Consider the following 48,802-nt stretch of genomic DNA (forward strand, 5'->3'; position numbering starts at 1 on the left):
ATCCAGCGACGGGCGGTTGGTCAGAACCGCCCGTTCGCACATTCTGGCAGGTTTCGAACACACAAGAGCACGTATAAGCCGTCCAACCGTTGCGCAGGGAAGGCCGGAGTCGTCCGGCTGAGCCTGTGGTTCCTGCCCCGTGCACTTCTTCACGCACGGGGGCCGCGGGTATCAGCGGATACCCGGTCTTCCCTGCGCCCTCTCCTCTCGAGAGGGACATCGTCCTGATATCACCCGGGCGCGCAACGCGCCGCGGGATCGCGACCGCATATCCGGCTGTTTGACATTCACATCAGAACAATCCGTTCAGCGAGATGGGCGCGAGCTCTCACTTGCCATCGTCGAGATGGACCAGCACCGCCGCATTGGCGATGATGATGGCGTCGCTGCCGGCCTCGGCCGGAATCTCCAGCCCGCCCTTCACGGCGGTGACGGTGACCGTGCCATAGGGCAGCTCCTTGGCGACGGCCGCGGTGTCCACCGCCTCGGGGTTCGGCACGCCGATGGTGACGTCGACGAACATGTCCTGCGGCGTCTTGCCGACCATGCGGAAGAAGCCCAGGCTGGAATGACGGATCGCATCGGACACCGCCCGCCTGGCCGCCTTGGTGGCGTCGCGGCCGTGGACGTCGACGCCCATTCCCATCTCGGTGATACAGCGGATGCGCGCCATGACGTGTTCCCTCGTCTCGCTTTGCCGGCCTGGCACGACCATAGCCAACGACGCAGCCGGCGCAAGCCGGTGCAGATCGACGACGATCTCCGCATCAAAACGGTCATCCATTGCGGGCGTATATCGTACATGATGACGCTCAGAACTGACGCTGAGAAAGCCCGTGAGATGGTCTCGGGCCGCGGGCATCGGGCTTGCGCGCCTGCCGCAACTGCCGCCGCCGAGATGACCCGTCATGATGCCGGCGAACCGCGCAACGTCACACCGCGCAGTAGCGATCCTGGATGTCCTTGTCGGCCAGCAGCGCCGCGGCGCTGCTCTCATGCACGACCTCGCCCTGGTCAATGATGACGGCGCGATCGGCGAGCCGCAGCGCCCATTCGACATTCTGCTCCACCAGCAGCAAGGTCTTGCCCTGGTCGCGCAGCCGGCGAAACAGCACGCCCATCTCCTCGACGAGCACCGGCATGATGCCTTCGGAGGGCTCGTCGAGCAGCACCATGCGCGGCCGCGCGATCAAGGCGCGCGCGATCGCCAGCATCTGCTGCTCGCCGCCCGACAGCGTGACGCCCTCCTGGTCCAGCCGCTCGTTCAATCGCGGAAAGGTCTCGGCGATCTCGGCGAATGCCACGCGCTCGTCGATGTCGGCCTTGGCGGCGACCAGCCCAAGCCGCAGATTCTCGCGCACGGACAGGCCCGGCACGATGCGACGCTCCTCCGGCACATAGGCAAGGCCGAGATGGAAGCGCTTGTGCGCGGCCAGCGGCAGCAGGTCCTGGCCGGCGAAGCGCACGCTGCCCGAGGCCTTCGGCATCAGCCCCATGACGGTACGCAAGGTCGTGGTCTTGCCGGCGCCGTTGCGGCCGACCAGCGCCACCACCTCACCCTCGTTCACGCGCAGCGAGATGCCGTGCAGCACGTGGCTGGCGCCGTACCAGGCCTGGACATTGTCGAGCTCGAGCAACGCGGTCTCAGCCATAGCCCTCACTCTGTCCCAGATAGACCCGGCGCACGTCCGGATTGGATCGGATGTCCTCAGGACGACCATCGGCGAGCAGCCGGCCGTGATGCAGCACCAGCACCCGCTGGCTCAAGCCGAGCACCATCTTCATCTTGTGCTCGACCAGCAGCACCGTGCGCTTCTCCGCGAGCCGCTCCAGCAGCGCCACCATCTCCTTGGTCTCTTCCGGCCCCATGCCCGCGGTCGGCTCGTCGAGCAGCAGAAGCTCCGGCTCGGAGACCAGCGCAATCGCGATCTCCAGCGCGCGCTGCTGGCCATGGGCGAGATACTTGGCGAGCTCGCAGCGCCGGCCGATCAGGCCGACCGCCATCAAGGCTGCATCGGCGCGTTCGCCGAGTTCGGCAAGATCGGCGCGCTTGCGCCAGATGTCGTAGCTCACGCGCATGGCCTGCGCGGCGACCCGGACATTCTCGTGGACCGACAAATCGGGAAAGATGTTGGTGATCTGGTACGAGCGCGAGATGCCCTGATGCACGAAGCGATGCTGCGGCAGGCCGTTCAGCTCGCGGCCCTTGAACCGCAACGTGCCGCTGCTCGGCGACAGCGTGCCGGAGAGAATGTTGAAGAAGGTGCTCTTGCCGGCCCCGTTCGGGCCGATGATCGAGGTCAGCTCGCCGGCCGCGAACGCGACCGAGATGCCTTCCAGCGCGACGAAGGCGCCGAAACGACGGCCGATCCCGTCGGCGCGCAGCAGCTCGGTGCTCATCGGCGTTGCCTCGCGATCGGCAGCACATCGAGGAACGTGCCCCAGATGCCCTTGGGCAGGAACAGCACGAACACGACGAAGATGGCGCCGACGACGATCTGCCAATGCGGCGTCCACAGCGAGACGACGTCCTCCAGGATCAGGAAGGTGGCGGCGCCGACGAACGGCCCGAAGAAGCTGCGTGCGCCACCGAGCAGCACCATCATCACGATCATGCCGGAGGTCTGGTAGTGCAGGATGTCGAGCGGAACGATGGACAGATGCAGCGCCGACATGCAGCCGCCGACGGCGGAGATCGCGCCCGACAGCATGAACACGATCAGCTTGCAGCGCTCGACGTCGTAGCCGCAGGCCCGCGCGCGCTGCTCGTTCTCCCTGATCGCCTCGATCACGGCGCCGAACGGCGAGTTGAGAATGCGCGACTGCACCCAGATCGCGATCGCCGCGAGCACCATCAGCACGTAATATTTGTTCACGGGATCGAGGAAGTTGATCTGCGCGCCGAACAGGCCGATGTGCTCGACCGTGAAGCCGCGCAGCCCGTTCTCGCCGCCGGTGAAGGAGGAGGCCTGCAGCGCGACGTAGTAGACGAGTTGCGCCAGCGCGAGCGTGACCATGGAGAAATAGATGCCGCGGGTGCGCGTCGAGATCGTGCCGATCAACGCGGCGAGCAAGGTGCTCGCGCCGACCGCCAGCGGCACCGCGACGAACCATGGCAGGCCCCAGCGGCCGATGGCGATGCCGGTCAGATACGCGCCGGTGCCGAAGAAGGCGGCGTGGCCGAACGACAGCAGCCCGGTGTAGCCGAACAGCAGATTGTAGCCCATCACCACGACGCCGTAGATCAGGACGTTCACGGCGAGCGCCTTCGACGGCAGCAGCCAGGGCAGCAGCGCCAGCGCAATGAGCGAAACCAGCACGCGGTGATCCGCGAGAACCGCGACGAGACGCTGCGCCTGAGGAAGCGGCGGTGCTTCGCCGGTCGACTGCACCGTCATCACGCTCTCCCCTTGAGGCCGAACAGACCCTGCGGCCGCACCAGCAGCACGGCCGCCATCAGCGCGAACATCACGATCGTCGCCATCTCGGGCGCGAACAGCGCGACCATGCTGATGCAGATCCCCACCATCAGCCCGGCGACGACAGCACCGACGATCGAGCCAAGGCCGCCGATCACGGTGACGACGAAGGCTTCCGCCAGCACCAGCGTTCCCATCTCCGGATTGACGCTGCGCATGGGTCCCGCCAGCACGCCGCCGAGCGCGGCGAGACCGACGCCAAGGCCGAAGATCGCGAGCCACACCTTGCCGATGTCGACCCCGAGCACCCGCATGATCAGCGGATCACGCGCGCCGGCCCGGACGATCAGACCGACCCGGGTCTTCTCCAGCATCAGCCAGAGCACCAGCAGCACGACGGCCACCAGCGCGATCACGAACAGACGATATTTGGGAAAGAAGCCGACACCGAGATCGACGACGCCGACCAACTGCGACGGGGTCGGGAACGGAATGCCATCGCTGCCGAATACGATGCGCACGCCCTCGACCAGGATGTAGCTGAGACCGAAAGTGAGCAGCAGGGGATCATCGATCGAGCGGCCATACAGGCGACGGACCAGGACGTATTCGATCAGCATGCCGAATGCGCCGACCAGAATTGGCGCGAGCAGCAAGCCCCACCAGAAGCTGCCGGTCAGCGACGCCACATACAGGCCGGCATAGGCCCCGATCATGAACAACGCGCCGTGGGCGAAATTGACGACACCCAGCATGCCGAACACGATGGTGAGACCGAGCGCAGTGATGACCAGCACCGCCCCAAGGGCGATGCCGGAAAACAGCTGCATGATGATCAGCGAGAGGTCCATGCGATCGGGATCAGGTGGGATGACCCAGTTCGCTGCAGCTTCGCAGCATCTCGTCCGCCCCGGGATCGCTGGCTACGATCGCGAACAGGTCGTTCTCGTTGGCCATCGCCGACTTCTTCTTGGACTCCAGCACCAGCACCGACTGCACCGACTGGTGGTCGCATTTGCGGTAGTGCTGCGGGCCCTTGGTCAGGTCGTATTGCAGTCCTTCCAGTGCCGCGACGACCTTGTCGGTGTCGGTGCCGCCGGCGGCCTGCATCGCCTGCAGCAGCGAGCCGACGCCCGAGTAGCCATAGGCGCCGTAATCGGTCGGGATCGCGCCGCCATTGGCGGCCCGGAACGCCTTGTTGAACTCGGCCGCGGTCTTGTTCTGGGTCTCGAGACCCCAATAATAGTTGGCTCCGCCGACCACGCCCTCGAACACGTCAGGCCCGACGGCGAGACGCTGGTTGTGCAGGATCACCGGCACCACGATCTTCATCTGCTGCTTGATGCCGAAGTCGACCGCCTGCTTGATCGCGTTGGCCTGGTCGCGGCCGAAATTGCTGATGCACAGCACGTCCGGGCGCAGCGACATCAGCCGCGGCATGAAGGTCGAATAGTCGGCCGCACCGAACGGATGCAGGATCTCGCCGACGCTCTCGGCGCCAACAGCGGCCTGCGCCCGCTTGAAGCCGCGCAGCATCTCATGGCCGTAGGCATAGTCGGCCACGAGATGCGCGACCTTCATGCCCTTCTTGATGGTCTGGCGGGCCACGGCCGCCGTGGTCATGTGCGGGTTCAGCGCCTCGTGGAAGGTGTATTTGCTGAAATCCTTGGCCTCGTTGATGGTGTCGGACTGGCTGATCGACACGTAGATCACGCCGCGGGCGCGCGTCACCTCGTTGACGGCGAGCTGGACGGCGCTGGAGAGCGCGCCGACGACGGCGTGCACCTTGTCCTTCTCGATCAGCTCCAGCGTCCGCGTCGCGGCCTCGCCGGCGTTGAGCTTGTCATCGCGCACCAGGAGCTCGACCTTGCGGCCGGCGATGCCCCCCTTGTCGTTGACCAGCTTCACGGCGAGCTCGGCGCACTTGACCTGGTCACGGGCCTCGGCGGCGAACGGGCCGGTCAGCGGCGTCGGAAAGCCGATGCGGATGGTGTCATCGGCGGCGCGTCCCAGGCGCGGCATCGCGAGCGTGGCGACGCCGGCCGACATCCCCATCAGCGCCGTGCGGCGGGATATTCCTGTGCGTCGCAGCCTCGTCTCGTAGCTTGGCATGATCTCCTCCCTCATTCGTTTTTCTTAGAACCGGTTGAGCGCCTTGAGCACGCGCGCGGGCGTGATCGGGATGGTGTTGATGGTCGCGCCGAAGGGCATCAGCGCATCATTGACCGCATTCAGCACGCAGGCCGAGGCAGCGGCGGTGCCGGCCTCGCCGCAGCCCTTTGCGCCGAGAATGGTGTCCGCCGTCGGCGTCTCGACGTGATCGATGGTGATGTCCGGCATCTCCATCGCCATCGGCACCAGATAGTCGGCCAGCGATCCGTTGAGCAATTGGCCGGTCTCACCGTAACGGCATTCCTCGAACAGCGCCGCGCCCAGACCCTGAACGACACCGCCGCGCAACTGCTCGTCGACCAGCATCGGATTGACGATGCGGCCGCAGTCCTCGACGACATAGTGCTTCAGCAGCCTGATGAAGCCGGTCTCGACATCGACTTCGAGATAGCAGCCTTGAATGCCGTTGGTGAAGGCGAAGGGGTAGCCCTGCGGCGCGAAATGATGGCTGACCGTCAGTTGCGCCTGGGTGCCCGGCGGCAAGGTGTCGGAGCGGAAATAGGCGATGCGCGCGATCTCGGCGACCGGCAGACGCGGCTGCCCCGTCGCGGCACTGACGATCTGGCCATCGACGACGTCGAGCGCGGCGGGCTGCTCCTGCAGCACCAGCGCGGCAATCTCCAGAATGTTTGCCTTGAGCTTCCGCGCGGCCTGCAGTGCCGTCTCGCCACCGATGCCCGCGCCGCGGCAGGCCCAGGTCGCACCACCATGCGGCGTGACCTCGGTATCGCCGGTGATGATCTTGACGTGCTCCTGGGCGAGGCCGAGCTGCTCGGCGACGATCTGGCTGATGATCGCCTCGGTGCCCTGCCCCTGCTCCGTCACGGAGATCGCGCAGCGCACCTCGCCCGACGGCGTCAGGCTGACGGTCGCGCCATCCTGCGACGAGATGCGCGCGCCGCCGACGCCGTAGAAGGCCGGACTGGGGTTCGTAATCTCGACGAAGGTCGCGATGCCGATGCCGCGATGGATACCGCGCCGGCGCAGCTCGGCCTGCTCGGCCCGTAGCGCGTCGTAGTCCATGATCTCGCGCAGCCGCCGCAGGCAGACTTCGTGCGACAGCGCCTCGAACTTGTAGCCGGTCGGCGAAGCCGTCGGATAGGCATTGTCGGCAATCACGTTCCTGGCGCGCATCGCGAATGGATCGAGCCCGACGCGGGCAGCGGCGAGATCCACCATGCGCTCGGTGACCGCGCAGGCGATGGGATGTCCGACCGCGCGATACTGGCTGGTCTGCACCTTGTTCTGGAATACGACCTCGAGCGCGGCGCGATAGGACTTGAAGTCATAGGGCGCACCGATCAGGCGGATGACCTGGTTGCCTTCGACGACGCTGGTGCGCGGATAGGTCGAGAACGCGCCGATCGCCGTGGCATCGTGGACATCCATGGCGAGGATCTTGCCGTCGGTACCAACGGCCATGCGCGCGTGGACATGGTGATCGCGGGCATGAATATCCGAGACGAAGGACTCGATGCGATCGGCGACGTATTTGACCGGGCGCCCGAGCAGGATCGACAATCCGACGACCGCCATGTCCTCGTGATAGACATGCAGCTTCATGCCGAACGAGCCGCCGATATCCGGCGCGATCACGCGCACGCTGGCTTCCGGGATGCCGTAATGGCGGGAGTACAGATCCTGGAACTGATAAGGCGTCTGCGTCGCATGGTGCACCGTCAGCGCACCGCCCTCGGGATCATAGTCCGCGACGATGGCGCGCGGCTCGAGCGTCACCGGCGTATGACGGCCGAAGCTGAATTCCTGCTCGATCACGTGCGCGGCTGCCGCGAAGGCCTCGTCGACGCCGCCGCTGTCGAGCTGCGTGCGGAAGCAGACGTTGGACGCGGAAGCCGGATTGACCCGCGGTGTCCCCGGCTGGCGCGCGGCGTCGAGATCGACCACCGCCGGCAGCTCCTCGTAACCGACCGAGATCAGCTCCAGCGCATCCTCCGCGATCGCCCTGCTCTCGGCAACCACGGCAATCACGGCCTGGCCGGCCCAGACGACGCGATCGAGTGGCAACGGCAGCTGCGGCTCGGACGTCATGCCCTTGAAATGATCGAGTGTTCCGGTCCATGGCGTACAGATCTTCGCCAGATCAGCGCCGGTCGCGACCAGATGAACGCCCGCAAACGCCCGCGCCGCATCGACGTCGATGCCGGTGATGCGCGCATGAGCATACGGGCTGCGCAGGAAGGCGGCGTACAGCATGCGCGGCAGGCGAATGTCGGTCACGTAGCGCCCGCGTCCGGCGAGCAGCCGCTTCGCATTCGGACGCGGGACGGAGCGGCCGATATAGGAATTTGGACGGTCGAGCGAGGTCAGCGGCACGGTCATGACGACGAGCCCTCCGCGCCCTGCGATGGCGTTGCCGCCCGTTCCGCGGCGACCGCGGCAATGGCGTCAACGATCGCTTCGTATCCGGTGCAGCGGCAGAAATTGCCCGAGAGCGCGTCGCGGATGCTCTCGCGACTCGGCCGTGCCGAATGGGTCAACAGCTCATGAGCGGTGATCAGCATGCCCGGCGTGCAGAACCCGCATTGCAGCGCATTGCGCCGATGAAACTCGGCTTGCAGGTCGGCGATCACGCCGCTCTCCGAGAGCCCCTCGATGGTCTCGATGCGCGCACCATCGGCCTGCACGGCAAACATCAGGCAACCATGCACGGCAGCGCCGTCGAGCTGAACCAGACAGGCGCCGCAGGCGCCCATCTCGCAACCGGCATGCGTGCCGGTCAATTCGAGCTGCTGGCGAAGACAATCCACCAGCGTGTCGCGGGGCGCGACGTCACACGCGACCTTGCGGCCGTTGACGATGAGGCGAATACGGACCTGCTCCTCGGTCTCGACGTCGACCGGCGCGCTCATGCGGCTTCTCCGATCCGTCCCAGCAGCCGGCCGAGCAGAACGCGCGCCAGATGCAGGCGCATCGCCGCCGGAACGTCGTCGCTGTCAGCAGGCGCGAGATCCTCGTCGAGCGCGGCCTGCGCGGCCGCAATCCGTGTAGCATCGATCCGGCTGCCGGTGAGGGCTGCCTCCGCATGTCTCGCACGGGTCGGGACATTGCCGACCGAGAAGAACGCGATGCGGAGGCGCTCGATCAGATCGCCCCGGCAGGTCGCGAGCAGACCGCAACCGACCAGTGCATAGTCGCCGCGCCGGCGGGCCAGCTCATCGAACGCGATGCGCTGACCGGCTTTGAAGAGAGGAACATGAACCGCAACGAGGAGCTCGCCGGGCGCGATCGCAGTCTCAAAAAGGTCGGTGAAGAAGTCGTCGGCCTTGACGCGGCGCAGGCCGGACGCGCCGGCAATCTCGATCTCGGCGTCGAGCGCCAGCACCATCGCCGGAAATTCGGAGGCCGGGTCGGCCAGCGCGACGCTGCCGCCAAAGGTCCCGCGATTGCGGATGGCAGGATGCGCGACGAACGGCGCCGTGGCACGCAACAGCGGGGCAAACTCGGCAATCAAGGGATCGGTCAGCATCTCGCAGTGCCGGGTCAAGGCGCCGATCCGCAACCATTCGCCGTCCCGCGTGATGCCGCGCAGCTCTGCAATGTGGTTGATATCGATCAGAGTTCGCGGGGCCTGGAGACGCAACGCCAGCGCCGGAACCAGGCTCTGGCCACCGGCAATGAATCGCGCATCGTCGCCGGCGCTCGCATGAGCTTCGAGCGCCTCGCCGATCGTGTGTGCACGAAAATAGCTGAAAGCCCTCGCTTTCATCCGTTTCCTCGCCGCCAGGGCTCGCCAGCCCGAAATTCCAGATTTGTAACCATCTGGTCTCAAAAGAATTGCACGCGGCGGCAGTGCGGTCAACCAGAAACGAACGATTGGTCACAAATCTGCTTTCGGGTATCAGACAGGCTTGTCGCCACAATCGATTGAGACCATGGCCAGGACTCCGAAGACAGCGAGCGTTGAGACGAAGGGCCGCATTGGTGGACGCCCGCGCAAAACCGACGGCCGCCCACAGGCGAGGCGCCGCAACATGCGCGCTGCCGACCGCGAGCGCCTGATCGTGGATGAAGCGATCCGCTTTTTCGCCGAGCGCGGCTTCGAAGGCCAGACGCGGGAGCTCGCCAAGCGCATGGGCATCGCGCATTCGGTGATCTACCGGCACTTCCCCAGCAAGGAAGCCCTCATCGAACGCGTCTATCAGGAGGTCTATCTGAGCCGCTGGTCGCAGGACTGGGGCCCGCTGATCCGCGATCGCAGCCATCCGCTCAAGGCGCGACTGACCGGCTTCTATCTCGACTACGTGGCGCGCGTGTTCGAATACAACTGGGTGCGGATCTTCGTGTTCTCCGGCATGAAGTCGTTCGGCATCACCGGCCGCTATCTCGACCTCGTCCGGCGCGAGATCATCGAGCCTGCCGCGATCGAGCTGCGGCATGAACTGCACCTCCCGGACACCGCGACCCGCCCCCTCGGCAGCCGCGAGGCGGAGATGTTCTGGGGACTGCACGGACGCATCTTCTATCTCGCGATCCGAAAGTTCATCTACGAAACACCCGTTCCATCCGATCTCGAGCAGACCGTCCGTGATGCGATCGACCTCTTCATGGACGGCGCCAGACTGGCACTCCCGCGACTGCTGCACGACGATCAGGCCGGACCATTACGATGATCCGGCCCGTCGTCGACGACCGTCACGCCGTCCGGCCGCGCCCGCCCTTGATCTTCGCGGCGACGAGATACGATAGCGGCATGGCGACGACGAATCCGACCAGCGCCGCCAACGGCAGGTCTTTCATCGGACTCGCGACCAGCCCCTGCACCGTCAACAATGCCGTCACCGCACTGCCTGCCAGCACCGTGCCCAGCATGACCCAGATGAGAATTGCGACCTTGAACATCTGTCCTTCTCCGCCAGTAGGAAAGCTTTCGATCCCTTGACGCGAGAATGCTCTGCCTGCGGCCTCCAGGCGGCATTGATTTGGAACAACCGGACTCAGCAATCGAGGGAGGAGCGACCGCTCCTCCCTCGATCAGTCCCGATGAGCCGACGGACTGTCGGCGATGCCTCGCGGTCGGCGATCGAACGACACTGCTCTATCGTGTCGCTGGAACGAAGTGATCGCGTTTGCTGACCGACGTCCCGGTCGCCGGATCCGTGATCTTGATCTCGATGTCCACCGGCGCGGAGGGAAGGTCGGCCCCCTTGGCCTCGATCGACATGCGGATCTCGCGAGTCTGATCCTGGCCCACATCGATCACCATGCGACCGTCCTGCTCGCGCGTCTCGCCGGCCACCGTCACCTTGGCGTTCGGAAGCCCCACGACGTCCAGCACGAAGTCGCGCGGCCCGCGCTTGTTGAGCAGGCGGACCGTGTAGTCGTTACGGACGCCGCCATCCGACAACTGCACGAACAGCGGGTTACGTTCATGCAGCACGTTGATGCCCATCGTGCCGCGCGTCGCCAGCGAGTACAGCATGATCCCGCCGACGATCGCGATGAAGCTCGCATAGATGATCGTGCGCGGCCGGATGATCCGGTAGATCTCGGGCTTGCCTTCCTTGCGGCGCTGGACGTTGATGTCGGTGTCGTAGCCGATCAGGCCGGTCGGACGGCCGATCTGGGTCATCACGCTGTCGCAGGCATCGATGCACAGGCTGCACTGGATGCAGCCGAGCTGGATGCCGTGGCGGATGTCGACGCCGGTCGGGCAGACGTTGACGCATTGGTGGCAGTCGATGCAGTCCCCGGCGGGTGCGCCCTGCAGCCGTGCGGCTTCCGCCTTCTTGACCGACATGCGCGGTTCGCCGCGGTCGCCCTTGTAGGTGACGTTGAGCGCCCATTCGTCGGTCAGCGCCGCCTGGATGCGCGGCCACGGGCACATATAGATGCAGACCTGCTCGCGGGCATGACCGGCGAACACGTAGGTCGTCGCCGTCAGGATGCCGATCCAGAGATAGGCGGTGAACGGCGCCTGGAAGGTAGCAAGGTCCTTCACCAGGGTCGGCGCATCATCGAAATACAGCACCCAGGCGCCGCCGGTCCACCAGCCGATCATGATCCAGAGGAAGTGCTTGAGCGCGGCCTGGCGGATATGGGTGAGGGTCCAGCCGCGCTTGTCGCTGAGCATGCGCTCGCGGCGGTCGCCCTCGGCCCAGCGCTCGACGGCGTAGAACAGGTCGGTCCACACCGTCTGCGGACAGAGGTAGCCGCACCACAGCCGGCCGGCGACCGCGTTCATCAGGAACAGGGCGACCGCCGCAATGATGAGCAGGCCGGTGAAGTAGTAGACCTCCTGCGGCCACAGCTCGATGAAGAAGAAGTAGAACCGGCGGTGCGGGAAATCAACCAGCACCGCCTGGTTCGGCATGCCGGGCCCGCGATCCCAGCGGACGAAGGGCAGCAGGTAGTAAATGCCGAGCGTGATGCACAGGATCGTCCACTTGATGCGCCGGAAGCGGCCGTGCACGGCCGCCGGATAGACCTTGTCGCGCGCCTTGTAGAGCGGCCCGACGATATAGGTGTCGTCCGAGTCAGCCATGATATCCCCGCTCCATCTTGCCGTCCTTCCGACCGATTCAGGAGAACGCGTTGCCGCTCTTGAGCCCCAGCTTCTTGAAGACGATCGCTGCCGGGCAGAAGCCCGTGAACGAGGCCTGGATCATGTTCACGCCAGCAAAGGCTGCCAGCAAGAACCAGTAGGGACTGACGTACCAACCCAGCGCCAGACTGAGCAGGACGACGATCCCTGCGAAGGTGAGAACCGCTTTGTCAACGTTCATGACATATTCCTTCATAGTTGCATTTGAGCGTAATCAAGTGACCGTCCGGCGGTACGGCTAGTGCCGCAGGCCGGACAGTGCCCAGGCGACGATTCGTTGCGAGTCCATCGCACCCGAGATCCGCGCCAGCTCCCGCCCCTGCTGCAACAGCAGCATGGTCGGAATTCCGGAGATGCCGAACCGTGCCGACACCTCCGGCGCCTCGTCCGAGTTCAGCTTCAAGAGTTGCACACGCGGCTCCAGCTCCTGGGCCGCACGCGCGAACATCGGCGCCATCGCACGGCATGGACCGCACCACGGCGCCCAGACGTCGACGAGCAGCGGCAAGCTGCTATGCGCGACATGGCGTTCGAACGCGGCCTGGTCGACCTCGATCGGATGGCCGCTGAACAGCGGCGTATGGCACTTGCCGCATTTCCCCTGCGTCGGCGCCCGGTCCGCGGGCAGACGGTTGATCTGCCCGCAATGGCCGCACACGATCTGCAAACCGTTGCTCATGTCCCGGTCCTGACTTCCTTGATCTTGGCGATGTTGAGCCGGTCGAGCAGGAACTTCTCGTAGAACGGCTCGGGCGTCCCGCGCCTCATCTTGCGCAGGAAGTACTTCTCGAAGGCGACCTTGGCGTAATGCACCCACTCTCCCTTCGACGACCAGTTGACGTTGCGCGGCGGGATCTGCGGCTGGGCCAGAAAGGCGACGCCGGAATCACCGAAATCGGCAAGACAGATCGCGTTCCAGGTCGGTTCGGCTTTTGGCTCCTGGCCGCGCAGCAGCGCCCCGATGTTCAAGGCCGTCGCCGTCACCATCGATTCGATCATGAAGCCGGTCTTGGGCACGCCGACCGGCACCGGCGTCGGCCCGATCGGCGGGATCGCAACGCAGACGCCGATGGCAAACACGTTGGGGAAGGTCGGATTACGCTGATGCTTGTCGACGACGACGAAGCCGCGGGGATTGGTGAGCTTGTCGATGCCGCGGACGGCTCCCACGCCGCGAAAGGCGGGCAGCATCATCGAATAGGCAAACGGCAGCTCGTGCGTCTTGCGGACGGTGCCGTCGTCGGCGACCTCCTCCACGAACATGCGGCCATCCTCGACCTTGGTGACGCGCGCGCTGGTAATCCACTTGATGTGCTTTTCGCGCATCTCGCTTTCCAGCAGGCCCTTGGTGTCGCCGACGCCGTCGAGGCCGAGATGGCCGATATAGGGCTCGGAGGTCACGAAGGTCATCGGCACCTGGTCGCGCATCTTGCGCCGGCGCAGCTCGGTTTCCAGGATGAAGAGGAATTCGTAAGCGGGGCCGAAGCAGGAGGCGCCCTGTACCGCACCGACGATCACTGGCCCGGGTTTCTCGGCGAGCCTGTCAAAGGCCGCCTTGGCATGAGCGGCGTGGTCGACGTGGCACACGGATTGTGTATGCCCATCGGGTCCAAGCCCCGGGATTTCGTCGAAGGCGAGTTCGGGACCGGTGGCGACGACGAGATAATCGTATGCCACCATGCCGCCATCCGTCAGCTCGACCTGGTTCTCGGCCGGATGCACGCGCTTGGCGCCCTGCGTCAGCAGCCGGATGCCCTTGCGCTGCATGACGTCAACCAGATCGATCTCGATCTCGTCGCGCTTGCGCCAGCCCACGGCCACCCATGGGTTGGATGGCACGAAATGATAGGAGGACCCCTGCGAGACAACGGTCACGCGATCCTCCCTCCTCAGTTGCGGCAACATTTCATAAGCCATCAGCGAGCCGCTCAGCCCCGCCCCGATCACCACGATTTCCGCCATTGGGATCCTCCATCCGCACTTGATTCATTCTTGCTTCATGTCACCGCGGCGCCGCCGCCGGCCTTGACTATATATTCGAATATCTGTATATACGCAACTATGAAAATTGATGCTGACATCATGGAAGCGGCGGCGGACCAGGCCAGCGACCTCCTGAAGGCGCTGTCGAACCGCCATCGCCTCCTGATCATCTGCCAGCTGGTCGACGACGAGCGGTCGGTTGGAGAACTGGCCGAGTTTCTCGGCCTGCGCGATTCGACCGTGTCGCAGCACCTGGCGCTCCTGCGTAAGGACGGCCTGGTCACCGCCAGGCGCGAGGGGCAGACGATCTACTATTCGATCACAAGCGATCCGGCCCGCGAGGTCCTCAAGACGCTCTATCAGGTGTACTGCGGGCCGAGACCGCGACCGAGACTATGAGGATGCCGGACCGGCATCTTGACCAATATCAAACGGGAACCCCCATCCAGGTGAGATGTCTGCAGCCGACCGCGGACGGCTCGCCCAATCTCACAAATCGAATCAAACCAGACAGGAATAGGCGGATGCGCAGATTATCGGTCCTGAGCTTGGTCGCCGCGATGGCGTGGCAGGCAGCGCCGGCCCTTGCGGAGACGCTGACGGTGGCGCCGCGGCAGGTCGCCGACGAGAAGGCGGTGTTCGCGACGGTGGAGAGCATCAGCGTGGTCCCTGCCCGCGGCCGCATCGGCGGCACCATCGTGCAGCTTTCGGTGCGCGAAGGCGACCCGGTCAAGCGCGGCCAGCCCATCGCCTTGATCGGCGACGACAAACTGGCCCTGCAGATCAAATCGCTCGACGCCCAGATCGAAGCGCTGCAGGCCCAGGCCAATCAGGCGCAGATCGACTTCACCCGCACCGAGGGGCTCGTCGAGCGCGGCACCCTGCCCCGGGTCAAGCTCGACGAGACGCGCACCGCGCTGAACGTCGCCGAGAATTCGCTGCGGGCCAAGACCGCCGAGCGCGCGGTGGTCAACCAGCAGATGAGCGAAGGCCAGGTGCTGGCGCCCGATGACGGCCGCGTTTTGAAGAAGCTGGTTGCAGTCGGATCGGTGGTGCTGCCCGGCGATCCAGTGGTCACGGTGGCGCAGCAGAACTTCAAGCTGCGACTGCGCGTGCCCGAGCGCCACGCTCTCTTTCTCAAGGCCGGCGACAAGGTCCGGGTCGACGGCGCCGAGTTCGGCGACAGCTCCGACAAATGGGGCGTGATCGACCTCGTCTATCCGCAGATCGAGGAAGGCCGGGTCGTGGCGGACGCGATCGTCTCGGGTCTCGGCCAGTATTTCGTCGGCGACCGGCTGCGGGTCTGGATCTCCGGCGGCCAGCGCGACGCCTTCGTGATTCCGTCCCGCTACGTTACGACCCGGTTCGGCATCGACTATGTCCAGTTACAGCAAGGGACGCAGAAGGTGAGCGTTCCGGTGCAGCGCGGACGCGCTCTGCCGAGCGCCGATCTCCCCGATGGACTTGAAATCCTGTCCGGCCTGCGCGCCGGCGACCAGTTGGTGCAGCCGTGAAACTCGGACTCTCAGGCAAGCTTACCCAGGCGACCATCGCCTCGCCGCTGACGCCGCTGTTTCTGCTCGCGGCGCTCGTGGTCGGCCTCATCGCCGTCGTCGTGATTCCGCGCGAGGAAGAGCCGCAGATCAGCGTGCCGATGGTCGACATCCGTGTCAACGCCGACGGCCTGCGTGCGCCCGATGGCGTCGAGCTCGTGACCAAGCCGCTGGAGACCATCGTCAAGGCGATCGATGGCGTCGAACACGTCTACAGCCAGACCGAGGACGACCGTGTCATGGTCACCGCGCGGTTCCTGGTGGGGACCAAGTTCGAGGACGCGATCCTGCGCGTCCACGAGAAGCTGCGCGCCAACCTCGACCGCATCCCCGTCGGCATTCCCGAGCCGCTGATCGTCGGCCGCGGCATCAACGACGTCGCCGTCACAGTGCTGACGCTGTCGCCGAAGCCGGAGGCCGCCGGGCGCTGGTCCGACAAGGACCTCTACGAGCTCGCCGACAAGCTGCGGGCGGAGCTGACCAAGGTCGACAATATCGGCCTGACCTATATCTCCGGCGGCGGCGCCCAGCAGATCCGGGTCGAGCCCGATCCGGAAAAGCTGTCGCTGTTCGGCGTGACCCTGCAGCAGCTCGTCGCCAAGGTGAAGGACGCGAACCGCTCGTTCCTGGCCGGAGACGTTCGCGACGGCGGCATCGTGCGCAATGTCGCCGCGGGCCAGACGCTCACGGGCATCCCGGATATCGGCCTGCTCCTGATCTCGACGCGCGATGGTCGTCCCGTCTATGTGCGCGACGTCGCCACCGTGGTCATCGGCCCCAATCTCGCCGAGCACCGCGTCTGGGACGACGCCCGCAACGACAAGGGCGACTGGCACCGGGTGCCGGCGGTAAGTCTTGCGCTCGCCAAGCGCGCCGGCGCCAATGCCGTGGTGGTGTCGCACGACATCGCGCAGCGCCTCGAAGGGCTGAAGGCCAGTCTCATTCCGAGCGACGTCGCCGTCACGGTGACGCGCGACTACGGCGAGACCGCCAATGAGAAGGCCAACGAGCTGCTGTTCCATCTTGGCCTCGCCACGATCTCGATCGTCGTGCTGATTGCGGTCGCCATCGGCTGGCGCGAGGCCCTCGTCACTTTCGTGGTGATTCCGACCACGATCCTGCTGACGATGTTCGCCGCCAATCTGATGGGCTACACGATCAACCGGGTCAGCCTGTTTGCGCTGATCTTCTCGATCGGCATCCTGGTCGACGACGCCATCGTCGTGGTCGAGAACATCGCGCGCCATTGGGGCATGCATGACGGCCGGCCGCGCCTGCAGGCCACCATCGAGGCCGTCGCCGAAGTCGGCAATCCGACCGTTGTCGCGACCCTGACCGTGGTCGCCGCCCTGCTGCCGATGCTGTTCGTGTCGGGACTGATGGGTCCCTACATGGCGCCGATCCCGGCCAACGCCTCGGCGGCGATGCTGTTCTCGTTCTTCGTCGCCATGGTGGTGGCGCCGTGGCTGATGCTGCGGCTGGCGCCGAGGTCGACCAGCGCCTCTGCGGACTCTCATGACGCGCATGGCGAAGGCCGTCTCGGACGCATCTATCGCAGCGTCGCGCGCCCGATCGTCGCCAGCAAGCGCTCCGCCTGGATCTTCCTGCTCGGCGTCGGCATCGCCACCCTGCTGTCGATGACCCTGTTCGCGACCAAGTCCGTCACCGTCAAGCTGCTGCCGTTCGACAACAAGTCGGAGATCGCGGTGATGGTCGACCTGCCCGAAGGCGCGAGCCTGGAGGATACCGAGCGCACGCTGTTCGCGGCCGCCGACATCGCGCATGGGCTGCCGGAGATCACGACCGTGCAGAGCTATGCCGGCACGGCAGCGCCGTTCAACTTCAACGGTCTCGTGAGGCACTACTATCTGCGGGAGCGGCCCGAACTCGGCGAGCTACAGGTCAATCTCGCCGCGCGCGGCGACCGCAAGCGCGCGAGCCACGACATCGCGCTCGAGTTGCGGCAGCGGCTGAAGAGCATCCCTGTGCCTGCCGGCACCAGCATCAAGGTGGTCGAAGTGCCGCCCGGGCCGCCGGTGCTCGCGACCCTGCTCGCCGAGATCTACGGTCCGGACGCGGCGACCCGGCGCGCCGTCACCACCGAACTCAAGAAGGTCTTCGCCGACGTTCCCTTCATCGTCGATATCGACGATTCCATCGGCCAGCGCCGGCCGCGGCTGCGGCTGTCGATCGACCAGGACAGTCTCGAGTTCTTCGGTGTCGAGCAGCGAGACGTCTACGACACGATCCAGACGCTGTTCGGCGGCGTCTCGGTCGGCTACTCGCATCGCGGCGAAGACCGCAATCCGATCGAGATCGCCGTGCGTCTGCCGAAGCACGACAAGAGCTGGAGTCAGGCCCTGGCATCGACGCCGGTGCCCGCCAACACGTTGCCCGGCAGCAAGACTGTCGTCGAACTCGGCCAGGTGGTGAAGGCCACCATGGAAGAGGGGTCGCCGATGATCTTCCGCCGCGACGGCCGCTTTGCCGACATGGTGATGGCAGAACTCGCCGGCCGGTTCGAGGCGCCGCTCTACGGAATGCTCGCGGTCGCCGACCGGATCGACGCCCATGACTGGGGCAAGCTGCCGAAGCCGGTGATCGGCTTCCACGGCCAGCCGGCGGACGAGTCCCGTCCGACGCTGCTGTGGGATGGCGAATGGGAGATCACCTACGTGACCTTCCGCGACATGGGCGCCGCATTCGGCGCGGCCATCCTCGGCATCTACGTTCTGGTCGTGGCGCAGTTCAAGAGCTTCCGGCTCCCGCTGGTGATCCTGACGCCGATCCCGCTGACACTGATCGGCATCCTGCTCGGCCACTGGTTGCTGGGCGCGCCGTTCACCGCGACGTCGATGATCGGCTTCATTGCGCTGGCCGGCATCATCGTCCGCAACTCGATCCTGCTGGTCGACTTCATCCGCCACAGCGGCGGCGAGGGCAAGACCCTGCGCGACGTCGTGTTGGAGGCCGGCGCCGTGCGCTTCAAGCCGATCCTGCTGACGGCGCTGGCGGCGATGATCGGTGCTGCGACGATCCTGCTCGATCCGATCTTCCAGGGTCTGGCGATCTCGCTGCTGTTCGGTCTGGCCTCCTCCACCCTGCTCACCGTGCTCGTGATCCCCGCGATCTACATCGCGCTGCGCGAGCCCGGCAAACCCACCACGAAGATGTCGTAGGAGCTATCATGACCAAACTGTACAGCGAGATCTGCAAGGACATCTCGGGTAACCTGAAGACGCTGCGCAAGGACATTCCGGACGTGATGCAGGGCTTCTCTGCATTGGCGAGGGCCGCCGCCGCTGATGGCGCGCTCGACAAGAAGACCAAAGAGCTGATCGCGCTGGCGATCGGGGTCGCCGTCCGGTGCGACGGCTGCATCGGCTTCCACGCGGAGGCGCTCGTCCGTCTCGGTGCAAGCCGGCAGGAGGTCGAGGAGACGCTCGGCATGGCGATCTACATGGGCGGCGGACCGTCGTTGATGTATGCCGCCGATGCGATTGCGGCGTTCGAGCAATTCCAGCAACAGGCAGCCGCCGCCTGAGCGCAGGTTCAGTCGCAGATATCGAGAATGGCCAGCATGTAGATGCGGATCATGTCGAGATAGTCGGGAATGTCGACGCGCTCGTCCGGCATCGTGTTGTAGCGGCCGCCCGGCCCGCAGACGATGCCCTCCATGCCGCCATACGTATAGAGATGGCCGGCATCGGTGCCGTAGAAGCAGCTCGGCGCCACCGGGCCGGTCGGCTGGGAGGCGCCACGCACGACGCGATAGGCATTGTTGACGGCACGGACGATCGGGCTGTCCGGCGCGACCTCGAACGGCGGCATGGTCGGCACGCCGGCGCGGTCCTCCGACATCAGATGGGCCTTCAGGCCGGGAAAACGCCCCTCCAGCGCATCGAGCTCGCGCCGCATGTCCGCGAGCGCGCCCTGCTCGGTCTGCCCTGGAGCGTAACGGCCGGAGCCCTTGATGCGGACGAAATCCGCGACCTGCGGCGTGCGCCATTCGTGCAACTCACGACCGAGCGCGCCGTGCACGACGCCGACATGGACGCGGTTGATGGCCTCATGTGCCGGCGAACGCGCGCCGGAGAACCGCATCGCGTTGAGACGCGGAATGAGATCGCAGGCGGCGGTGATCGCGTCCACCGCCTCCTCGCGCTTCGACAGATGCCGCGTGTTGCCGACGAGCTCGATGATGAACATGAAGGCCGCGGCATGCATCGTCATCGCCTTGAGGTCGGTCGGCTCCGAATTGATGAAATAGTCGGCGCGCAGCCCCTGCTCTAGCAGCGAATAGGTGCCGACTCCACCCTGCAGCTCGCCGACCACATAGGTCAGGATGACATCGCCCCGCAGCTTCACGCCGGCCTCGATCAGCGTCTTGACCGCGCAGAAATAGGCGGCGTCGCCGGCCTTCATATTTGACACGCCGATGCCGTAGATGAAGTCGTCGTCAACCTTCCCCGCCCAGGGATCGACGGTCCAGCCCTCGGTCACCGGATTTGTATCGACATGGCCGTTGAAGAGCAGGCTCTTGCCGCCGCCGGTGCCGTGCCAGCGGCCGACCGCGTTGACCCGGCCCTCGGCCCCGAACGGAGCGAGGGCGGCATCCAGGCCGATCGCGCTCATCTGTTCGGCCATGAAGGCCGCGAGCTGCTTCTCGCCCTCGGTCTTCGAATAGCTCTTGTGCTGTACCATGCGCGACAGCAGCGCGAGCGAGGCGGGAATATCGATGCGGGCGAGCAGGTCGTTGCGGTCCATCGGGTCAATCCTTGCGGTCAGCCAACCGGCGCTGGCGAGGCCGCCATCAGCTCGCGGGTGTAAGGGTGAACGTCTTCGGCGCCGAAAGCATCAACGGCGCGGCTGTCGACGAGCTGGCCATGACGCATCACGACGATGCGGTGCGCGATCCGCCGGATCAGATTGAGGTCGTGGGTAATGAACAGATAGGCCGCGCCGGTCTCGGCGCGCAACGCCAGCAGCAGCTCGATGATCCGGGCCTGGACGGAGACGTCGAGCGGCGCCGTGATCTCGTCGCAGATCACGAGCCGCGGCCGTGCCGCAAACGCGCGCGCGATCGCGACGCGCTGCTTCTCGCCACCGGAGAGCTGGTGCGGCCAGCGCATCGCATAGGAGGCCGGCAGTCGCACCTGCTCCAGGAGCCGCGGCACGGCGGCGACGTCGCCGCCATAGAGTTTCAGGGGACGCGACAGGATCTCACCGATCCGATGGCGCGGATTGAGCGAGGAATCCGGGTGCTGGAACACGATCTGAACATCGCGACGATAGGCCCGGTTCATGTCGCCAGCCCCGCGCAGCGTCCGGCCGTCGAAGCTGATCGTGCCGTCGAAGCGGGCGAGCCCGGTGAGGGCGCGAGCGACTGACGACTTTCCCGAACCGGATTCACCGACGAGGCCGACGATTTCGCCGGCGCGGACGTGGACGTCGACGGCCTTGGTCGCCGGCGGCGGCGCCGCACGGAACAGCCCGCCTCGGCCGTAGTGAACCTCAATGCCGCGTGCGTCGAGCACCAGGGCCGCGCCCGGCTGATCGTTCACGAGCCGCCGTTCCGGACGCGGCACCGCGGCGATGAGCGCCTTGGTGTAGTCGTGCCGCGGCGTGCGGAAGATATCGGACGCGGGCGCCTGCTCGACGATGCGGCCGTGTTGGATGACTGCGACGCGATCGGCGACGCGGGTCATCATCGCGAGATCGTGCGAGATGTAGAGCGCAGCGACACCGGTCTCCGCCCGCAACCGCGCAAACAGCTCGATGATGCGGGCGCCGGTGATGACGTCGAGCGCCGTCGTGGGCTCATCGAACAGGATGACATCGGGCCGGCAGCCGAAGGCCGTCGCGATGATCACACGCTGCTTCTCTCCGCCCGAGATCTCGTGCGGATAGCGCCGCAGCACCGCCGCGGGATTGCGGAGCTCGACATGGCCGAGCAGATCGATCGCGAGATCCCTGGCGGCCCGCGCATTCAAATCGCGATGACGCATCAGCGCCTCGGAGATCTGACGGCCGATGGTCAAGGTCGGATTGAGCGCTGTCGACGGGTCTTGGAACACCATGCCGATGCGGCGGCCACGGACCGCGGTCAGTCGCTTCGGGCTGAGGGACCGCAGGTCGAGGTCGCCCAGACGCAGCGAACCCGAGACTTCCAGGGCATTGGCCGGCAGATGCCGCATCAACGCCCAGGCCAGCGAGCTCTTGCCGGAGCCGGATTCGCCGACGAGGCCGAGCACCTCGCCGGGCGCGATCTCGAGTGACACGTCGCGCAGCACCTCGACGGCGCCCGCCGAGGTGACATAGTCCAGCCCGTAGTCGGTGATGGCGAGCGCCGGCCTCATCGATCGTCCCGCGGATTCAGCGCGTCGCGCAGGGCATCGCCGACGAGATTGAAGGCGATCGCCGACAGCGCGATCGCGGCCGAGGGCGCGATCAGGAGCCATGGCGCCCGGTGCATGTATTGGCGCGCATCGGCGACCATGAGCCCCCATTCCGAGGCCGGCGGCTGCGCACCCAGGCCAAGGAAGCTGAGCGTCGCGAACAGCATCACCGCGAATGACACGCGGATGGTGGCCTCGATGATGATCGGGCCCATCACGTTCGGAAGCATCTCGCGGAAGATGATCTGCGAGGCCGCCTCGCCGCGCGCGATGGCAGCCTTGACGTAGTCCTGATTGCGTACCGCAAGCGCCACGGAGCGCGTGACCCGCGCCATGCCCGGCGCAAACGCAAAGGCAATCGCGATCACCGCGTTGATAGCCCCATTGCCCAGCGTGCTGACCAGCAGCAGCGCCATCAGAAGACCCGGAATGGCCATCACCGCATCGTTGGTGCGCATGATGAATTCGTCGGCCTTGCCGCCGAGATAGGCCGATGCGACGCCGATCACGGCGCCCATCGCGCTGCCGGCGAGCGTCGCCGCCAGCGCCATCGGAACGGTGGCGCGCGCTCCGGACAACAGGCGGCTCAGCACGTCGCGGCCGAACTGGTCGGCCCCCAGCCAGTTCTGCCATCCGGGGGCGCGGAAGCGGCCGAGAAAATCCATCTTCTCCGCCCCATAGGGCGCGAGCCACGGGCCGAGGATGCAGACGATCGCGAGCGCAACGAGCAGCGTCACGCTGATCGCGCCCTGCGGCTTGCGGATCATGCGGCCGAGCAGCTCAATCATAGCTGATCCGCCTGTCGAGCAGCGCGTAGACGACGTCCGCCAGCGTGTTGGTGATGGCATAGGTGACCGCCATGATCATCGCGCCGGCCTGGATCGACGGCAGATCGCGGGTGGTGATGGCGATCATCAATGCGCGGCCGATGCCGGGAATGGCGAAGATCTCCTCGATGACGATGATGCCGCCTAGGAGATAGCCGACGTCGAGCGCGACGATGGTGATGACCGGCAGCAGCGCGTTGCGCATCACGTGCCGCACCAGCACCGTCCGCTCGGGCAGGCCTTTCAGCCGCGCCGCGCGGACGTAGTCGGACTGCAGCACGTCCAGCGTCTCCGACCGCATCATGCGCATCACATGCGCGACGAGAATGACCGACACCGTCAGGACCGGAAGGATCAGGTGGCGGAGCGCCAGCCCGGTATCCTCCAGCGGCGACACGTAGCCGGTCGCCGGCAGCCATGGCAGGATGTCGGTCAGCAGCAGCGCGAGCACGGTTGCGGTGACGAACTCCGGCAGGGAGACCCCGAGATAGGCGACCACGCTGGCGGCCGTATCCGCCGGCCGCCCCCTGCGGAGCGCCGCGAAGATTCCGAGCGGGACCGCGATCAGAAGGGTGACGACGAGTGCGACGGCTGCCAGCAGCAGCGAGCGCGACAGCGCCGTCAGCATCTCCGGCGCGACCGGCAGGCCGGTGCGCATGGAGACGCCGAAATTGCCGATGGCCGCGTGCGCGACCCAATGCGCGAATTGCAGCCAGACCGGGTCGTCGAGCCCGAGCCGGCCGCGAACGGCGGCCAGCGCCTCCGGCGAGGCGTTCTCGCCAAGCAGCGTCTGCGCGGCATCAGCCGGCAGCGCCTGCGTGATGGCGAACACCAGCACGCTGACGATGACGACCGTGTAGGCCATCAGGAGCAGCCGCCGCAGCAGCCAGGCGAATGACACCGCTCGGATCCCGCCTCAGCTGCGCTTGGGCGCGCCTGCGCCGAGCGAGACGAGATCGAGCCGGAACACCGACCCGCGCGGATGCAGCTGGTATCCTTCCACATAGGCGCGCTGCGCCGCCAGGATGTCGAAGAAGACCGGAATCACCGACGGCACCTCCTCGCTCATCATCGTCTGGGCCCGCGCATAGAGCGCGGCGCGATTGGCATCGTCGGTCTCGCTGCGCGCCGCGTTGACGATCTCGTCGAAGCGCGCATTGTTCCAGCGCGTCTCATTCCAGGCCGCATCCGAAGTGTAGAGCAGCTTGAAGATCGCGTCGGCGGTCGACTGCATGTTGTAGAAGCCGACGTAGAAATTGCCCTTCTTCCAGACCTGGTCGAGATAAGTTGCGTGCGGCATCGTCTGAACGTTGATACGGAAGCCCGCGGGCGCCGCCATCTCACGGATCGCAACACCGAGCTGCGTGCGCGTGTCCGGCTTGTCGGACGCCACCATCGTCAGGTCGATCCCGGAGGGATAGCCGGCATCGGCGAGCAGTTGCTTGGCCTTGGCGATATCGGGCTTCTTCAGTTTGCTGTCCTGATAGAAGCGGTAGGCGGGGCTCAGCGGCGTATCGTTGCCGGGCGTGCCATAGCCGCCGGCCACGAAGCCGGCCATGGCCTCGCGATCGATAGTCAGCGCCAGCGCCTGGCGCACGCGAACGTCGTTGAAGGGCTTCTGGTCGCAGCCCATGTTGACGTTCAGAAACTGCCCCGAGGGAATCCGCACCGCCTTGACACCACTGGCCTTGCCGAGCCGGTCATATTCGCCGGGCGTGGTCGACAACATGAGATCGATGTCGCCCGAAATCAGAGCCGACGCCTCAGCCGTACGGTCGGGATAGACGAGGATCTCGACGCGATCGAGTAAAGGTCGCGCGGGATCGTAATAGGCCGGGTTGCGCTCGACGACGATCTTGCGGTCCGGCTCGTAGGACACGAGCTTGAACGGCCCCGACCCATTCGGCTTGGTGGCAAGGCTGGCAAGATCAGCGGCAACGACCTTCGCAGGCACGATGCGCGCATTGTTGTAGGCGAGCGCGACCGGAAAATCGGCGAAGGCAACCGACAACGTGAACCGAACGGTCGACGGATCGACGGCGACGACGTCCTTGATCGGGCCGACATTGGTGCGCGCCGGTGACGCGGTCTTCGGATCGAGGATTGCCTTGAAGGTCGAAACGACATCCTCCGCCGTCAGCGGCGAGCCGTCGTGGAAGCTGAGATTGGGCCGCAGCTTGAACGTCCACTCGGTGAGCCCCGCGCCGGCCTGCCAGGACAAGGCGAGGTCCGGCTCGACCGACATGTCCGGCTTCAACCGGGTCAGGTTGGAATAGAGCAGCTCGGTGATGAGGTATTCCGGATTGACACGCGCGAGCAGCGGATGAATGACCGCCGCGCCCTGATCGACCGAGATCCGCAACACGCCGCCGCGCTTCGGCGCCTCGGCGGAGAGAGAGACTTGCGGCAGAGCACCAAGCACGAGCGCGGAGCCGGCAAGAAAATGGCGACGGGTCACGGACGGCATCAGGCGAAGTCCTTTTCAGGCGTGATGGCTTCGGGAGAGAGCTCGGGACGGAACTCGGCTGCAAGATAGGCGAGCACCGACTTTGCCAATGCGACGATGTCGGCGAGCGTCGTGGATTCGCCCGGCGCATGAATGCGGCTATCGGGCTTTCCCAGGCCCGTGAGCAGCACCTCCTGCACGCCCGTGGCCTGCTGCACCCAGCCGAAATCGGAGCAACCGGACGCCCCCCAGCGCGCGAAGTCTTCCGCCGCGTAGCCGAAGCCGGCCGACAGCGCCTGCTGCCAGCGCGGCCAATGCGGCCCGCCGGGATCGGATGTCGGCATCAGATGGCCGGTGAGGATGATCTCGACGTCGAGGACATCGGCGGCCCGCCGGATCGCCGCCTCGATCTCGCGGCGTGCGGTGGCGAAGTCCTCCTCGGGCGCATAGCGGCGGCATACGAGAATCTCGACCAGCGAAGGGATCTGTCCGCCGCACTGGCCACCATGAATGGCTGAGATGTCCAGGCTCCCCGCGAGAGGTCCGGCTGCCTGCGGCGGTGGCGGCAATGCCGACGTCCGCTGCGCGATGACCGGTTTGAGGGCCGCGAGCGCATTGAGGATCGGCAGCGCCGCCTCGATCGCGTTGGCGCCGGCGCGGCGCTGCTCGCCGGCATGCGCCGGCTTGCCGTGAACCCGCACCGTGAGCGTGAACAGGCCGAAGCAGCCGGCCCAGATCCGCGGCACGGCGCTGCCGTTGAAGTTGAGGATGTGACCTTCGAGACGGCCCTGCTCGGCAAGGTAACGCACGCCGGGATAAAGCCCTGCCTCCTCGTCGGTGCACAGCAACAACATCGGATCATAGGCCAGCGGCAGTCCGGTCTGCTGCGCGCCGCGGAGCGCGAGCAGCGCCGCCGCGATCGATCCCTTCATGTCGGCTGCGCCGAGTCCGATCAGACGATCACCGTCACGGCCCAGTTGCAGCGGATCGGTGGCCCAGCCTGGCGCAGGCGGCACCGTATCGACGTGGAAATAGAGCCCGAGCACCGGTTTGCCGGAGCGACGCCGTGCGACCAGATTGGTGCGCGATCCATGCGCCGCCGGTGCGCGCCACAGCTCCTCCGGAACGATCACGCGCTCGCAATCCAGCGCCAGCGGCGAAGCAAGCTGTTCCATCACGTCGGCAAAGGCATCGTAGCCGGCCCCCGGCGGAAAGCTGGTGTCGACCGCCACCATCTTCCGCAGGTCCTCGACCGCCGTCTCGGCCATGGCGTCGATCGCGGCAAAAGCGCCGGCCAGACTGCGCGCGCCCCGGTCCGCTGGAATGCCCTCAGAAATCATTTGCGGTCTGCTCAATCCTATATTCTATATAGAAATAGAATTCACGACGCGGCATTTGTCAATTCCATGAAAAAGGCAGCTGTGGCCAGCAAAGCGGCAGACGGGGTCGGCGCGGGTCCGGGCGCCCTTCCGGTGCCGCTCTACGAGCATGTCAAGCGCCAGATCGCCGAGGCGATCCTGATCGGCGACATGCCGCCCGGCACGGTGCTGCCCGGCGAGGTCGCGCTCGCCAATCAATATGGCGTCGCCGTCGGCACCATCCGCCGCGCGCTGGCCGATCTCACCGCGGGCGGCATGCTGATGCGCCGGCGCAAGACCGGCACGGTGGTGACGGGCCGCGCGTCGCAGCATGGGCTCAGTTTCTTCTTCCAGTACTTCCGCCTGCTCGGCGCGGACGGCAGCCTGCTGCACTCGGAGGCCGAGGTGCTGTCGGTGACGACACGCGCCGCCGAACGGGACGATGCGGCGCTGTTCGCGGTGGCCGATGGCGAGCCGCTGCTGCATCTTCATCGCATCCGCCGCGTCGCCGGCGCGCCGGTGCTGCATTCGCGGATCTCGATGGTCGGGAGCCGCGTGCCGGGATTTGCGCGCGAGCCGAAGAAGGTCCCTGCCCTGATCTACCGCCATCTGCTCGAGGCCTATGGCATCCGGATCGCCGCGGTGCGCGAGAAGGTGACAGCCGAGGTCGCCACCAAGGAGGACCGCAAGCTGCTCGGCCTGCCCTCTCCGAGCGCCGTGCTCGTGATCGACGAGGAAGCCTACGACCAGACCGGCGCGCTGGCGATCCTCAGCCAGCACCGCGCCACGACGGCGCAGCACTACTACTCGAACGAGATCCGCTGAGCACGCATCGCGTCAGCAGCCCCAGCGCAGCGCCGCGGTGTGCACCGGCGCGTCCCACAGCGCCAGCGACGCATCATCGAGCGCGGTCACGGTGAGCGAGCAGCCGGCCATGTCGAGCGACGTGACGTAGGAACCGACCAGCCCGCGCGCGATGGCGAGCCCGCGCCCTTCCAGGATGCGCCGCGCCGCATGGGCCATCACGTACAACTCCATCGCCGGCGTGGCCCCGAAGCCGTTGACCAGCAGCAGGCACGGCGTTCCCGGCTTCGCTGCGAGATCGGTTAGGATCGCGCCCATCATCTCCTCGGCGATGGCGTCCGCGGAGGCCAGCTTGACCCGGCGGCGGCCGGGCTCGCCATGGATGCCGACGCCCATCTCCATCTCGTCCTCGCCGAGCGTGAAGGTCGGCCTGCCGGCGGCCGGCACCGTGCAGGACGTCAGCGCCACGCCCATCGATCGGGTGCGCCTGTTGACGTCGTCACCGAGCGCCTTCAGCGCGTCGAGATGGCGGCCCTGCTCGGCCGCGGCGCCGAGCATCTTCTCCACGACCAGCGTACCGGCAACGCCGCGGCGGCCGGTCGAATAGGTCGAGGTCTCGACCGCGACGTCGTCGTCGGTGATCACGGTCGCGACCTTGCCCTCCATCATCTCCGCGGCCATCGCGAAATTCATCACGTCGCCTTCGTAGTTCTTGACGATGAACAGCGCGCCCGCGCCGGTGTCCACGGCCTGCGCGGCCGCGAGCATCTGGTCCGGTGTCGGCGAGGTGAAGACCTGGCCTGGACAGGCGGCATCGAGCATGCCCGGCCCGACGAAGCCGGCATGCAGCGGCTCGTGGCCGGAGCCGCCGCCGGAGATCAATGCAACCTTGCCCGGCTTGAGGCTCTTGCGGCGTACGAACTTGTTTTCCTCACCAAGCGTGACGATGTCGCCATGCACCGCGGCAAATCCCTGCAGGCTCTCGGTCAGCACGTCGTCGACGGCGTTGATCAGCTTCTTCATGGCTTCCCTCCCGGCTCGGATTCGTCCTGGTTTTCGTTGGCTGAGATCAGCGCGGTGATGCCGCGCGCGACGCCGGTGATGATGCGGTCGGCATGGGCGTTGAGCGCGGGGTCGCCAAAGTCCGGCAGCTCGACCACCAGACGCCGCATCGGCCGCTGCGCCTCGGCCTCGTCCAGCCGGCCCGGATGCGCGGCGCGGTAGGCGGTCAGAAACGCCTGCTGCTCATGCGGCGAGAAGTGACAGATGTGGAAGATGGTCTCGAGATGCTGCAGCGGGATCGGCGTCGCATAGGCCGGATTGACGATCTGCGAGATGAAGCTGCGGTTCTTGCCGATTGCCTCCGCCAGCCGCTGCCGCGTGCCGGAGGGACGGCTGTCGATGACCGCGCGCAGGATCGCCTTGTACTCGGCAAGCGGGCTTGCGGCCCCCGATGCATCCTGGTCACTCATGCGCCCTCTTCCGCCACCTTGGCGAGGTCAAGCTCGCGGATCGCCGCCTTCACCAGCGGCAGCAGGCCCGGCGCGACCGACAGCGCGCGCACGCCGACCCCAAGCAGCGCCGAAATCGCTCTGACATCACCGGCGGCGTCGCCGCAGATCGAGACGTCCACGCCCCGCGCCCGACCGGCGCGCACCACATGGGCAATCATCGCCAGCACCCCCGGATGCAGGACGTCGGCATAGTCGGCGACCTCGGCGCCGTCGCGCGAGGCAGCGGTCGCGTATTGCGTCAGGTCGTTGGTGCCGATCGAGAAGAAGTCCGCAACGAAGTCATGCGCTGCCAGCGCAGCGGCCGGCACCTCGACCATCATTCCGAAGGCCGGCGCGGCGAACGCGACGTTGGCGCCGGCCAATTCGGCGAGCACGGCGCGGAGATGGTCACGGGCCACGTCCAGTTCCGCTGCATTGGTCACCATCGGCAACATCACCTTGAGCGGTCCGAGCGCAGCGGCGCGGGCCAGCGCGCGCAATTGGACGCGGAAGATCTCGGGATGACGCAAGGACAGGCGGAGGCCACGCAGGCCAAGAAACGGGTTGCTCTCGCCATCGATTGTGTAGCCCGGAATCGGCTTGTCGCCGCCGGCGTCGAGCGTGCGGATCGTAACCGGCCGGCCTTCGGCCCAGCGCACGAGCTCGGCATAGGCGTGATACTGCGCCTCTTCGTCGTGAAGCAGATTGCCGGTGAGAAACTCGGTGCGTGCCAGACCGACGCCGTCGCAGGCTGCGGCCGGAAGCAGCGTCATGTCTGCAGGGCCGGAGATGTTGAGGAGCACCGAGACGACGGTGCCGTCGCGCGTCAGCGCCGGTTCGTGCTGCCGCGCCCTTGCCTCCGCCCTGCGGCGCGAGACCGTCTCGTCCTCCGCCCGCGCGGCGGCGACAATGTGCGCGCTGGGATCGACGATGACGACACCGCGACCGCCATCGACCAGCAGATCCCCTGCCAGCGTCTCCCAATCGCGGCCGAGCCCGACCACCATCGGCACGCCGCGGCCGCGCGCCAGCATCGCGACGTGACTGGTCGGGCTGCCCTCGCCGAGCGCGATGCCGCCGCCGCTGGTCCAATCGATGGCGAGGAACGTCGATGGCGCCAGATCATGCGCGACGACGATCGCCCCTTTCGGTACTTCGCCGTTCTGCGGCAGGCCAAGCAAGTGCCGCAGCACGCGGTCCCGGATGTCGCCGAGGTCGCCGGCGCGAGCACGAAAATACTCGTCGTCAGCGGACTCGTAGCCCGCGATCTCCTCCGCCATCGCCGCGCGCCAGGCCTCATCCGCAGCGACACCGCCCTCGATCTGAACGTAAGCCGCCTCCGTCAGCGCATCGTCTTCGAGCAGCGCGAGCTGAAAGCCGATTAGCTCGGCCGCGTCTCCCTCGAGCCTGCCGATCAGCTCGGCCACGGCCTCGCGTGCATGCGCGACCGCTGTGGCGAGCGCTGCATGCTCCTCGGCGATCGCCCCTTTCCTCCGGCTTGCACCCTCCAGCGCACGCAGGATCGCGGCCGGCCCAATGGCCAACCCGTCCGATGCCCCACGCCCGAAAACGCGCCGCTCCATCATCACTCCTCGTCGAACTTGCGGTCGACCAGATCAACGAGCGCCGCGATGGCCGCCTCGGCATCGGTTCCGTTGGCGCGAAGGAACAGCGTCTCACCCTTGGCCGCCTTGACGCGCATGATCTTCACCGGGCTCTTGGCATCGGTCCAGGGCCCGTCGGCGGCGATCGCGACCTCGATGCTCGACGCAAAGCGCTTCGCGAGCTGGGTCAGTTTGACCGAGGGCCGCGCATGCAGCCCGACCTCGTTGGTCAGCAGCGCATGCGCCTTCGCTTCCTGCATGCCGATCTCTCCACCGTCAGCCATCGTCGTTCCTGCTCATCCGCCCATCAGCTCTTCGGCGGTCGCGCGCACCGCATCGAGCGGCGAGCCGCCGGAGGCCTCCGTCGCCGCCATCACGGCGCCTTCGACCAGCGGCGCATTGCAGATCACGATGCGCTCGCGCCGCTCCTCCGGCATCATCTCCACCGCCATCTCGCTGTTGGTCTCGGCGCCGCCAAGATCGACCAGGATCGCAACGCCCGACTCCGACCACGCCCTGTCGATCGCGCCCATGATGGCGCCGACATCGGTGCCGAGCCCGCCATCGGCATTGCCGCCGACCGCTGCGAGCGGCACGCTGTCGCCGACCATCTGCCGGACCATGTCGGCCGCGCCCTCCGCCACCTTGGCGGAATGCGACACGATGACGATGCCGACATTCTTCTGCTCATTCATGCTCGGGCCTCATTGAAGACGCTGCAGATCGCCTGCACCAGCAGGCTGGACGAGCGCGCGCCGGGATCCATGTGCCCGATCGAACGCTCGCCGAGAAACGAGGCGCGGCCGCGGATCGCCAGCATCGGCACCGTCGCATCGGCAGCTTCAGCGGCGATCGCGGGCAGCCGGGAACCGAGATCGTCGCCACCGGCCGCAAAAGCCGCCTGCACGGGGATCAAGACGTCGAGCATGGTCTTCTGACCTGCTTCCGACTTGCCCCGTGCCTTGACGTCCGCGATGGCGCGACCGAGCGCCGCCGCCGCGTCGGCGGCAGAGGGCTCTGATGGCAGCGCCTTGCCAAGTCCCATCGCCAGCGTGCCGTAGAGCGGACCGGACGCGCCGCCGACCTTCATCACCAGCGCCATGCCGACCGCCTTCAGGGCCTCCGGAAGGGGCTTGGCGGAAATGTTGTCCGCATCGGCGAGCACGGCCTCGAAGCCACGCTTCATATTGAGGCCGTGATCGCCGTCGCCGATCGCCGAATCCAGCGCGGTCAGCTCCTCGGCATGGGCGATCATGGCATCCGCCATCGCCACGATCAGCTTACGCTTGAACGCCTGGTCCATTGTCTATCTCACCCGCTGGCCCGCCCGGTCGAACAGCAGCGGCCGGGTGAACTCGATAGCGACGGAGTCGCCGACTTTCAATTCCGTATCGGGCTCCACCAGGCTGACGATGGTCTGGTCCTGCAGCGTGATATGCAGATGATTCTGATCGCCGAGATGCTCGATCCATTTCACCCGCGCGTCTGCACGGGTCTCGGCGCGCCGGACCGTCATGTGCTCGGTGCGCGCGCCGATCGTCGCGACGTCGCCCGGCATTGCGAGATCCGGGAACAGCCGACGCGGCAGAAGATTGATGCCGGGGCTGCCGAGCCGGGTCGCCACATAGGTATTGTCCGGATCCTCATAGACCTCCCGCGGGCTGCCGACCTGCACCAGACGGCCCTGGTCGATCACGCCGATGCGGTTGGCGAGCGTCATCGCCTCGATCTGGTCGTGGGTGACGTAGAGCATGGTGGCGCCGAGATCCTGCTGGATGCGCTTGAGCTCGATACGCAGCTCCGAACGCAGCTTGGCGTCGAGCGAGGACAGCGGCTCGTCGAGCAATGCAATCGCAGGCCGGCGCACCAGGGCACGGCCGATCGCCACGCGCTGCATCTGGCCGCCCGAGAGCTGAGTGGCGCGATTGCCGAGCTTGTCCTCGATCCGCAGCATCCCCGCGACGTCACGGACGATGCGCTTGATCTCGGCCTCCGCAATCTTGCGCACCGGCGAGCGCAGTGGAAAAGCCAGATTGTCGTACACCGACAGATGCGGATAGAGCGAATATTGCTGGAACACGAAGGTGACGTCGCGCGCGGCCGGCGTCGCCTTGGTCTGGTCGACGCCACCGATGGTGATGCTGCCGCGATCCGGCTGCTCGAGGCCCGCTACCAGGCGCAGCGTCGTGGTCTTGCCGGCACCGGTCGGCCCGAGCAGCACCACGAGCTCGCCATCACGGATGGTCAGCGACAAATCCCGCACCGCCGGCTTTGGGCCGAACGACTTGCTGACGACGTTGAGCCGCGTCTCAGCCATGATGTCGTCCTCCTCTCACCGGCTGTTCATACAGCGCCGTGCGGACCGCACGGCCCGTGGCGGCGTCGAACAGCGACAGCCGGTCGGCGCGGAAGCTGAGCCCGACCGGCTCCGCACGCGCCACGCGGAGCGCCGCGGGCGCGCGTGCCTTGACGGTGCCGTGCGCCGTCGTGACGGTGATGATCTGGGTGGTGCCGAGATATTCGGTGCCAAACACCTCGCCGCGCAGCCCGCCTTCGGCGCTGAGCGTCACCTGCTCCGGCCGCACGCCGAGAACCAGCTCGTCGCTCCCGGCATCCTCGCGCAGCTCGGGCACGCCGATCTCGGCACCGTCGATGCGCACGCAGTTCGTGCCGGCGCCAAGTCGGCTTGCGAAGCGGATGAAGTTCATCGCCGGCGAGCCGATGAAGTCCGCAACGAACATGGTGGCGGGACGGTCATAGATCTCCTGCGGCGTTCCGAGCTGCTCCACGACGCCGCGATTCATCACGGCGATCTTGTCGGCCATCGACATCGCCTCGAGCTGGTCGTGCGTGACGAACACGGTGGTGGCCTTGAGCCGGTCGTGCAAGGCGCGCAGCTCGCCGCACATGATGTGCCGGAACTCCGCATCGAGCGCGCCGAGCGGCTCGTCCATCAGGAACGCCTTGGGCTCGCGGACGATGGCGCGGCCGAGCGCGACGCGCTGGCGATCGCCGCTCGACAACCCGCTGACCGGACGGTCGATCAGATGGTCGATGCGCAGGATGCGCGCGGCTTCCTCGACCCGCCGCCGGATCTCCGCCTTGGGCACGCCCATCGAGACCAAGGGAAAGGCGATGTTGCTGCGCACGTTCATATGCGGGTAGAGCGCGAACAGCTGGAACACCATGGCGATGTCGCGTTCACGCGCACGGCGGAAGGTGACGTCCTCGCCGCCAAGCCTGATCGTGCCCGAGGTCGGCAGCTCCAGGCCTGCGATCATGCGCAAGGTGGTGGTCTTGCCGCAGCCAGACGGACCGAGCAGGCAGAAGAACTCACCATCGGCGATCGTGAAGCTGGTGCCACGCACGGCGGCGAAGCCGCCGAACTCCTTGAACAGATTCTCGATCCGGATCTCGGCCATGGCGTCAGTCCGGAAACTTGGAGACGATGGTGAACATCACGACACCGGCGAGCGTGGTGATGAAGGAATAGGTGTAGAGCACCAACGCGAACGGCTGCAGCAGCATCAGCACGCCGGCGGCAATCAGGATCGTCGCCAACGTCTCCATCGGGCCGCGCCGAAGCGCCCGTGGCCAGCGCGTAGCCGCGACATCGGCAGGCCTATTTCGTATCGACCGGCTCATTTGCGCACCGCTCCGAAGGTGATGCCGCGCAACAGGTGCTTCCTCAGCAGCACCGTGAACACGACGATCGGGATCAGGAACAGCGTGGTGCCGGCAGCGACCGCCGGCCAGTCCTGGCCGCCCTCGCCGATGATGATCGGAATGAAGGGCGGCGCGGTCTGCGCCGTGCCCGAGGTCAGAAGCACCGCGAAGGCATATTCGTTCCAGGCGAAGATCAGGCAGAAGATCGCGGTGGCGACGATGCCGGTGGTGGCCTGCGGCAGCACGACCTTGAAGAAGGCCTGCAGGCGGGTGTAGCCGTCGACCATCGCCGCCTCCTCGTATTCGCGCGGGATCTCGTCCATGAATCCCTTGAGCAGCCAGACCGCGAGCGAGATGTTGACGGACGTATAGAGCAGGATCATGCCGAGCCGCGTGTCGGACAGGCCGAGCTCGCGATACATCAGGTAGATCGGGATCGCGACCGCGATCGGCGGCATCATCCTTGTCGACAGGATGAAGAACAGGAGATCATCCTTCAGCGGCACCTTGAAGCGCGAGAACGCATAGGCCGCGAGCGTGCCGAGCACGACCGACAGCGCGGTCGAGCCGAATGCGATCACCAGCGAGTTCACGTAGCGCGGGATGTAGTTCGATGGACCCGCGACCACCATGTTGCGGCCGCGCGAGATGCGGTCGCACAGATTGGCGGCCGGCGGCAGCTTGGCCATGTATTCCGGGGTCTGCCGCGTCCGGGTCGTGAACAGGTTGCAATAGCCCTCCAGGCTCGGCTCGGCGACGAGCTTCGGCGGATAGGCGATCGCATCCGACGGCGATTTGAATCCGGTCATGAAGATCCACAGCAGCGGCACCAGGGTGATCAGCGCATAGGCGATCACCACGGTCGCCGCGATCCGCTTGGTCAGCGGCGAGGGATCGACAACGGAATGGGCGGTTGCGAGACCGGTCATCGGCTTTTCACCCGGTTGAGCGCCTTGACGTAGATGTTGGCGAGGCCGAACACGGTGACGAACAGGATGATCGCGAAGGCCGAGGAATAGCCGGTGCGCCACTTCTCGAACGCCTCCCGCTTGAGCGTGATCGAGGCGACCTCGGTGGTCGAGCCGGGTCCGCCGCCGGTCAGGAGGTTGACCATGTCGAACATCTTGAAGTTCTCGATGCCGCGGAACAGCACCGCCAGCATGATGAAGGGCAGCGCCATCGGCAGGGTGATCGACCAGAACTGCCGCCACGGCGAGGCGCGGTCGACCTCGGCTGCTTCGTAGATGTAGTCGGGAATCGAGCGCAGACCGGCAAGGCAGATCAGCATCACGTAGGGCGTCCACATCCAGGTGTCGACGATGACGATGGCCCACGGCGCGAGCGGCACTTGCGCCAGCATCTGGAAAGACGATGCCGGCGCGCCGGTCGCGGCAGCGATGACGTAGTTGAAGAGCCCGATCTGCGGCTGGTACAGGAACGTCCAGAAATTGCCGACCACGGCCGGCGACAGCATCATCGGCAGCAGAATCAAGGTGGTCCACAGGCCGTGGCCACGGAACTTCTTGTCGATCAGCCAAGCCAGCGTGAAACCGAGCACGGTCTGGATCAGGATGGTCCAGAACACGAAGCGCGCGGTCACCGTCATCGCCGCCCAGACGTCCGGATCGGTCAGGATCGACTGGTAGTTGGCGAGCCCGACATCGAGCACCGTGGCATTGGGCCGGTTGGCGCGATAGTTGGTGAACGACAGCCGGACGGTCCAGATCAGCGGGAAGATGTTGATCGCGAGCAGCAGCAGCATGGTCGGCGTGATGAACAGCCAGGCGATGGCCCGCTCGGAGAGGCCACGCACGCGCCCCGCCACGACGGGCGGCGTCACCAGGGCGGCGCGGTCGACGAGGCTGCTCAGTCCGGTCTGGTCGGTCATGCGAGGGGCTGCTTCACTGGCTGCTTCTGGCTGGTGGTGAAACTGGCTGGTCCGCCCGGCAAGCCGAGGCTCGCCGGAGGGATCGTCGTGGCGCATCCCGCTTGCACGCGAGACGCTGCTTCCATCAGAGCTTGCCGTCCTCCTTGAACACCTTGGTCCAGTCGGCGATCAGCCCGTCGAGCGCGCCCTTGGCGGTGCCCTGGTCGGCGACGACATAGTCATGGACGCGCTTCTGCATCGCGAGCAGGAGCTGGGCGTAGGACGGCTCGGCCCAGAAATCGACCACCTGGTCCATCGCCACCAGGAAGTCGGCGGCGAACGGCGCGGTGTTCTTGAAGTTGGGATCGTTGAGCACGCCCTTGTGGCAGCTGTAGCCGCCGAGCGCCCACCACTTCTTCTGAGTGTCGAGCGAGGCGAACCACTTGATGTATTCGAGCGCCTCGGCGCGGTTTGGCGAATAGGCCACCACCGAGATGCCCTGCCCGCCGAGCTGCGAGCCCTTCTCCTTCTGCGCCGGATTGACGAAGAAGCCGATCTTGTCGCCGCCGACATTGGGATCCTTGTAGAGGCCCGGGAAGAAGGCGAACCAGTTCATCTGCAGCGCGACCTGGCCGGACTTGAAGGCATCCAGGCCCTCCTGCATGTAGCCGTTGGAATAGCCGGGCGGCGTGCAGCACTTGTACAGCGCCTTGTAGAATTCGAGGCCCTTCACCGCGTCGTCGGAGTTGACGAAGCCCTGCATGTCATAGGGCTTCTTCGGGTTCTGATACTTGAAGCCGAACGGATAGAGCGCGTTGGTGACGCCCATGGTGATGCCTTCCGAGCCGCGCTCGGTGAAGATCGCCGCGCCGTAAACGGTCTTGCCGTCGATCACCCGCTTCTGGAAGAACTCGGCGATGTCCTTCAGCTCTTCCTGCGTTTTCGGCACCCCGAGCTCGCGGCCGAACTTCTTCTTGAACTCCTCGCGGATCTCCGGCCGCGCGAACCAGTCCTTGCGGTAGGTCCAGCCGTTGGCGTCGCCCATCGCCGGCAGCGCCCAGTAGTTCGGCGAGCCCTTCGGCCACTCGGCGTAGCCGGCGACGGTGGCGGGCATGAAGTCGGAGATCTTGATGCCTTCCTTGTCGAAGAACTCGTTGAGCTTGACGTATTGGCCGTTCTCGGCGGCGCCGCCGATCCACTGGGAGTCGCCGATCATCAGATCGCACAGCTTGCCCTTGGAATTGAGCTCGTTGAGCATGCGGTCGGCGAAGTTCGGCCACGGCACGAACTCGAACTTCATGTTGACGCCGGTCTTGGCGGTGAAGTCCTTGGACAGCTCGACCAGCGCGTTGGCCGGATCCCAGGCGGCCCAGCACAAGGTGATCGTCTTTCCCTCGGCGCGTGCCGGCGCGGACGCGCCGAGCACTGTCGCGGCGGCGACCGTCGCCGTCAGTGCAAATGTCTGCAGCAACTTCATCTGGCACTCCCTCCCTGTTGGCGCCGCCCCTGCCTTTGCGCTGATGACGGCGGTGTGTGGCCCGCGGCGAGAGGCGCCGTCACAACGACAACGCGAGCCGCAAGCGTTTCCTCATGGTCCCGGATCGACTGTCCGAGTTAAGTATTTTGTTTAGTAGATTGCGGATGACTAAACATGTCAAGCGCATTTCCTCGCAATTCGCAGCGCATCATGTTTAGCGACTGCGGTAAGCAGCTCATCCGATGAAGATTTCCTGAGATCGCGCCCCCACAGCTTTCCGGCGCGGCGGCAACGACAACGGCCCACCCCAACCCCAGGCTGCGTTCTCGCCATCAGGCCTGCGCGAGCGTCACGCCGCAGCTCACCCGGCCGTCAGCGATAAAGAAGCGTCCGGCGAGACGAGCAACGGCGGCCGGCCAGTCCTCTTTCATGACACGCGCCTCGAACGTGCCCGCCGGCCATGCGATCGCGAGCTCGACCTCCTGGAAATCCAGGAAGCCGCGCGTGATCGGGTACTGGCATTTGTAGTAGGCTTCCTTGGCGCTGAAGATCACGATCGGCAGCATCGGCTGCAGCGCATCGGGCTGGGCGCGAAGCCATCGCCGCTCGGCCGGCGTGAGCACGAGATCGCGCATCGACGGATCGAGTTCGCGCAGGTCCTCGACATCCAGTCCAAGCGACGGGACATCCCTGCTTCGGGCCACGGCAACAGCGCAGTAGGCGGCGCAATGCGAGATGCTTCCCGCATAGCCCGGCGGCCACACGGGCGCGCGATCCGGCGTCGGAACGAGCGCGACCGGCGAAGCTCCGAGCGACGCCAGCGCCCTGCGCGCCAGGATCCGCGCGGTCGCGAACTCGGCGCGCCGCTTGGCGACCGCGGCCTGGATATGCGCGCGCTCTTCGGGAAACAGCTCATCCTCCGCCAGCGAGAGGCTCGATGCCGCAACCACGACCGGACCGTCAAACAGCTCTGCAATCGCCTTCATCGCCAACTCTGCACGCGCGCTGCCTCTCTTGCGGACCGGCCCTGACCAACACGGATCGGCTGGCCGCCACTCTACACGACGCGGCTGCTCCGAAACCGATCTCGAACGATTCCACATGACATCGCGATCTCGCGGCGTGTTTCGCCCGAGCTTTGCTTCCGTTCGTCCTCCTCTCCAGCGAGAAGAGGCGCAAGGAAGGCCGGGAGCCTGCCGCCCCCATGGCCCCCGTGCGGAAAGAATGCACGGGGCAGGAACCACAGGTTCGGCTGGGACATCCCGGCCTTCCCTGCGCGATGGTTTGACGGCTTATACGTGATCTCCCCGGGGACCGGCTTGATTGCCCCCGTCGCCGACGGATCATCATGACCGCCGACTTGGCGCCAGCTTCGGGGCGCCAGGACCACACGATTTCGCCGTCGCATCGTTCCGTTCGTCCGCGCAATCGAGATCACGCTGCGGACCGACACGCCCATCGCATCCCCGGCTCGACGTTCGTGACGATCGCGAAACGTCCCTCTTCAGCGAGCCGGGATGCGCGGAAATGTGGAGGTGATTTGCCCGACGGTGCAAGTGATAAGTGCGCGACAAACTGGCACGACGGGCAGTTTGGACATGACACGCATGCGGCAACTGCCCGTCGGGTGCAGGACCTTGATCGCCGAGGCAGCGGCGCGCCGCGCGGGCCCGACTCGGATCAGGCCGGCCGCCGGCCGCCGCCCAGCAGGAACAGCGCCGGCAGCATCAGCACGGGGCTGAGAATGGCCGACAGAAACACGCAGCCCCAGAAGCCCATGCGGGAGTCGCGGCCGAAATAGCCACTCAACAGGCACAGCAGCACATAGATGATGATGACGAAGGCAGACATCAGGCGATGCTCCTCATGCTGGCGAAAACGGGGGGCGGCGCGGAGCTAGCGGGCATTCTGCACCGGAGCCGCGGGAATGGGGGATCCCTGCCGTACCGGCGCCGGCGGCGACCCGAGGGGAGTCATGCGGGCCTGTCCTGGCAGATCGACGCCGCTCGGATTCTCCAGGACGTCCCGCGGCGGCTGTTGGATCTTGGGGAAGCTGAGCTTGGTGCTGTCGAAGTCCATGATCGAGGGGTTCGGCGCTGTGGCGCTGCCTGACGAGATATCCGAGCCCAGGATGAGCGGCATCTGATTGGCGCCGCCGCCGACCACGACGACCTTGCTGTTGTTGGAGCGGGCGAGGTCCAGCGTTGCCTGGATGCCGGTCCAGGTCAGCACGTCCTTCGACAGCGACCGCGACACCGTCGCATAGTAGTTCTCCAGGCCGATGGCCTCGATGCGCTGGCGCTCGGCCTCCGAGCGGGCCCGTGCAAGGATGAACTCATAGGATGCGGCGTACTGCTCCTGCGTCAGCTTGTCCTCGATCGCCTTTCGCATCCCGTCGGGAAGCATCACCCGGGTCACGACCATGTCGTCATAGAGCAGGATCGTGCTCTTGGGCTCGCCGCGCAGGGCATCCAGCATCTGGCCGGTCAGGAGCTCGCTGTCGAGCGTGTAGAGGCGATGGCTGTCGAACTTGCCGATCACGCGCCTGATGACGCCGAGTGCCACCGGCATGACCAGGCGATTGACGTAGTCGGTGCCGACCTCCTTCAGGAGCCGGGGCGCGGAGTTGGCATCGACGTGGAAGATGAGGTTGGCCTTGACGTCGACGCGCAGGCCTTCGAGGCTGAGCGCCTCGACGTCGAGCGCCAGCGACTGGACGCGCGTCTCGAACAGATACATCCTGTTCCAGGGCAGCTTGAGCGCCAGCCCCTCGCGATAGACGTCGTTGATGACGGTGCCGCCGCCGAGCAGGCTGTAGAGCACACCGACATGGCCTGCGGGAACCACGACGATCACGGTCCGCCACAGCAACAGGACCAGCAGGCCGGCGAAGGCGATGGTGCCGACGACATAGGCTTCGATGCGATCGCGCAGTCTGCCGCGCGTCGGCCTGAGCGGAGACGGCGAGTTGCGAAGGCTGCGATCGGGATAGGCCACGCTCATGTCAAAGCCTCGGCTTGCTCGAGCCGGCCGTCCCGCATCGTGAGAACGCGATCGCCCATCGAGAAATAGCGATCATCGTGGCTGATGACGATAACGGCCTTGCCGCGAGCCCGCAAGTCGGGAAGGATTTCGGTATAGAAGCGGTGCCGGAACGACGGATCCTGATCGGCGCCGACCTCGTCCAACAGGTAGATCGGCCGGTCCTCGAGCAAGGCGACGATCAGCGCCAGCCGCTTGCGCTGTCCGGTCGACAGATCGAGCTGGGTGAAGCCGCCGTCGCGAAACGCCGTCTTCTCGGCCAGTCCGAAGTCGGCCACCATGGCATTCACCTTGGCCGGATCAATCGTGCGCGCGCCGTAGAAGCGATCGAACAAATGGAAGTCGGCGAAGACGCAGGAGAACAACTGGCGATATTTGCCGCGCAGGGCATGGTCCACCGGCTCGCCGTCCCACAGGATGACACCGCCCGCCGGGTCATAGAGGCCGGTGAGCAGGCGCATCAGGGTCGACTTGCCGCTGCCATTGCCGCCGATCAGGTAGGTGATCTGCCCGGGTCGAACGACGAGGTCGCACGGCCCGAGCGTGAAGCTGGGCTTGCCGTCGCGGCCGGTGTGCGAATAGGTGATCGCGCGCAGCTCGACCCGCTCGAACACCTGATGCGCGGCATCGGGTGACGGCTCGGGCTCGCGCGCGGCGGCCAGCAGCCGCTTCTCCATGTCGAGCAGATGCTCCATCGACAGGTTGGCGCGTGCCAGCACCGCGGCCGAGCGCAGCACGTTGTCGAGCGACGACAGCATGAACAGCACAGTGTAGAGAACCTGGAGAACCGTGCGGTGCTCCTTGATGTAGTCCGGCAGGATGAAGACCACGGCGGCGAGCAGGCTGTAGAAGCCGATATAGGAGATGCTCATGCCGGAGGCGATGTGGTCCATCGCGATCGTGTTCTTGACGTCGATCTGCTCCGAGGCCGGCAGCAGATGATCCTGCTCCAGGTCGTAACCGCGCGCGGCGTTCTGACGCACCTCTTTGAAGCCGTGCAGCAGATGGCCCATCAGGTCGAGGAACCGCGTCTCCTGCGCGCTCGCGGCGACCAGGGCCGCCCGCGAGCCACGCTGGCTGTAGCGGTAGAAATACACGGTCACGACGAAGGCGAAGACCAGCAGCATGATCGCGAACAGCGACAGATAGGCGATGTAGGCGCCGAGCAGCAGGAACGTCATCGCCGAGATGATCCCGGTGACGATCTGCGGCGCGGCGTCGGAGATCAGGATGGTCTCGCGCGCGACCACGTCATAGATCCGGTCGACGCCGGTGTGCTCCAGCGCCTCGAGCTCGATCCGCCGGACCAGCAGCACGTAGTTGTCACGGATCTGGCGCAGGATGGCCTCGCTGAGGGCCGTGACCATGCGCATGGAGTAGCGGTGCGAGCCGATCACGAGCGCCGCCAGGACCAGGAACAGCAGCACCATCTCCAGCGCCGGCCCGTCGCTCGACTCCGGCGCGGTGGCCGTGTTGGTGACGACCATCAGCGCGCCCATGGCGAAGCTGGTCAGCACCATGCCTGCGATCAGGCGAAAGCGGATGGGACCCGCGGATGCGAGGACGAAGCGTATCAGGTCCAAGGTTCAAACCGCCTTCTGTCCACGCTGAAATCCCTCAAGGCCCCGATGCCGACGGCGGGCGCAGCACTCCGCCACAAAACAGCGCCGGCGATCACGACGAAGCTCGTCCGGCACATCGGGCAACATCGAATCCTGCTGCAACGTGTTTGATCACAACCAGCGTCCAGGGCAAAGAGGGCACGGCAAGGCTGACAAATAAACCAATCGGACAACATGCAACCTGATCGAACCGCGCCTCAGGACGGCGCGGCGACGAAGCGGTCGGCCAGCAGCTCCGACAGCACCGCCTCAGGACGATCGGACAAATAGAAGTGCCCGCCCGGAAAATCGCAGCGGCGAACGGGCCGGAGTGAGACACGATCCCATCCTGCGATCCGCTCATCCGCCGTCTGCGGGTCATCGCGTCCGCGCATGACGGTGAGATCGATGTCGAGCGGATCGGGCGATGGAATGCGATAGCCGAGCACGGCCGCGAAATCGGCGCGCAGCGCCGGCGCGATCAGCTCGCGCAATTCCGCGACCTCCATCACGGCCGGCGGAATGCCGCCGTAGCGGCGATCGACGGCGATCAGAAACTCATCATCGGCCAGCGTCATGAAACCGGTATCTTGCATTGCAAGATCGGGGGATTCCCGGCCGGAGACCGCCAGACGGAGCTCGGGCGCATATTCCGCACGGCGAAGTCCCCGAGCCGCTTCGAGCGCCAGCAGCGCGCCCATGCTGTGGCCGAACAGCACGGTCGGCAGATCCGGCCTGGCGAGCAGCGCGCGGACGACTTCCTCGGCGGACTCCACGATGTCGCGACGCGGCTCCTCGCCAAGGCGCGTCTCCCGACCTGGAAGCTGGACCGCCAGCACCTCGACATCGGGCGGCGCCAGATCGGGCCAACGCCGATAGAATGACGCGCCGCCTCCTGCCGGCCCGAAGCAGACCAGCCGGCGGCGGGCCGCAGGTCTCGGCTTGAAACAAAGAAGCCACTCATCAGCAAACGAATGCTGCCAGCGATCAGGCATCGATCAACCCACTTCAAATTTGTCGCATATTATCATGACAGGCCGATGCTGCCGCACCTCCAGATGCGGCCGCGCCGACGATGCTCACAGGACAATCGAGGGGATTCCCATGAATCCGCACCTCATTGTGCATTGCCCGCACCTCTCAGCCCCCTGCGGCGTTGCTACGTCCTGATAAGTCTAAGCTTCTTTTGATCGGTCTCTCGACATCCGTATCAATCACCTGGGCATTATCTGGTGACAGTCCGCGAGAAGCGAGCGGACGGCCCTTCCAAGGGAGGTGGAAGGATGGTACCTTTCAACTAATAATTGGGAATCAATCATCATGACAAATTTGGCTGCTAGCGACCAAGCTGTTTCCCCCGCCCCCGTGTCCCCCGAGCATCACAAACAGGCGCTGGCGATCGTCAAGCGCAACGCCGGGTTTGGTGCCATCACCGGACTCATCCCTTTGCCTTTGCTCGACGTTTTCGCGCTGACAGGTATTCAGATCAAGATGATCAGCGAGCTCGCCGAGGTCTATGAAATTCCGTTCAACGAGAACGCCGTGAAGTCGTACGTGGCCGCCTTGATTGGCGGCATCGTGCCGGTCAGCCCGCTGTCCGGCGTCGCGATCCGCGCGGCCCGCTACGTTCCGTTCATCGGTCCACTGCTCGGCATCGCCGTCGTGCCGGCATTCGCCTCGGCGCTCACCTGGGCCATCGGCCGGGTCTTCGTCAATCATTTCGAAAAGGGCGGAGATCTGTTGTCGGTCGATCTCGAGACGATGAAGGAGCAGGTCAAGCGCGGATTGACCCGCAAGGGTACGACCGCCGAGACGGCGACCGCTTAAGCCGCTTGCACACGGCCGCCTGCTGCGGCCGCTGATCTGCATCACCCGTACCGCGCGGTTCAGGGAACGCCGTTCTATGCCCTTGGTGTCGACATGGTGAATGTATTCGACGACGAGAACACCGTCTTCGTCGTGCTGGTCAACGACGAGGAGCAGTATTCGCTCTGGCCGCAATTCAAGGACATCCCGACTGGATGGCGGCAGACCGGACCGACGGGCGGCAAAGCGGAATGCCTCGCGTTCATCGAGGGTGCCTGGACCGACATGCGGCCGCTCAGTCTCCGCCGCCAGCGAGATGCCGCCGACCCGTCTGCAGCGTGACGCATCGTGAACGATCGATGGGATCCATCCCGCGCAGAATCGGAGCGCCTGCCGGCTGAGGACAGCCCGATCGAGACTCCGGCCGCCGGCAACGGCGACGAACTCCAGCGCAAGCGGCAACTCGCGGCCGAGCTGTTGCGCCGACGCGGGACCGAGGCGGCTCATCATCCCCTGTCGTATGGGCAGCAGGCGCTGTGGTTCCTGCATCAGCTGGATGCCACCAGCACCGCCTATCACGTCGCATTTCCCATCCGGCTTCGCGGTGCGGTCGATGTCGCAGCGCTGCGGCAGGCCATGCAGGATGTGATCGAGCGCCACCCTGCCCTGCGCGCCACCTTCGCCTGGCGTGGCGGGACGCCGATCCAGACCGTCTCGCCGCGCGCGGCCGAGCTGCGCCACGTGCAGGTCGCAGACCCGGCTGAGCTCGATCGGGCGGTGCAGGACGCCTACGAAGAACCGTTCGACTTCGAGCGCGGCCCGCTGTTCCGGGCGGTGCTCATCAGCCGCGGACGCGAGGATCACGTCCTGCTGCCGCTGGCTCATCACATCGTCATCGATGGCCAGTCGATCGTCATCCTGCTCGACGAAATCGGACGCAGCTATCAGGCACGGGCCCGCGGCGAGGTCCCTCAGCTCCCTCGCGTGGAGCGCAGCTATGCGGATTTCGTGCGCTGGCAGCGCACGATGCTCAGCGGGGCGCGCGGCGAGCAGCTGTGGTCGTACTGGCAGTGGCTGCTGTCCGGCGAGCTTCCCGTGCTCGACCTGCCGCTCGATCATCCGCGGCCGGCGCAGCGCCGCCAGCGCGGCGAGCAGATCGACCTCGCCATCGCGCCGGAGCTGCTTGTACGGCTCAAGGCGCTGGCGCGACGCCACGAGACCACGCTGTCCGTCGTGCTGCTCGCCGCCTACAGCCTGCTGCTGCACCGGTTGAGCGGGCAGGACGACATCCTGCTGGGCGCGGTGGTGGCCGGGCGCACCCAGCCGGCCTTCGATCCGACGGTGGGCTATTTCGTCAACACGGTCGTGCATCGCACCCGCCTGGTGGACGGCCAGAGCCTCGCCGCCTTTCTCGACGCCACGAGACGGGCGGCCGCCGAAGCGGCGGAGCATCAGGACTACCCATTCGCGGTGCTCGCTCAGCGGCTGCAGACGCAGCGCGATCCGGCGCGGACCCCTGTCTACGAGGCTTGCTTCAACTTCCTGCAGCTGCGCGGACAGCATGCCGTCCAAGGGCTCATCGCGCCGGTGGCGGATGACGGCTGGAGCACGTGGGGCGGGCTGGCAGCGCGCGTCTACCAGTTTCCGCAGCAGCTCGGGCAGTTCGATTTCGTGCTCGAGCTGTATGAGGCGAACGAGGCGCTGTTCGGCAATTTCAAGTTCAATCCGGATCTGTTTGCCCGGACGACGGTTGCGCATTGGGCCGGCGCGTTCGAGATGCTGCTGCGCGGGCTCGCCGATGACCCCGCAATCCCGGCGGCACGGCTGGCGCTGGCCGCCCCCGATCTGGCGCGGGCCGATGGTCCCGGCGCGCCCCCCTGTCTCACGGCGGTCGCGCCGCGCGAAACGCTTGCCACGCGGTTCGCGGCCGAGGTCCGCCGCATCCCCGACGCGATTGCCATTCGCACCGACGACCATACGCTCACCTATCGCGATCTCGACCGCCGCGCCAACGCGCTCGCGCACGACCTGATCGCGGCCGGGGTCCGGCCGCAGGACCCGATCGCGCTGCTGTTCGCCTGCTCATCCGAATTCGTCATTGCCGTGCTGGCGGTGCTGAAGGCCGGCGCGACCTATGTTCCGCTGGAGCCGGGCCAGCCGAGGGATCGGCGCGATTTCATCCTGCGCGAGACCGGCGCCCGCTTTGCCCTGGCCGCGCCCGCGCTCGTGGCCGAGCTTGCCGGCCATGGCGGCCTCGGCATTCTTTCACCTCGTCCCGACGCCTTCGATGATCGGGATCCCGGCGTCGCCGGCGCGGCCGATGATCTTGCCTATGTCATGTTCACGTCGGGCTCGACCGGCCATCCCAAAGGCGTCGGCATCAGCCATCGCAACATCCTCTCGCTCGCGGACGACCCGGTCTGGCACGACGACGGACCGCAGACGATCCTGCTGCATTCCAATCCCGCCTTCGATGCCAGCACCTTCGAGCTGTTCGTGCCGCTGCTCCACGGCCACACGATCGCGATCGGACCAACCGGCGCATTCGACGCGCGCCGGCTGGCCACGGCCATCCGTCAGCATGGCGTCACGCGCCTGTTCCTGACCTATCAACTGTTCGCAGCGATCGCGGAGGAGCATCCCGACTGCTTCGACGGGGTGCACGAGGTGCTGACGGGTGGCGAGACCGTGTCGCCGGATGTCGTGCGCCGCGTGCTCGAATACAGCCGCACGGTGGTCTCCAACGCGTATGGTCCGACGGAGACCACGACCTTCGTCACGCGGCATGCTCTGTCTGACGTGGCCGCGATCACGTCACCCCTTCCGCTCGGGCGCACTCTTGCCAATCGCTCCGTCGTCATTCTCGATGACGCCCTCAATCCGCTGCCGCCGGGCGTCGTGGGCGAAGTCTATGTCGCGGGCGCGGGCTTGGCACGGGGCTACATCAATCGTCCCGGATTGACGGCGGAGCGCTTCATCGCCGATCCATTCGGACCGCCGGGCACCCGGCTGTACCGCACCGGCGATCGCGCCCGCTGGCGCGCCGACGGCACGCTCGAGTTCCTGGGACGCGCCGACCATCAGGTCAAGATCCGCGGCTTCCGCATCGAGCCCGGCGAGGTCGAGAGCGCGCTGCGCCGTCACGACGGCGTCGCTGCTACCGCCGTGGTGCCGCAGGAGCATCCGCAAGGGCGGCACCTCGTCGCCTATGTGGTCGGCCGCGACGGCGTTGCGCCGTCCGTCGCAGAGCTGCGCAGCCATCTCGGCAGCCTGCTGCCGGATTACATGGTGCCTTCGCTGTTCGTCACGCTCGATGCGCTGCCGCTCACCCCCAACGGCAAGCTCGACCGCAAGGCGCTGCCCGAGCCCGATCTCGCTGCTGCGTCCGAGACACCCCATCGCGCGCCACGCTCCGCCACCGAGCAGGCGCTTGCCGCGATCTGGGCCGAGCTGCTCGGCCACGACGAGATCGGCATCGACGACAATTTCTTCGCCCTCGGCGGCCATTCGCTGCTTGCCACCCGCCTCGTCTCCCGCCTGCGCAGCCAGTTCGGCCGCGAGCTGCCGCTGCGCCGGCTGTTCGAGCAGCCGACCATCGCCCGCCTCGCTTCCTGCCTCGACGGCGAGGCCGGCGATCAGGCCACCGCCTTCGTCGCCGTGCCGCGGCCGGCCGACCTGCCGCTGTCCGCCGCCCAGACCCGGCTCTGGTTCCTGGATCAGCTCGAAGGCGGCTCAGCCGCCTATCTCATTCCCTTCGCGCTCGACCTCGACGGCGCGCTCGATCCACAAGCGCTCGATCGCGCGCTGACGGCCCTGGTCGCACGCCATGAGAGCCTGCGCAGCACGGTCGAGCTCAAGGCCGATCGTCCGGTGCAGATCATCCGCCCGGCCGGCGCCTTCCGCCTGCTGCATGACGACCTCTCCGATCTCTCGCCCGCCGACCGCGACGCCGCGCTCGCCGCAAGACTCGATGGCCTGGTGCAGCACCGCTTCGACCTGTCGCGCGACCTGCCGCTGCATGCGGTGCTGGTGCGGCTCGCTCCCGAGCGCCACGTGCTCGCGGTGGTCATCCATCACATCGCCTTCGACGGCTGGTCGTCCGGCATCTTCTTCGGCGAGCTGGCGCGGCTGTATGCGGCCGCCCGCAACGGCACGGTTGCGAGCCTGCCCGAGCTGTCGGTGCACTATGCCGACTACGCACTGTGGCATCGCCAGCTGCTCGCCGATCCCAACGGTCCGATTCCGCGCGAGCTCGCCTACTGGCGCACGGCGCTCGCCGATGCGCCGGCGCGGCTCGAGCTGCCGCTCGACCTGCCGCGGCCGGCGACGCCGCACCATCCCGCGGGCTTCGTGCATCTGCACCACGGGGCCGACGAGGTCGCAGCCTGGGAGGCGCTCGCGCGACGCCATGGCGTCACCCTGTTCATGGTGCTGCACGCCGCCTTCGCCACCGTGCTGGCGCGCTGGAGCGGCAGCGACGACATCAGCATCGGCACCCCCATCGCCAACCGCACCCGCCGCGAGTTCGAAGGCCTGATCGGCTTCTTCGTCAACACGCTGGTGCTGCGGCTGCGCCTCAGTGATGATCCGACATTGGCCGAGCTGCTCGCGCGCGTGCGCGAGACCGATCTCGCCGCCTTCGCGCATCAGACCCTGCCGTTCGAGCAGCTGGTCGAGGAGCTGCAGCCAGCGCGCCAGCTCGGCATCAGCCCGCTGTTCCAGGC

At 66.3% G+C, this 48,802-nt stretch carries 46 protein-coding genes; 9 read left to right on the forward strand and 37 right to left on the reverse strand.

Annotated elements, in window-relative coordinates; genetic code table 11:
* Positions 1–328 precede the first annotated feature (328 nt).
* The 9 genes from ACQR1F_RS31175 to ACQR1F_RS31215 form a co-directional block, all read right to left on the reverse strand.
* On the reverse strand, positions 329–673 hold the full coding sequence (locus ACQR1F_RS31175; RefSeq protein WP_315800448.1) for a Lin0512 family protein: 345 nt from the start codon (positions 671–673) through the stop codon (positions 329–331).
* A 259-nt stretch (positions 674–932) separates the two neighbouring features.
* Positions 933–1,652 (reverse strand): ABC transporter ATP-binding protein, encoded by a 720-nt coding sequence (locus ACQR1F_RS31180; RefSeq protein WP_434872917.1) that lies wholly within the window; start codon positions 1,650–1,652, stop codon positions 933–935.
* Positions 1,645–2,400: an ABC transporter ATP-binding protein gene (locus ACQR1F_RS31185; RefSeq protein WP_434848240.1), complete on the reverse strand. Its 756-nt coding sequence runs from the start codon at positions 2,398–2,400 to the stop codon at positions 1,645–1,647. The genes ACQR1F_RS31180 and ACQR1F_RS31185 overlap by 8 nt, the downstream gene beginning before the upstream one ends.
* A complete protein-coding gene (locus ACQR1F_RS31190; protein WP_434914488.1) occupies positions 2,397–3,398 on the reverse strand; it encodes a branched-chain amino acid ABC transporter permease in 1,002 nt (333 codons plus the stop codon). Before ACQR1F_RS31190 ends, ACQR1F_RS31185 begins: the two co-directional genes overlap by 4 nt.
* Positions 3,398–4,270 (reverse strand): branched-chain amino acid ABC transporter permease, encoded by an 873-nt coding sequence (locus ACQR1F_RS31195; RefSeq protein ID WP_315800372.1) that lies wholly within the window; start codon positions 4,268–4,270, stop codon positions 3,398–3,400. Before ACQR1F_RS31195 ends, ACQR1F_RS31190 begins: the two co-directional genes overlap by 1 nt.
* A 10-nt stretch (positions 4,271–4,280) precedes the next feature.
* Positions 4,281–5,531, reverse strand: a complete 1,251-nt coding sequence (locus ACQR1F_RS31200) for an ABC transporter substrate-binding protein (protein ID WP_434839082.1) — start codon at positions 5,529–5,531, stop codon at positions 4,281–4,283.
* A gap of 24 nt (positions 5,532–5,555) precedes the next feature.
* Positions 5,556–7,931: a xanthine dehydrogenase family protein molybdopterin-binding subunit gene (locus ACQR1F_RS31205; protein ID WP_434896117.1), complete on the reverse strand. Its 2,376-nt coding sequence runs from the start codon at positions 7,929–7,931 to the stop codon at positions 5,556–5,558.
* On the reverse strand, positions 7,928–8,461 hold the full coding sequence (locus ACQR1F_RS31210) for a (2Fe-2S)-binding protein (protein WP_316183490.1): 534 nt from the start codon (positions 8,459–8,461) through the stop codon (positions 7,928–7,930). Before ACQR1F_RS31210 ends, ACQR1F_RS31205 begins: the two co-directional genes overlap by 4 nt.
* Positions 8,458–9,318, reverse strand: coding sequence for an FAD binding domain-containing protein (locus ACQR1F_RS31215; RefSeq protein WP_434914505.1), 861 nt, complete (start codon positions 9,316–9,318; stop codon positions 8,458–8,460). Before ACQR1F_RS31215 ends, ACQR1F_RS31210 begins: the two co-directional genes overlap by 4 nt.
* Positions 9,319–9,583: 265 nt before the next feature.
* Between ACQR1F_RS31215 and ACQR1F_RS31220 the strand changes: the two genes are divergently transcribed.
* Positions 9,584–10,222, forward strand: coding sequence for a TetR/AcrR family transcriptional regulator (locus ACQR1F_RS31220; RefSeq protein WP_434914489.1), 639 nt, complete (start codon positions 9,584–9,586; stop codon positions 10,220–10,222).
* Between the two features lie 22 nt (positions 10,223–10,244).
* Here ACQR1F_RS31220 and ACQR1F_RS31225 read toward each other — a convergent pair whose 3' ends face one another.
* From ACQR1F_RS31225 to ACQR1F_RS31245, 5 genes are all read right to left on the reverse strand, one after another.
* Positions 10,245–10,451 (reverse strand): hypothetical protein, encoded by a 207-nt coding sequence (locus tag ACQR1F_RS31225; protein ID WP_315712536.1) that lies wholly within the window; start codon positions 10,449–10,451, stop codon positions 10,245–10,247.
* A 196-nt stretch (positions 10,452–10,647) separates the two neighbouring features.
* Positions 10,648–12,093 carry a cytochrome c oxidase accessory protein CcoG gene (gene ccoG / locus ACQR1F_RS31230; RefSeq protein WP_434914490.1) on the reverse strand — a complete coding sequence of 482 codons (1,446 nt, stop codon included), beginning with the start codon at positions 12,091–12,093 and terminating at the stop codon, positions 10,648–10,650.
* A gap of 37 nt (positions 12,094–12,130) precedes the next feature.
* Positions 12,131–12,334: a YgaP family membrane protein gene (locus ACQR1F_RS31235; RefSeq protein ID WP_315739305.1), complete on the reverse strand. Its 204-nt coding sequence runs from the start codon at positions 12,332–12,334 to the stop codon at positions 12,131–12,133.
* A gap of 57 nt (positions 12,335–12,391) precedes the next feature.
* Positions 12,392–12,832: a thioredoxin TrxC gene (gene trxC / locus ACQR1F_RS31240; protein ID WP_434914491.1), complete on the reverse strand. Its 441-nt coding sequence runs from the start codon at positions 12,830–12,832 to the stop codon at positions 12,392–12,394.
* Entirely contained in the window at positions 12,829–14,115 is a 1,287-nt protein-coding gene (locus tag ACQR1F_RS31245) for an NAD(P)/FAD-dependent oxidoreductase (RefSeq protein ID WP_315800380.1), read from the reverse strand. Before ACQR1F_RS31245 ends, trxC begins: the two co-directional genes overlap by 4 nt.
* Before the next feature lie 120 nt (positions 14,116–14,235).
* Here ACQR1F_RS31245 and ACQR1F_RS31250 point away from each other — a divergent pair, with 120 nt between their 5' ends.
* The 4 genes from ACQR1F_RS31250 to ACQR1F_RS31265 all read left to right on the forward strand — a co-directional run bounded on the left by ACQR1F_RS31250 (position 14,236) and on the right by ACQR1F_RS31265 (position 19,233).
* Entirely contained in the window at positions 14,236–14,535 is a 300-nt protein-coding gene (locus ACQR1F_RS31250; protein WP_315800450.1) for an ArsR/SmtB family transcription factor, read from the forward strand.
* Between the two features lie 125 nt (positions 14,536–14,660).
* A complete protein-coding gene (locus ACQR1F_RS31255; protein WP_434872919.1) occupies positions 14,661–15,650 on the forward strand; it encodes an efflux RND transporter periplasmic adaptor subunit in 990 nt (329 codons plus the stop codon).
* Positions 15,647–18,868 carry an efflux RND transporter permease subunit gene (locus ACQR1F_RS31260; RefSeq protein WP_316183485.1) on the forward strand — a complete coding sequence of 1,074 codons (3,222 nt, stop codon included), beginning with the start codon at positions 15,647–15,649 and terminating at the stop codon, positions 18,866–18,868. The genes ACQR1F_RS31255 and ACQR1F_RS31260 overlap by 4 nt, the downstream gene beginning before the upstream one ends.
* 8 nt (positions 18,869–18,876) lie before the next feature.
* Entirely contained in the window at positions 18,877–19,233 is a 357-nt protein-coding gene (locus tag ACQR1F_RS31265) for a carboxymuconolactone decarboxylase family protein (RefSeq protein WP_315712545.1), read from the forward strand.
* Positions 19,234–19,241: 8 nt separating this feature from the next.
* Here the strand turns inward: ACQR1F_RS31265 and ACQR1F_RS31270 are convergent, their stop codons facing one another.
* Genes ACQR1F_RS31270 through ACQR1F_RS31295 form a run of 6 tightly spaced genes read right to left on the reverse strand, consistent with a single transcriptional unit; the run spans position 19,242 to position 26,700 of the window.
* Positions 19,242–20,456: a M20 family metallopeptidase gene (locus ACQR1F_RS31270; RefSeq protein ID WP_315800384.1), complete on the reverse strand. Its 1,215-nt coding sequence runs from the start codon at positions 20,454–20,456 to the stop codon at positions 19,242–19,244.
* Between the two features lie 17 nt (positions 20,457–20,473).
* On the reverse strand, positions 20,474–22,048 hold the full coding sequence (gene nikE, locus ACQR1F_RS31275; protein ID WP_434914492.1) for a nickel ABC transporter ATP-binding protein NikE: 1,575 nt from the start codon (positions 22,046–22,048) through the stop codon (positions 20,474–20,476).
* A complete protein-coding gene (locus tag ACQR1F_RS31280; protein ID WP_434880826.1) occupies positions 22,045–22,875 on the reverse strand; it encodes an ABC transporter permease in 831 nt (276 codons plus the stop codon). Before ACQR1F_RS31280 ends, nikE begins: the two co-directional genes overlap by 4 nt.
* On the reverse strand, positions 22,868–23,815 hold the full coding sequence (locus ACQR1F_RS31285) for an ABC transporter permease (protein WP_434914493.1): 948 nt from the start codon (positions 23,813–23,815) through the stop codon (positions 22,868–22,870). The genes ACQR1F_RS31280 and ACQR1F_RS31285 overlap by 8 nt, the downstream gene beginning before the upstream one ends.
* A gap of 15 nt (positions 23,816–23,830) precedes the next feature.
* Positions 23,831–25,381 carry an ABC transporter substrate-binding protein gene (locus ACQR1F_RS31290; RefSeq protein WP_434914494.1) on the reverse strand — a complete coding sequence of 517 codons (1,551 nt, stop codon included), beginning with the start codon at positions 25,379–25,381 and terminating at the stop codon, positions 23,831–23,833.
* A complete protein-coding gene (locus ACQR1F_RS31295; RefSeq protein ID WP_434914495.1) occupies positions 25,381–26,700 on the reverse strand; it encodes a M20 family metallopeptidase in 1,320 nt (439 codons plus the stop codon). Before ACQR1F_RS31295 ends, ACQR1F_RS31290 begins: the two co-directional genes overlap by 1 nt.
* Positions 26,701–26,766: 66 nt before the next feature.
* Here ACQR1F_RS31295 and ACQR1F_RS31300 point away from each other — a divergent pair, with 66 nt between their 5' ends.
* Entirely contained in the window at positions 26,767–27,543 is a 777-nt protein-coding gene (locus tag ACQR1F_RS31300) for a GntR family transcriptional regulator (protein WP_316183478.1), read from the forward strand.
* A 12-nt stretch (positions 27,544–27,555) separates the two neighbouring features.
* Here the strand turns inward: ACQR1F_RS31300 and dhaK are convergent, their stop codons facing one another.
* From dhaK to ACQR1F_RS31385, 17 genes are all read right to left on the reverse strand, one after another.
* Positions 27,556–28,545: a dihydroxyacetone kinase subunit DhaK gene (dhaK, locus tag ACQR1F_RS31305; protein ID WP_434900270.1), complete on the reverse strand. Its 990-nt coding sequence runs from the start codon at positions 28,543–28,545 to the stop codon at positions 27,556–27,558.
* Positions 28,542–28,994 (reverse strand): hypothetical protein, encoded by a 453-nt coding sequence (locus ACQR1F_RS31310; protein WP_434914496.1) that lies wholly within the window; start codon positions 28,992–28,994, stop codon positions 28,542–28,544. The genes dhaK and ACQR1F_RS31310 overlap by 4 nt, the downstream gene beginning before the upstream one ends.
* The gene (gene ptsP / locus ACQR1F_RS31315) at positions 28,991–30,598 is read right to left on the reverse strand and encodes a phosphoenolpyruvate--protein phosphotransferase (RefSeq protein ID WP_434914497.1); all 1,608 of its coding nucleotides are present in this window, start codon (positions 30,596–30,598) and stop codon (positions 28,991–28,993) included. The genes ACQR1F_RS31310 and ptsP overlap by 4 nt, the downstream gene beginning before the upstream one ends.
* Before the next feature lie 2 nt (positions 30,599–30,600).
* A complete protein-coding gene (locus ACQR1F_RS31320) occupies positions 30,601–30,903 on the reverse strand; it encodes an HPr family phosphocarrier protein (protein ID WP_315712559.1) in 303 nt (100 codons plus the stop codon).
* Positions 30,904–30,915: 12 nt separating this feature from the next.
* Complete coding sequence (gene dhaM / locus ACQR1F_RS31325) at positions 30,916–31,314, reverse strand: dihydroxyacetone kinase phosphoryl donor subunit DhaM (protein ID WP_316183475.1); 399 nt, start codon at positions 31,312–31,314, stop codon at positions 30,916–30,918.
* Positions 31,311–31,922: a dihydroxyacetone kinase subunit DhaL gene (gene dhaL, locus ACQR1F_RS31330; protein ID WP_316183474.1), complete on the reverse strand. Its 612-nt coding sequence runs from the start codon at positions 31,920–31,922 to the stop codon at positions 31,311–31,313. The genes dhaM and dhaL overlap by 4 nt, the downstream gene beginning before the upstream one ends.
* A gap of 3 nt (positions 31,923–31,925) precedes the next feature.
* The gene (locus ACQR1F_RS31335; RefSeq protein ID WP_316215585.1) at positions 31,926–32,936 is read right to left on the reverse strand and encodes an ABC transporter ATP-binding protein; all 1,011 of its coding nucleotides are present in this window, start codon (positions 32,934–32,936) and stop codon (positions 31,926–31,928) included.
* On the reverse strand, positions 32,929–34,041 hold the full coding sequence (locus ACQR1F_RS31340) for an ABC transporter ATP-binding protein (RefSeq protein WP_434914498.1): 1,113 nt from the start codon (positions 34,039–34,041) through the stop codon (positions 32,929–32,931). Before ACQR1F_RS31340 ends, ACQR1F_RS31335 begins: the two co-directional genes overlap by 8 nt.
* 4 nt (positions 34,042–34,045) lie before the next feature.
* Positions 34,046–34,264, reverse strand: a complete 219-nt coding sequence (locus ACQR1F_RS31345) for a hypothetical protein (protein WP_316215583.1) — start codon at positions 34,262–34,264, stop codon at positions 34,046–34,048.
* The gene (locus ACQR1F_RS31350) at positions 34,261–35,214 is read right to left on the reverse strand and encodes a carbohydrate ABC transporter permease (protein WP_434880819.1); all 954 of its coding nucleotides are present in this window, start codon (positions 35,212–35,214) and stop codon (positions 34,261–34,263) included. The genes ACQR1F_RS31345 and ACQR1F_RS31350 overlap by 4 nt, the downstream gene beginning before the upstream one ends.
* Positions 35,211–36,173 carry a carbohydrate ABC transporter permease gene (locus ACQR1F_RS31355; RefSeq protein ID WP_316236691.1) on the reverse strand — a complete coding sequence of 321 codons (963 nt, stop codon included), beginning with the start codon at positions 36,171–36,173 and terminating at the stop codon, positions 35,211–35,213. Before ACQR1F_RS31355 ends, ACQR1F_RS31350 begins: the two co-directional genes overlap by 4 nt.
* A 124-nt stretch (positions 36,174–36,297) precedes the next feature.
* Positions 36,298–37,629 (reverse strand): ABC transporter substrate-binding protein, encoded by a 1,332-nt coding sequence (locus ACQR1F_RS31360; RefSeq protein WP_434914499.1) that lies wholly within the window; start codon positions 37,627–37,629, stop codon positions 36,298–36,300.
* 332 nt (positions 37,630–37,961) lie between these two features.
* Entirely contained in the window at positions 37,962–38,615 is a 654-nt protein-coding gene (locus tag ACQR1F_RS31365; protein ID WP_434914501.1) for a 4'-phosphopantetheinyl transferase family protein, read from the reverse strand.
* 694 nt (positions 38,616–39,309) lie between these two features.
* Positions 39,310–39,480 (reverse strand): hypothetical protein, encoded by a 171-nt coding sequence (locus ACQR1F_RS31370; RefSeq protein WP_315800403.1) that lies wholly within the window; start codon positions 39,478–39,480, stop codon positions 39,310–39,312.
* 45 nt (positions 39,481–39,525) lie between these two features.
* Positions 39,526–40,632 (reverse strand): prohibitin family protein, encoded by a 1,107-nt coding sequence (locus tag ACQR1F_RS31375; protein ID WP_315800404.1) that lies wholly within the window; start codon positions 40,630–40,632, stop codon positions 39,526–39,528.
* Positions 40,629–42,254, reverse strand: a complete 1,626-nt coding sequence (locus tag ACQR1F_RS31380; RefSeq protein ID WP_434914503.1) for a cyclic peptide export ABC transporter — start codon at positions 42,252–42,254, stop codon at positions 40,629–40,631. The genes ACQR1F_RS31375 and ACQR1F_RS31380 overlap by 4 nt, the downstream gene beginning before the upstream one ends.
* Before the next feature lie 236 nt (positions 42,255–42,490).
* The gene (locus ACQR1F_RS31385; protein ID WP_315800406.1) at positions 42,491–43,267 is read right to left on the reverse strand and encodes a thioesterase II family protein; all 777 of its coding nucleotides are present in this window, start codon (positions 43,265–43,267) and stop codon (positions 42,491–42,493) included.
* Between the two features lie 280 nt (positions 43,268–43,547).
* Between ACQR1F_RS31385 and ACQR1F_RS31390 the strand changes: the two genes are divergently transcribed.
* From ACQR1F_RS31390 to ACQR1F_RS31400, 3 genes are all read left to right on the forward strand, one after another.
* The gene (locus ACQR1F_RS31390; RefSeq protein WP_315800407.1) at positions 43,548–44,099 is read left to right on the forward strand and encodes a YcjF family protein; all 552 of its coding nucleotides are present in this window, start codon (positions 43,548–43,550) and stop codon (positions 44,097–44,099) included.
* 93 nt (positions 44,100–44,192) lie between these two features.
* On the forward strand, positions 44,193–44,420 hold the full coding sequence (locus ACQR1F_RS31395; protein ID WP_315800408.1) for an MbtH family protein: 228 nt from the start codon (positions 44,193–44,195) through the stop codon (positions 44,418–44,420).
* 6 nt (positions 44,421–44,426) lie between these two features.
* Positions 44,427–48,802 (forward strand): amino acid adenylation domain-containing protein (locus ACQR1F_RS31400; RefSeq protein ID WP_434914504.1); only part of this gene is annotated, 4,376 nt, incomplete at its 3' end.

Origin of the sequence: Bradyrhizobium sp. HKCCYLS3013, from assembly GCF_051167615.1 — a bacterium.
Lineage (GTDB): Bacteria > Pseudomonadota > Alphaproteobacteria > Rhizobiales > Xanthobacteraceae > Bradyrhizobium.

Bases quoted from the DNA above. Each gene is read 5' to 3' on its own strand.
- ACQR1F_RS31175 (WP_315800448.1), bottom strand. From the start codon at position 673: ATGGCGCGCATCCGCTGTATCACCGAGATGGGAATGGGCGTCGACGTC.
- ACQR1F_RS31180 (WP_434872917.1), bottom strand. From the start codon at position 1,652: ATGGCTGAGACCGCGTTGCTCGAGCTCGACAATGTCCAGGCCTGGTAC.
- ACQR1F_RS31185 (WP_434848240.1), bottom strand. From the start codon at position 2,400: ATGAGCACCGAGCTGCTGCGCGCCGACGGGATCGGCCGTCGTTTCGGC.
- ACQR1F_RS31190 (WP_434914488.1), bottom strand. From the start codon at position 3,398: ATGACGGTGCAGTCGACCGGCGAAGCACCGCCGCTTCCTCAGGCGCAG.
- ACQR1F_RS31195 (WP_315800372.1), bottom strand. From the start codon at position 4,270: ATGGACCTCTCGCTGATCATCATGCAGCTGTTTTCCGGCATCGCCCTT.
- ACQR1F_RS31200 (WP_434839082.1), bottom strand. From the start codon at position 5,531: ATGCCAAGCTACGAGACGAGGCTGCGACGCACAGGAATATCCCGCCGC.
- ACQR1F_RS31205 (WP_434896117.1), bottom strand. From the start codon at position 7,931: ATGACCGTGCCGCTGACCTCGCTCGACCGTCCAAATTCCTATATCGGC.
- ACQR1F_RS31210 (WP_316183490.1), bottom strand. From the start codon at position 8,461: ATGAGCGCGCCGGTCGACGTCGAGACCGAGGAGCAGGTCCGTATTCGC.
- ACQR1F_RS31215 (WP_434914505.1), bottom strand. From the start codon at position 9,318: ATGAAAGCGAGGGCTTTCAGCTATTTTCGTGCACACACGATCGGCGAG.
- ACQR1F_RS31220 (WP_434914489.1), top strand. From the start codon at position 9,584: ATGCGCGCTGCCGACCGCGAGCGCCTGATCGTGGATGAAGCGATCCGC.
- ACQR1F_RS31225 (WP_315712536.1), bottom strand. From the start codon at position 10,451: ATGTTCAAGGTCGCAATTCTCATCTGGGTCATGCTGGGCACGGTGCTG.
- ccoG (WP_434914490.1), bottom strand. From the start codon at position 12,093: ATGGCTGACTCGGACGACACCTATATCGTCGGGCCGCTCTACAAGGCG.
- ACQR1F_RS31235 (WP_315739305.1), bottom strand. From the start codon at position 12,334: ATGAACGTTGACAAAGCGGTTCTCACCTTCGCAGGGATCGTCGTCCTG.
- trxC (WP_434914491.1), bottom strand. From the start codon at position 12,832: ATGAGCAACGGTTTGCAGATCGTGTGCGGCCATTGCGGGCAGATCAAC.
- ACQR1F_RS31245 (WP_315800380.1), bottom strand. From the start codon at position 14,115: ATGGCGGAAATCGTGGTGATCGGGGCGGGGCTGAGCGGCTCGCTGATG.
- ACQR1F_RS31250 (WP_315800450.1), top strand. From the start codon at position 14,236: ATGGAAGCGGCGGCGGACCAGGCCAGCGACCTCCTGAAGGCGCTGTCG.
- ACQR1F_RS31255 (WP_434872919.1), top strand. From the start codon at position 14,661: ATGCGCAGATTATCGGTCCTGAGCTTGGTCGCCGCGATGGCGTGGCAG.
- ACQR1F_RS31265 (WP_315712545.1), top strand. From the start codon at position 18,877: ATGACCAAACTGTACAGCGAGATCTGCAAGGACATCTCGGGTAACCTG.
- ACQR1F_RS31270 (WP_315800384.1), bottom strand. From the start codon at position 20,456: ATGGACCGCAACGACCTGCTCGCCCGCATCGATATTCCCGCCTCGCTC.
- nikE (WP_434914492.1), bottom strand. From the start codon at position 22,048: ATGAGGCCGGCGCTCGCCATCACCGACTACGGGCTGGACTATGTCACC.
- ACQR1F_RS31280 (WP_434880826.1), bottom strand. From the start codon at position 22,875: ATGATTGAGCTGCTCGGCCGCATGATCCGCAAGCCGCAGGGCGCGATC.
- ACQR1F_RS31290 (WP_434914494.1), bottom strand. From the start codon at position 25,381: ATGCCGTCCGTGACCCGTCGCCATTTTCTTGCCGGCTCCGCGCTCGTG.
- ACQR1F_RS31295 (WP_434914495.1), bottom strand. From the start codon at position 26,700: ATGATTTCTGAGGGCATTCCAGCGGACCGGGGCGCGCGCAGTCTGGCC.
- ACQR1F_RS31300 (WP_316183478.1), top strand. From the start codon at position 26,767: ATGAAAAAGGCAGCTGTGGCCAGCAAAGCGGCAGACGGGGTCGGCGCG.
- dhaK (WP_434900270.1), bottom strand. From the start codon at position 28,545: ATGAAGAAGCTGATCAACGCCGTCGACGACGTGCTGACCGAGAGCCTG.
- ACQR1F_RS31310 (WP_434914496.1), bottom strand. From the start codon at position 28,994: ATGAGTGACCAGGATGCATCGGGGGCCGCAAGCCCGCTTGCCGAGTAC.
- ptsP (WP_434914497.1), bottom strand. From the start codon at position 30,598: ATGGAGCGGCGCGTTTTCGGGCGTGGGGCATCGGACGGGTTGGCCATT.
- ACQR1F_RS31320 (WP_315712559.1), bottom strand. From the start codon at position 30,903: ATGGCTGACGGTGGAGAGATCGGCATGCAGGAAGCGAAGGCGCATGCG.
- dhaM (WP_316183475.1), bottom strand. From the start codon at position 31,314: ATGAATGAGCAGAAGAATGTCGGCATCGTCATCGTGTCGCATTCCGCC.
- dhaL (WP_316183474.1), bottom strand. From the start codon at position 31,922: ATGGACCAGGCGTTCAAGCGTAAGCTGATCGTGGCGATGGCGGATGCC.
- ACQR1F_RS31335 (WP_316215585.1), bottom strand. From the start codon at position 32,936: ATGGCTGAGACGCGGCTCAACGTCGTCAGCAAGTCGTTCGGCCCAAAG.
- ACQR1F_RS31340 (WP_434914498.1), bottom strand. From the start codon at position 34,041: ATGGCCGAGATCCGGATCGAGAATCTGTTCAAGGAGTTCGGCGGCTTC.
- ACQR1F_RS31345 (WP_316215583.1), bottom strand. From the start codon at position 34,264: ATGAGCCGGTCGATACGAAATAGGCCTGCCGATGTCGCGGCTACGCGC.
- ACQR1F_RS31350 (WP_434880819.1), bottom strand. From the start codon at position 35,214: ATGACCGGTCTCGCAACCGCCCATTCCGTTGTCGATCCCTCGCCGCTG.
- ACQR1F_RS31355 (WP_316236691.1), bottom strand. From the start codon at position 36,173: ATGACCGACCAGACCGGACTGAGCAGCCTCGTCGACCGCGCCGCCCTG.
- ACQR1F_RS31360 (WP_434914499.1), bottom strand. From the start codon at position 37,629: ATGAAGTTGCTGCAGACATTTGCACTGACGGCGACGGTCGCCGCCGCG.
- ACQR1F_RS31365 (WP_434914501.1), bottom strand. From the start codon at position 38,615: ATGAAGGCGATTGCAGAGCTGTTTGACGGTCCGGTCGTGGTTGCGGCA.
- ACQR1F_RS31370 (WP_315800403.1), bottom strand. From the start codon at position 39,480: ATGTCTGCCTTCGTCATCATCATCTATGTGCTGCTGTGCCTGTTGAGT.
- ACQR1F_RS31375 (WP_315800404.1), bottom strand. From the start codon at position 40,632: ATGAGCGTGGCCTATCCCGATCGCAGCCTTCGCAACTCGCCGTCTCCG.
- ACQR1F_RS31385 (WP_315800406.1), bottom strand. From the start codon at position 43,267: ATGCCTGATCGCTGGCAGCATTCGTTTGCTGATGAGTGGCTTCTTTGT.
- ACQR1F_RS31395 (WP_315800408.1), top strand. From the start codon at position 44,193: ATGGTGAATGTATTCGACGACGAGAACACCGTCTTCGTCGTGCTGGTC.